Here is a 57671-nt window from a genome sequence, read left to right on the forward strand (position 1 = left end):
TTCACTGCCGTTGTCCGAGCGGATCATCTGAGGGCATCCTCTCTCGCGGCAAACCCGCTCAAGCACCCGTCTCACGCCCCTCGCCGTGATCGATGATGCGACCTCGACCGCAAGGCATTCCCTCGTGTATTCATCAACCAGCGTCAGCATCTTCAGCTTTCGCCCCGAAACTGCCTGATCGAATACAAAATCGTAAGTCCACACCTGGTTCGCCTTCTCGGCCTTTGGAACGATCATCTGCACGTCCTGACGCCGTCTTTTCGGCCTTTTCCTCGCAAGTCGCAGCCTTCAGCTTCTTCCACCAGCGATGCACACGCTTGATGTTCACCACCTCTCCGGCCCGTGCCAAGCATCGCCCATATCCGCCGATACCCGAATCGCGGATAAGCAAGCGCCAACTCCTTTATCCGCTCTGAGATCGGGTCAGGTGCTCGCTCTCGCCGCTCGTACCGATAGCTCTTTCGCTCCAGTTCCAACAAAGCACACGAGAACCGCTCGCTCATACCCGCACCGATCATTATCCTCACTGCCTCTCGCCGGTCCGACACGCCTACCACTTTTTTTAAGCACCTCTTTGATCGCGTCGATCTCAAGATCGCGCTCAGCCAGCAGACGCTTCAACCGTGCGTTCTCCTGCACCAGCGTTCGGTACTCCCGTACCTCCTCGACATCCATCGACCCAAACCGCTTCTTCCACCCGTAGAACGTCGTCTCGTGCACTCCCTTCTCACGGCAATATTCCTTAACGCCTTTCCCGCTCGCCTCCGCCCCTCGCAAGATCCCCACGATCTGCTCTTCCGTATACTTTTTCCTCATTGCAAGAACCTTCCTCCATTCTATTTGATTCTTGCTTTCCACTTGGGGTAATTTTACGGGAGCAGGTCACAACCGAAGAGGAAAGAATGATCTCAATTCAAAAAAATCGCGAATCTAAAAAACTCGATGATTTACGGGTTACGTACCCGCAATCAACTCGGATTTATTCGCAAGGTTCCACTGCCAACTTAAGAGTACCAATGCGAAGAATAGCTTTTGGCACCGGCTATAGCAGTAAAGACAACCGACATAGGGAGCTGGTGGATGGTATTTCACTATACGATACCACTGGTCCCTATGGGGATCCGGCATCGACTATTGACTTAGCATTGGGACTATCTGGCTGTCGCGCAACCTGGATTGAATCAAGAAACGACACGGAGGTTCTTTCGGAGAGAACTTCCGAATATGCGGCTCTTTTGTTAGGCAGTGGAACAGCCTGCCATGGTATGAGTAGACGTGCTGAAGTCCGCAGAGCAATAACTGGAAAGAACGTGTCGCAAATGCACTACGCGAGGCAAGGAATAGTAACCCCTGAAATGGAGTTTATTGCGATACGGGAGAATCAGGGGTTCCTGGAAAACAAAACGATTGGTCACAAGCATGCTGCTCACTCTTTCGGCGCCATTCTCCCATCTGAAGGTTACACACCGGAATTTGTCAGGCAAGAGGTTGCTTTGGGGAGAGCTATCATACCGTCCAATATCAATCATCCTGAGGCCGAGCCGATGATAATAGGCAGAAATTTCCGAGTCAAGGTTAATGCCAATATCGGAAATTCAGCTGTAGCTTCAACTATCGCAACAGAAGTTAAAAAGATGATTTGGGCGTGCAACTGGGGCGCCGATACGGTCACAGATTTGTCAACTGGCCGGGATATTCATCAAACACGAGAGTGGATTCTCCGGAATAGTCCGGTTCCAATCGGGACCTCTCCAATTTATCAGGCGCTTGATAAAGTTCGAGGAAAAGTGAAAGACCTGAGTTGGTCCCTATTTAGGGATACGCTCATTGAGCATGCAGAGCAAGGCGTTGATTTCTTGACAGTAAATGTGGGGGTTTCAATTGTCGACGAAGGAACAACGGACGATCGACTTACAGGTATCGTGTCCAGAGGTGGGTCAATCGTTGCTGAATGGTGCCGGCATCATCAACGTGAGAACTTCCTAATTGAACACTTTGATGAAATCTGCGAGTTAGCTAGTGCCTATGGATTCATAATTTCTTTGGGTAACGGATTACGTTCAGGTTCGATATCCGACGCAAACGACACAGCACAATTTACCGAGCTAGAGCGAATCGGAAAATTCGTGAAACGCGCATGGAGATATGACGCACAAGTTATGGTAGAAGGGCCAGGCCATATTCCAATTCATTTGCTGAAGGAGAACATGGATCAGCAACTTACGCTTTGTCATGAGGCTCCGTTTTATAATTTAGGCCCAATTGTTACTGATATCGCCCCGGGTTATGACCACATGACTTCAATAGCGGGAGCAACGCTGATGGCGTGGTATGGGTGTTCGATGTTGTGTTACCTGACCGCCAAGGAACATCTTGGATTGCCTAACAAAGATGACGTAAAGCAATCCTTAATCGCGTACCGAATCGCCGCTCATTCCGCGGACTTAGCTAAAGGTCATCCTGCGGCCCACTATCGCGACAACGCCCTAAGTTCCGCAAGATTTCAGTTCCGCTGGGAAGATCAATTTGCCTTGGCAATAGACCCTATAACCGCTAGAGACTTTCACGATGAAGGCCTACCTGCCGACGCCGCAAAGAACGCGCACTTTTGCTCCATGTGCGGCCCAAATTTTTGTTCAATGCGCCGCCAAGATAGTCCGACATAGCCTATTTCTTCTTTCGCTTCTGGCGGCTGACGGAGATGGTTTCGGAGAGGTTTAGGAGCATGGTGTGGCCCTTGAGGTCGGGGCGGGGAAATTTTAGGGTCGCGTCGATCTTGATGTTGAAGTTGCGGCAGAACGGGGCGGCATTGATGCGAAAGCTCGCACCTGTCGCAGCGACGGGAAATGCCTGGTTAAAACGCGGGCTTGTCGGTTCTATCGCGATCGTGTCGCGGACGCGGCTGTAATAGAGGTTAACGGCCTCAGGCGTGCCCATGAGCTGGTAGGCCCTGCGGTTGAGCAGGATGAGCTTCGCGGGGCTGATCGTCACGTGAACGCGGTTGGCTATCGGTTCATTCGGTCCGCCGTTAAATCTCTCAAAATCTCGGTCGAGTGCCATGATGTATCATACATAGCACGTCATTGCATTCTATGTCAAGCAGTTTTTGCTTCTTAGGAAAGATGTTGGCAATACAGGGCATGGGCGATCTTGTCGATCGCCGCCTGCTCGTCAAATTTGTCGATCTTGGCCAGTTTGTGATCCGGGACGCAAAAACGGTCCGGAAATCATGCGCGTGGGTCATACAAAACAGCGTTTGGTCATACGAAAACACGTCCCAGGGACGCATGCGCGAGAGTCGGTCAGGAGTTCTCGGTGAGCCACGCGATGTCGCCGCTGTCCTTGTCGCGATCCGCAGCTTTCTTATTTGCTAGCAGATCGCTTTTTGATAAGACGAACACTTCCAGATCACCGATCGCGACAGCGACCTTGTTCTTCCACGCTTCGTCGAACGACACGCCGCTGATCCGGGTCATCAGATCGATGCGACGCGGTTCGAGACCTAATTGGACGACGTTGTCACGCGACGTGAAGTCCTCGACCGATATCTTGTCAAGCGGCGCACCAAAGTCGCGCAGGGCCGCCATTATTCGCTCCGCATTGTCCGGGCTGTTTCGTAAGAAAATGTCGATATCGCCTGTCGCCCTCGGCCGACCGTGAGACGCAAGCGCAAACGCCCCGACGACGATAAAGTCAACCGCGGCGTTTTTTAACGACCACAATATGTCTCTGAAGTCGGGGTTCAGCATCGAGGTTCTCTTTGAAGGCCCAAGCGTCGAGGGTGAGTTGATCTACCATCTCGATCAACTCGCCAGGGGTCTTATCTTTTAGATCGCGCCTTGTGTCAGATCGCGAAAGCGTCGATTTTGTCACCTTGAGGTCTCGCATCTCGCTAAACGTCCAGGTTTTTCACATCCAGCGCGTTGTCCTCGATGAATTTGCGGCGGGGCTCGACCTGGTCGCCCATCAGGACGGTGAAGATGCCGTCGGTCTCGATGGCGTCTTCGATGCGAACCTGGAGCATGGTGCGTTTTTCGGGGTCCATGGTGGTTTCCCAGAGCTGTTCGGGGTTCATCTCGCCGAGGCCCTTGTAACGCTGGATGGTGAGGTCCTTTTTGGCGAGGCCCATTACCTTTTCGAGCAGGTCCTCGCGGGTATCGAGCGATTCGCTCTTGCCGTTCTCGCCGAGCACAAATGGTGCTGCAAAATAGGTCTCGAGGTCGCGTTTTAGCTCGACGGCCTTTTGGAATTCGACATAGCTGGCAAGGTTCCAGTCGATCTTGAGGCGGCCGCCGTTGGGATAGGCAATGTCGATCTCCCACAGGCTGTGCTCCTCGTCTGAGGTGAGTTCGGTGTTGTAGCCGGCGTCGGCGAGACGGCCTTCGACTTCGGCCATCATCTCTTGTTCGCCGAATATCTTTCGCAGGCGGACCGAATGCTTGCTCAGAATGCCGTCACGCCCGCCAAAGGCCTCAAGCAGCACCTGCACGAGATGTGGATCATTGAACAGGCGTCTGGCGAGCCGTTCTTTATAGTTCTTGAGCTCGGTCGTCTGCTCGAGTGCCTTTGAGAGTTCGCGGCCTTCGACGCCACGATCTGCGGACGTAACCTGAACATCGCTGGTCGCCTGACGCATAAGATAGCGGAACATCGCTTTCTCGTCCTTGATGTACTCTTCTTTCTTGCCGCGTTTTACCTTGTAGAGCGGCGGCTGGGCGATGTAAACATAGCCGCCCTCGAGCAGTTCAGGCATCTGCCGATAAAAGAACGTCAGCAGCAGCGTGCGGATGTGCGATCCGTCAACGTCGGCGTCGGTCATCAGGCAGATCTTGTGATAACGAAGTTTGCTGACGTCAAAATCCTCTTTGCCGATGCCGGTGCCGAGTGCGGTGATCAACGCCTTGATCTCGCCGTGGCCGAGCATCTTGTCAAAGCGTGCTTTTTCGACGTTGAGGATCTTGCCCTTGAGCGGCAGCACGGCCTGGTTCTTGCGGTCGCGGCCCTGCTTGGCCGAGCCGCCGGCCGAGTCGCCCTCGACGATGTAGATCTCGCTCAGCGCAGGGTCTTTCTCCTGACAATCGGCGAGCTTGCCGGGCAAACCAGAGCCGCCCATCGCTGATTTTCGCACGATCTCGCGTGCCTTTCGTGCCGCCTCACGGGCGCGGGCGGCCTCGACGGCCTTGCCGACGATCTTTTTGGCGACGGCCGGATGCTGCTCGAAATACTCGCCCAGCTTCTCATTCAGGAACGATTCGACAGGCCCTTTGACGGGCGAGTTGAGCTTGCCCTTTGTCTGCCCCTCGAACTGCGGCTGCGGCAGCTTGACCGAGATCACGGCAACCAGGCCCTCGCGGACGTCGTCGCCGCTGAGCGTGACCTTTGCGTTCTTGGTCATGCCTGATGATTCGGCGTAGTTGTTGATCGTTCGCGTGATCGAACCGCGAAAACCCGACAGGTGCGTGCCGCCGTCAACGGTATTGATGTTGTTGGCAAACGTAAATATCTTCTCGTCGTAGCCGTCGTTGTACTGCATTGACACCTCGATCGAGAGGTCGTCCGAGACGCTCTCGAAATACAACGGTTCGTCGTGCAGGACCTGCTTATTGCGGTTAAGGTGCTTTACAAATTCAGCGATGCCGCCCTTGTAATAGAACTCGTGCGATTTCTCCTCTTCTTCGCGTTCGTCCTTGATGATGATGCGGATGCCTTTGTTGAGAAAGGCCTTTTCGCGAAGCCGCTCTGACAGCTTCTCAAAACTGTAGTTGGTCGTCTCGAATATCTCGGTGTCGGGGCGAAACGTGACCTTTGTGCCGCGCTTCGTCGTGGTGCCGGTCTGCTTGAGCGGTGCGACGGGAATGCCGCGTTCGTATTCCTGCTCGTGCGTCTTGCCGTCACGCCAGATCTCAAGGCGGAGGAATTCGCTTAGGAAGTTTACACAGCTCACGCCGACACCGTGGAGGCCGCCGGAGACCTTGTAGGAATTCGAGTCGAACTTGCCGCCGGCGTGCAGCACGGTCATCACGACCTCGGCAGCCGAGCGGCCTTCCTGCTTGTGTATGTCGGTCGGAATGCCGCGTCCATTGTCGATGACCGTGATCGAATTGTCGATGTGAATGATCACCTCGACCTGATCGCAAAAGCCCGCCAGGGCCTCATCGACCGAGTTATCAACTACCTCGTAAACCAGATGATGCAGCCCGATCTCGCTCGTCGAGCCGATGTACATCGCGGGCCGCTTGCGCACCGCGTCGCGCCCTTCGAGAACGGTTATCGAATCTGCACTGTATTCTTTCTTTGCCTTAGCCAAAACTATAGTAAACCTCTTATCCTTGCCTGTAAGTTACCGCTTGGTAATTGTGATCTTTAGCGAGACCGTTACGGTGCGGGGGACGACGCTTTTGCCTTCATTATCCAAGTTGGATTTTACCACTTTTTGGCCGTTTTCCGTAGTGGCCGAGAGGCATTAAGCAGCTTAATTTTATTGGATTTCGGCACGGCCGCCGGCGACTCGGAATACAGCCGCCGAAGAGCCAAATCGCTCGACAAAGCTCTCTTTCGACGTCGTTACGAAAGTCTGCGTTTTGCCGTCGAGATACGCGAGCAATTTACCGATCCTTTTGTAGTCGAGTTCGGCGTCAATATCGTCAATAAGAAAGAGTGGATATTCGCCTCTGGTGGCGTGAAAGACGGCGATATTCGAGAGCAAAAGCAGGAGAAGTGCGCTTCGCTGCTGGCCGGCTGAGCCGAATTTGCGCAGGTCGCGCCCATCAAAGCGGATCTCGAGGTCATCGCGATGCGGGCCGACGAGCGAATGCCCCGCAGCGAGTTCGGCCTGCACGCGGGCCTGCAGCCGCTCGGTGATCAGGGTCTCGTAATCGCTTAGGGCTCCGTGGCGGGCGAGCGTGGAATGATATTCGACGGCCACCTCTTCGTGACCGAATAGCCTCCGCTCCAGCACTTCATTGATCCGCTCGACAAAGCGCGTGCGTCCGCGATGGATGCGGGCGGCGAGCTGAGTAAGCTGCTCATTCCACGGGGTGAGGCGTTCTATAACGCTGTCCGTCGAAAGCCTCTGTTCTGCCGCGCTGCTCAGCAAAGCGTTCTTTTGCCGGATCACGCGAGTGTAGTCCGCGATGACCTGCACAAAGGGCGGATGAAGCCCGACAATGCCCTCGTCGAGGAACCGGCGGCGCGATTCCGGCGTGCCGCGAACGATCTCAAGCTCGTCGGCCGTAAAAACAACGGCGTGGAGCTGACCGAGATATCGATTTGCCGCCTCTTTTTTGCCGTTGATGGCCAGCGTCTTGGTGTTGCCGGCGATGATGACCTGAAGGTCACGGACTATTTCGGGCGATTCTCGGACGCTGCCGCGGACCGTGGCCTCATCGGCGTCAAATTTAACGGCCTCCGGCAGCCGAGATGTCCTGAATGACCTCGCCGATGCAAGCAGGGCTATCGCTTCGAGCCAATTGGACTTGCCCTCGCCATTCTCGCCTGCAAAGACATTAAGCCCCGACGAGAATTCCAGGCGTCCTGACAGGTTGCGGAAGTTGATGGCCTCGAGCGATTCGAGCAGCATGAACTTGGATTCTAGCACGCGGCCCGTTTCTGAAAATGCCCGGTATTTGTTGATTTGCTTAAAATAGGTGCTATTATCTGTTGGCACGGCCCTCCCACCGATCCCCGACCGCTATGAAAAGAGTTTTACTGGTCACCGCTATGCTTGTGCTCGCCGCCTCGGCCGGGGCCCAGACGAGCCTCAAGGTCGGTGCGTCAGCTCCGGATTTTTCGAGCGTCTCGCTCGATGGCGACCAGTATGAGCTTGCCAAGCTGAGGGGCTCCGTCGTCGTTCTTAGCTTTTGGTCCACGAAATGTGAGATATGCCGTGCCGAGCTGCCAAAGCTAAACAAGCTGGCGGGCCAATTTGACGGCACGGGCAAGGTCATTTTTCTCGCCCCGACAATGGAGAATGACGACATCGTAAATGCCTTTGTCCGGCGCAATCCGATGAGGTTCGAGATACTTGCTGACAACTTCGGGCTGCTGCTTCAATACGCTGACCGGGCCAAGGACGGCAGCCTGGATATGGGCTTTCCTTCTTTCTTTGTCATCGATCAGAACGGCGTCATCCAGTATCGCGGTAGCGGCTACGGCCGCGTCGAACCGCTGGCAAAAGCCATAGACAAGCTGATGGCTGAGAACTAGCCGGATCGCTCACTTTGCAAACACACTTGCCGCTTGGGTCGATGGTTGTTAATCGACTGCCTATCAGTTATATTCTGAGTTCCGCCTTTCACGTGCGGAGAGGTAGCATAATTTGGTAATGCAGCGGTCTTGAAAACCGCCGCGGGTAACCGCTTGCAGGTTCGAGTCCTGTCCTCTCCGCCACCTATCTAACGAGTTCTGCATCTAATATCGTGTTCGGGGCGAAAATATCAGCAAAGGCGACACGCCTTTTAGCTCGATGACCTGAGGCAGCCAGATCAAGGGCCGGGCCGGGCGATCCGGAAGGGGATTCGCCCCCAACACCGGCGGGAAAGTCCTCAGGTCATCGAGTGAACCACGCTTTGCTATGAGATCGCATCACCTATTCTCGTCGTTTGCAGTTCTTGCCTTCGCAGGCTTGCTGCTGTTCCTGAATCAATTTGGCTGCTCGGCCGTGGCATCGGTCAACGATCCGTCGGCAGCACCTGAAGCGACTCCGCGAACTGCCAAGCCAACTCGCGAGATCACGTTCACCGACGGCGAGTTTGACGGAAAAACGATCACGAAAACGGATGCTGAGTGGAAAAAAGAACTGAGCCGGGAGGAGTTTTACGTGCTCCGCGAAGAGGGCACGGAACGGCCGTTCACCGGTGAATACGCGGCGAATCACGAACACGGCATCTACTACTGCGCCGCGTGCGGGCTGGCCCTGTTCAGGTCAGAGACAAAGTTTGATTCAGGCACGGGCTGGCCGAGTTTTTACCAGCCGATATTCAAAAAGAACGTCGCCGAAAGGGCAGATCGCTCGCTCGGCGAGGTCCGCACCGAGGTCGAATGTGCCCGCTGCGGCTCGCACCTCGGACACGTTTTTGACGATGGCCCGGAGCCGACCGGCTTGCGATATTGCATGAATTCTGTGTCGCTCAAATTCAACCCCGCCAAATAGCGAAACAATCGACCTGTGATAGATTTTATCTATGACAGGTGACGAGATCAGGGCTAAATTCCTCGGCTATTTCGAGCGGCACGGGCACAAGATCGTGCATTCATCGCCGCTGCTGCCCGCCAACGACCCGACACTGCTTTTTACAAACGCCGGTATGAACCAGTTCAAGGACGTTTTCCTCGGCCTGGAAAAACGTGATTACACTCGTGCGGCAACATCGCAGAAATGTATTCGCGCGGGCGGCAAGCACAATGACCTCGACGAGGTGGGCAAAACGGCTAGGCATCACACATTCTTTGAGATGCTGGGGAATTTTTCGTTTGGCGATTATTTCAAGGAGGACGCCATTCGCTACGCCTGGGACCTGCTTGTGAATGAGTTTGGTCTTGACGTCGAGCGGCTGTGGTTCTCGGTGTTTGAGGGCGACGACGAGGTCGGGCCTGACGACGAGGCCCGTGATCTGTGGGTCAAGGCCGGTGCACGACCCGAACGCGTGCTCGGTTTCGGCCGCAAGGACAATTTCTGGCAGATGGGCGACACCGGCCCGTGCGGGCCGTGCTCCGAAATTCACTATTACATGGGCGACGACCCGACCGACCCGGAAAAGAATTCGGCTCATTGGGTCAATGGCCCCGGCGACACGACGATGGAGATATGGAACCTCGTCTTTATGCAATACAACCGCACGCAAAACGACGACGGCACATTCACGCTCACGCCGCTGCCCGCACCGTCGGTCGATACAGGCATGGGGCTGGAGCGCATCACGGCCGTGATGCAGAATGTGAGAACGAACTACGACACCGACCTGATAAAACCGGTCGTCGAGTTTGCCGCCGGCCTGGCAAAAGAGTGAGACAACTGACCGAAACCGAACGTGACGTGCTGAGAATGCTTGCGGGCGGAATGAAAACGAGCGAGATCGCATTTGCACTCGACACATCTGAGCCTGCGATCGATAGCCACGTCGCAGCGATAATGTCAAAACTCGGTACGGCCAGCCCCGAAACAGCCGTCACCACTGCCATCGCAGCCGATCTGATATCAACAGAACTATGAATGAGATAAAGAACGCACTTACTGAATACGCCGAACGGTTCACCTCGGGCGAAAGCAAGGTCCTGAGGGAACTTCGCGAGCATTGCTATGAGCATTACGAAGATTCGGCGATGCTCTCGGGCTTTTTTCAGGGCCGTCTGCTCTCAATGTTTTCGCATATGATACGCCCGCGCATTGTGCTCGAGATCGGCACATATTTGGGATATTCGGCACTTTGCCTGGCCGAAGGGCTGGCTGACGGCGGCAAAGTAATTACTTTGGACATACAAGAGGAGACCAACGCGGTCGCACGCTCATTTGTCGAGAAGAGCGATTATCGCGACAAGGTCGAATTTCACCTCGGCGTCGCAGCCGATATCATTCCGACGCTGGACGAGACATTCGACATGGTGTTCATTGATGCCGACAAGCCAAACTATTCACACTATTACGATCTTGTTTTCGAAAGGCTGCGTCCCGGCGGTTTTATCGTAGCTGACAACGTCCTCTGGAGCGGCCGCGTTCTGGACGAAGAAAAGGACGAAGACGCACAAGCGTTACATGATTACAACGTCAAGGTCCTCGCCGACGACAGGGTAGAGAACGTGCTGGTTCCGATCCGCGACGGATTGATGGTGGCTAGAAAGAAAATTTGGAATGTAGCTATTAGCTGATAGCTGTTAGCTATTAGCCAGTTTCAAATTTCTTGCTACTAGCTAATGGCTAATAGCTACTTTTATAGATCATGCAGGATTTTAGGAATCTCAAGGTTTGGCGGAGGGCCCACGAACTGGCTTTATGGACGTACCGAATCACTGCGGAGTTTCCGAATGAGGAGTTGTTCGGCTTGCGGCTATCGATGAGAAAGGCCGCTATCGACATCCCGGCATTGATCGCCGAGGGCTGCGGTAAATCGAATGATCTTGAGTTTTCGCGATCTCTCAGTGCGGCCGTTGCAATGGGTCACCGGCTGGAATATTACGCCTTGATGGCGAGGGACCTGAATTTTTTATCAGCGGAGGTTCAGGGGCCTTATGAGGCGGAGGTGATCGAGATCAAGAAGATATTGAATTCATTCAATTCGCGCTTGCGGCACGAATGATGTCAGCAAACACGCCGGCGGCGGTGACGTCAGCTCCCGCACCGGCGCCTTTGATGACAAGCGGCTGTTCGGGGTAGCGATCCGTATAAAAGAGGACGGCGTTGTCTTTGCCGGCAAGGTTCGCAAAGTTGTGGTCCGGCCCGATGGATTGCAGCCCTACGGAGGCGCGTCCGTTATCAAAGGCAGCGATGTACTTGAGCGTCAGGCCATTTGAGGCCGCTTCGTCCAGCAATCGGCGAAAATTGGCCTCTTCCGCGGCCATCGCCTCGTAAAAATCCTCGACCGAACCCGACAGGCAGGCATCGGGCAGAAAGCCGACGTTCTCTATATCGTCCATCTCTATCCTGTGGCCGGCTTCGCGGGCGAGGATGAGTATCTTGCGGGCGACATCCGTGCCGCTGAGGTCAAGCCGCGGGTCAGGCTCGGTGTAGCCCTCGTCCTGTGCCTGTCGAACGACATCAGCGAATGGCCGCGAGCCGTCATAATTGTTAAAGACAAAGTTGAGCGTGCCAGAGAGCACAGCCTCGATCCGCCGAATGCGATCGCCGCTGCGGAGCAGGTCGCCCAGCGTGTGAATGACCGGCAGGCCGGCGCCGACATTTGTCTCAAAGAAGAAGTTGGCGCCGTATTCGCGCGCGAGGCCCTTGAGATGTTGGTAGCTATCGTAAGCGGACGACGCGGCGACCTTGTTGCAGGCGATCACCGAGACGCTGCGTTCGAGCAGTTTTGGATACATCTCGACCACGTCGCAGCTCGCCGTCACATCAACAAAGACCGAATTTCGCAGGTTGTTGGCGATGATCGCATCGGTGAATGCCTCGACCGAACCGGGCTCCGATGCCTCAAGCACAGTATGATACGCGGCAATATCGAGCCCGTCCTCGTCATACGCAAAGCGTTTGCTGTTGGCAACGCCGACGACGCGAAGATTGAGCCGCATGTCGTCGAGGACGTGGTCGTGCTGGGCGCCGAGTTGGGCGAGGAGGCGGCCGCCGACCGTACCGACACCGGCGATGTAGATATTCACCTGCTTGCTGCCGTCGGAGAAAAATTCCTCGTGCAAAGCGTTTACGGCCTTTCTGACGTCGCGCGACGAGATGATCGCCGAGATATTGCGCTCGCTCGAACCCTGAGCTATTGCGTGGATATTGATGCCATTCTGCCCGAGCGTGGTGAACATCTTGCCCGATACGCCGGTGTGTTCCTTCATCCGCTCGCCGACCAAAGCGAGGATCGAGAAGCCGGTCTCGACCTTGAGCGGTTCGATACGGCCGGCGGCGATCTCGTATTCGAATTCCTGATCGACAACGCGTCTTGCCCGGTCGGACGACGCCTCGTCGACGGCCACGCAGATCGAATGTTCCGATGAGCTTTGTGTGATCAGGATGACGTTGATCCTGGCCTGTGAGAGAGCACCGAACAGCCGTTTTGAAAAGCCGGGAATGCCAACCATGCCGCTGCCTTCCAGATTGAGCACGGCGATCTCGTCGATGCTCGAAATGCCGCGAATAAGGTCTTTTTCGGCCGCAGACTCCGACTCGATCAACGTGCCGAGATCGTCGGGAGCGAAGGTATTCCTGATCGACACGGGAATGTCCTTTGCCATTACGGGCTGGATCGTCGGCGGATAGATGACCTTTGCGCCGAAATGGGAAAGCTCCATTGCCTCTCGATAGGTGATATGCGAGATCTGACGAACATTTCGCACAAGGCCAGGATCGGCACTCATCATACCGCTCACGTCGGTCCAGATCTCAAGGACCTCGGCATCGGCCGCAGCCGCAACTATCGCCGCCGTATAGTCCGAACCGCCGCGGCCGAGCGTGGTGGTGTGTCCTTCTGTGTTAGAGGCGACAAATCCGGGCAGGATGTGAATGGCCGCATCGGAGCTGTTGAAATACTCCACTATTCGCCGGTGCGTCTCTGCGAGATCGACTGACGCCAGGCCGTGGTTCGAGTTTGTCCGGATCAGCTGTCGGCTGTCTGTCCATTCGTTGTTGATACCGGCCTCGGCCATCTTTGCGGAGACGATCTTTGTCGAGACGATCTCGCCAAAGCTGAGAATGCGGTCGAGCGTCTTTGGCGTCAGCTCGCGGACAAGCCTTACGCCGTCGCAGAGGTCGCCGAGTTCTTTGATAGTTGACTCGACAAAGTCGGTAACCGTATTCGTCTCGCCGTTGTCAAAGAGCTCGCCGATCGCCGCGAGATGTCGCTCGCCGATGCGGCCGAGGATCTCAAGGTAGCCGTCATCGCCGGTCTCGGCAGCGCGGCCGGCGGCTATCAGATCATCGGTCGTGCCAAGCATGGCTGACAATACGACGACGCAGCGGCCCTCGCCGCCGGCGCGGCGAATGATCTCGATGACCTGTTGGATAGCTTCGGGGCTGCCTACTGACGAGCCACCAAATTTTAGGACCTTCATACTCTGCTCAGCAGTATATCCTTTACCGCCTGATAGTCATTGGGAAGCTCGACCCTGACCGATCGTTTTGAGAAAAGCTGCTCGACCGTAGGCGGAATGGCGACCGGACGATCAAGTATCTCACTCACGGTATCGAATTTCACCGGATGTGCCGTTTCGAGGAAAAAGCCCCGCTCGTCCAGACCATCTTCCAATACGCCCGCCAGGCATCGGTAGCCTACGGCCCCGTGCGGATCGAGCGTATAACCGTATTTTTCTTCTACATCACGGATCGTCGCAGCCGTGGCTTCGTCTGAGACGCGAACCGCAACGAGCCTGTCGCGAAGCCGTTCTATATCGCCATCGAACAGTTCCAGGATGCGGCTAAAGTTGCTCGGGTCGCCGACGTCCATTGCGTTCGAGAGCGTAGCTACCGAGGGCAGCGGTTCGTAGGTGCCCGTCAGCAGAAATCTCGGCACGACATCATTGGCATTACACGCGGCGACGAATCGCCGGACGGGCAGGCCCGATGCGGCGGCCAGCATTCCTGCGGCCAAATTGCCAAAATTTCCGCTGGGCACACAGACGACCGGCGGCTCGCCCTGCCAATGCTTTAGTGCAAAAAAGTAGTAAAACTGCTGCGGCAGCCAGCGAGCGACATTTATCGAATTTGCGCTGGTCAATCGGGCCCTCGCTCGCAGCTCAGCGTCGGCGAGCGCACGCTTGGCTATCGCCTGGCAATCGTCAAAAACGCCGTCGATCTCAAGCGCCGTGATGTTGCCGCCTAGCGTCGTGAGCTGCAGCTCCTGGACGCGAGAAATGCGTCCTTTAGGATAGAGGATGACGACCTCGACGCCCTCGACATTGTGAAAGCCCGCCGCTACCGCTCCGCCCGTATCGCCCGAGGTGGCAACTATCACGAGCATCTTTTCACCGGCCGAACCCGCGTAATGCCTCAGGCATCGGCTCATGAACCGGGCACCGACATCCTTAAATGCCAGCGTCGGCCCGTGAAAGAGTTCAAGGACCGAGATTCGATCCGAGATGGGAACGAGCGGAAACGCAAAATCGACCGTTTCGCTGCAGATGGTGCTCAGTGACGCATCGTCTATCTCGCCGTCGACAAACGGCTGAATAACATTAAAGGCGATCTCGGCGTTGTCGAGGTCCGCAAACCCGGCCACAAACCGATCATCGAGCCGCGGGACCTCGGCCGGAAAATAGAGTCCGCGGTCATCGGGCTGGCCGAGAAGCACGGCGTCGCTGAAGCTGACATCCGGCGACGAATGGTTTGTGCTAAAGTAGCGCATCGGTGAACGGCGAATGCCGAAAGAAATAGATGATACAACGCCCCAAGGGCATTGGCTAAGGTATGGATGAAGTAAGGGTGCTGGCACCCGCGACGGTCTCTAATGTGGTGTGCGGCTTTGACTGCCTCGGCTTTGCGCTTGACGGCCCTTACGACGATATGACTGTGAGAATGGCTTCGGGCGCAGGCATCCGCATCGTTCATCACGACGGTTTTTGCTTGCCGACGGAAGCAGAACAGAATGTCGCCGGCGTTGCCTTGCAGGCGTTTATCGACGCGTCGGGTATCGATCATGGTTATGAGGTCGAGATCACAAAGCGTATCAAGCCGGGAAGCGGCATCGGTTCGAGCGCAGCCAGCGCGTGCGGAGCTGTTGTTGCTGCAAATCTGCTCGCGGGCGAACCTTTTACAAAGCCCGAACTCATAGAGCTCGCGATGGCCGGTGAGATGCTGGCGGCAGGTTCGCGGCATGCCGACAATCTGGCACCGTGCATCTATGGCGGGTTTACGCTGGTGCGATCATCCGATCCGCTCGATATCGTGCCGCTCGCGTTTCCTGAGCTATATGCGACGGTCATACATCCGCAGATCGAGATAAGAACGGCCGAGGCGCGTGCGATCTTGCCAAGCGAGGTTGCCTTGGCTGACGCGGTTCGGAATTGGAGCAATCTCGGCGGATTTATCGCGGGCCTCGCGTCAGGCGACCGTGATCTGCTCGGACGATCGATGGTCGATACGATCATTGAACCTGCACGCAGCTCGCTGATACCACACTTTGATAAGGTCAAAGCAGCCTGTCTCGACGCCGGTGCTATCGGCGGCGGCATATCAGGTTCGGGCCCGTCTATGTTCATGCTGAGCCGCGACAGGACGGCTGCGGAACGCGTTGCCGCGGCGATGCGCTCCGCATATCTCACGACGGGGATCGACTTCAATACCTATGTGTCACCGGTGAGCAACGGCGGCGTGCGGCTCGCCCCTTGAAAGGCCACGGGCAAAAGCTGTTAGAATAGGAATCAAATGCTGACCCGCGAACTCGAAGAAACGCTGAATTCGGCCGTAAAAGAAGCGGTCCGGCAACAGCATGAGTTCGTCACGCTGGAGCATCTCCTGTTTGCCCTTCTGGAAGACGATGCCGCCCAACAGGTTTTGTTCAGCTGCGGGGCCGACGTGCGAGAGATCGGCCGGGCCCTGAAAGAGTACTTTGACAACGTCCTCGAGAAAATGCCGGCGGACATAAAGACGCTGCCGGAGCTTACCAGTACGTTTCAATCGACGATAAATTATGCCGTGCTCCAGGCTGAGGGCAGCGGCCAACCGGCCGTGGACGGCGGCAACATCCTCGCGGCACTCTATCAGGCTGAACAGTCATACGCCGTTTACCTTCTCCTGCAGCAGGGCATTACGAGGCTCGACATTCTCAATTTCCTGTCGCACGGCATCTCAAAGATCGATCCGTTTCCGGATGACCCATTTTCCGTCCCTGATGATCTTGACGATGATGACGACGAGATCTTTGGGCCGCGTCCGGCAGAGCGGCGAAATCCGCTCGAGAGCTTTACCGTTGAGCTTGTGGCCCGTGCAGCGGCGGGCGAGATCGACCCGATAGTCGGCCGCTCGGCCGAGATCGAACGGACGATACAGGTGCTCTGCCGCCGAAAAAAGAACAATCCGCTCTATGTCGGTGAGGCCGGCGTCGGCAAGACAGCGTTGGCCGAGGGACTCGCCCTAAAGATCAGCGAGGGCAACGTGCCTGAGGTGCTGAAAGACGCAAAGGTCTTTGCTCTCGATATGGGTGCGGTGCTTGCGGGGACGCGGTATCGAGGCGATTTTGAGCAGCGGTTCAAGGCGATCATCACCGAGCTAAAGCAGCAGGAGAACGCCATACTGTTCATCGACGAGATCCACACGATCGTCGGTGCCGGTGCGGTTTCTGGCGGTTCGATGGACGCATCGAACATTCTCAAGCCGGCACTCGCGGCCGGGGAGCTTCGATGTATAGGATCGACGACGCATGCGGAATACAAGGCTGCGTTTGACCGCGACCGGGCGTTGGCCAGGCGGTTTCAGCGGATCGATATCAATGAGCCGACCGTCGAAGAGACGTATCAGATCCTTCGCGGCCTGAAGAGATTCTACGAGCAGCATCACGGCGTCAAGTACGGCAATGACGCCCTCAGGACCGCGTCGGAACTGGCCGGTAAATACATCAACGATCGCTTCCTGCCAGACAAGGCCATCGACATTATCGACGAGGTCGGGGCGTCGGTCAAGCTGCTGCCTGAGAGCCGGCGGCCAAAAAGGGTCTCGGTGCAAATGGTCGAGAACACGATCGCCCGAATGGCAAAGATACCGCCAAAGACGGTCGTCGCAAATGAGAAGGAGCGGTTAAAAACGCTCCGTGAAGACATCAAGAAGGTCATTTTTGGCCAGGATGAGGCGATCGACGCGATCGTAGATGCGATACAGATATCGCGTGCGGGACTTGGGCATGAGACAAAGCCGGTCGGCTCGTTTCTTTTCTCAGGCCCGACCGGCGTGGGTAAGACCGAGGTGTCAAAGCAGCTTGCGCATACGCTCGGCGTCGAGTTCATTCGTTTTGACATGAGCGAATATGCCGAGCCGCACACGGTCTCGCGGCTGATCGGCGCACCGCCGGGCTATGTCGGATTTGACCAGGGCGGCCTGCTGACCGAGGCGATAATGCGAACGCCGCACGCCGTACTCGTGCTCGATGAGATCGAGAAAGCCCACCCGAACTTGTTCAATCTGCTCCTGCAGGTGATGGACTCTGCCACGCTCACCGACAATAATGGCAAAAGGGCCGACTTTCGCAATGTCATTCTGATAATGACCACAAATGCCGGTGCCCGGGAATTGTCTTCCGGCGGCGTCGGATTTCGAAACTCCTCCGACACCAAGGGCAATGCCAAGGGTGTGATCGAACGCACCTTTACGCCGGAATTTCGCAACCGGCTCGACGCGTGGGTCGCGTTCAAACCGCTTGATATCGACGTGATTAAGCTGATCGTCGATAAATTCATCAACGAGCTCAACGGCCAGCTTGCCGAGAAACGCGTCCTCGTCAGCCTCACCGACGATGCCCGCGAATGGCTGGCTGCAAATGGCTTTGACGCCCGATATGGTGCCCGGCCGATGTCACGGCTGATCCACGACAAGATAAAACAGCCGCTGGCGAATGAGATCCTCTTTGGCAAGCTCACCGGTGGCGGCAGCGTTGAAGTGACGGCAAGAGACGGCGAGATCAAACTCGACCTGGGCAAGGCTCGGCAACGCGAAAGCGTGGGCTAGAATATGGCCGGCGTCCAGTTGCCTTCCCAGTCAAAGCATTCCAACGCAGAAAACCGCTTCTTGTAATCGTAAAATGACGGCCCCACGTATGCGTAGCCCGGATAGTAGTACGACATCCCCCGCGAAATACCCCACTCGATTACCTTAAGCATCGTGAAAATGCCTAAGCTTCGCTCACTTTTCTCGGGCTCAAAACACGCATAGATCGCCGAAACGCTCGTAACGCCAGCGTCAAAAAAGCTAACCGCAACAATACGATCTTCGCAACGCGCCGTAAGCTGCAACAGATCCGTGGGAATACCGGCCTTACGCGAAATGAAGGTAAAGAGCGAGTCCGGCCGGTGGTGTTCGAACCTAAGCTTATGCCGCTCAAAGATGTCAAAGACCTCCGGCGACAATGAGGGTGGAGCGACATCCACTTTGATGTCCTGATTCCGCTTTAGTATACGGCGTTGGCTTTTGGACGGTTCGAAATCACTCAGCCGAACACGCAGAGGCAATACCTGTCTGACCTCATCACCGTAAACACCCAAGCTGTATCTGGAGAAATACGTCCCGAAATGCCGCCAGCCATCCGCAAGGAGCATGTCAAATTCCGCCGGCTCGATCGCAGTATCGATCTCGAAGTACTCGTTAATAAAGTTGATGTCAGAATATGCTTGATCCATCTATTTCCTATAGCCCGGCGTACCAGTCATAACCTTGTTCGGCCCAAAAGTCTCGCGGCCTCTCACTCGTGAACTCTATACGGCCTATGCGCTTGATCTGTTTGATGCCGTATTTGGTCGGTGAAGCCAGCCTGAGTGGTGCACCGTGCTCGGGCCTTAGCGGACGGCCGTTCATTTCATAGGCAAGCAGCGTTTGCGGGTGCATTATCGCGGGCGTGTCCCAGCCGACAAAATAGCCGTCGTCCGGCGTCGCAAGCGACACATAAGGCTCTCGATTGTGCGGCGAATAACGGGCCGCAAAGTCAGAGAAACGCACACCGGCAAAATGCGTGATCGTTGACCAGCCCTCGATGCACTTGAACTCGATCACCATATCGGTGCGCGGCAATTGCTTGATCTCTTCGAGCGTCAGGCTGAGGTCATCAGCGCGGCCCGCGATGCCCCCGACGAGGAGCGTCCACGTCGAGGGATCGAACTCGGCCGCGAGGCCAATATCTCCGTTGACTCGGGCGGCAGTTACGTCGTCGCCCGAGAATTCCTTTGCGAGGCGCAATGGGCTGTAAAACGCCTGGCTGACGCGCTCGTTCCACTCAAGCGTCGAACGCAGCAGTTTGTACTTTGTCTCGTCCGACATCCAACGCCAGCCGAGAATGCCAAACGCCGCTGCGGCACCGCCGATCAGGAAGTTTCGCCGCGTAAAGGCCGCCATTCGCTTGCGGGCCTCGTCGGGCGTCAGGGGCTCAGACAGTTGGCGTTGCTCGCGTAGAATCGCAGCGGTATTGTCTCGGTCCGCCTTTGGCAGCTCGCGAACCTCTTCGATCAGAATATCTTCGTTCTCGCTCATTCTGCCTCTGAGTCAACGATCTCGCGGCCGGTGATCATCGACTGAAAGTTTCGCCAGCCCGCAATAACTACTTGGATAACGTGGACCGCAAAAAAGAGCACAAATAATATCGTCAGCCAGAAGTGTATCCACCGTGCCCATTCGTAGCCGCCAAAAAAGGTCGTTAGCCAGGCAAGCTGTGTTGGTTTATAGATCGCGAGGCCAGACAATATCGACAACATTCCCATCACGATGACGCTCGAATACGCGATCCGCTGCGCGTCGTTGTACTTGCCCTGTTTTGGCTTGTCCTTGACGATGTGCGCGTCGTGCAGTGCGACACGGGCCGCTCGTTTGAATGATGACGGCACCGGCAGCAACGCTCGCCATTCGCCCGAAACGATGAGATAAATGACATATGCGATGCCATTCGCGGCAAACAGCCACATAAAAAAGAAATGGAGCTGCAAGCCCTCGGCGAGACGATATGGAATTCCAAGCGAGTCGTTGAACCAAGCCGGAAAGAACCGGAACAACTCGTACTTGCCGACCCAAAGCGAGTAAACCGGATTTGCCCAGTAGATCAGCATCCCACTCCAGATCATCATCGTGAGCAGCGGAAAGTTGACCCAATGCAGCCAGCGGATCGTGAGCGGATGCTTGTATTCGATCTGTTTCGGCATACCACTTCCGGAATAAGTGAAAAGTGATAGGTGAAAAGTGACAAGTTCGGTACTTATCACTTATGACTTATTTCGAAGCGTGTCCGGCGGCGGATTCACCAGTTGATCTTGCCTTCCTGCGAGGTGTCGATCTGTGCGAGCTCGACGCCCTCGTTGAAGAGAAAGATCTTCATATTGTCGAAGAGAAAGGTGTGTGAATCGGGGTTTGATACGTCGAGGCCGTAGTGGTTGATGAGCTGCATCTGCTTGGTCTGCCATTCCTTCCAGCAGCCGGCACAGATCTCATCGAGGACGCGCTGGCCGAGCTCGTTAGGGATAGGGACGAATTGCATCTGCTCGCCCTTGCCGCCGCAGCGTTTGCATTCAAATTTGTCGCCAAATAAAGCCATAAACGGATTTTACCACAGAGGACACAGAGAGCACGGAGTATGAGCGTCGGCTAGCTAATCTTCGATGAAGTCCCGAACGTCTCGAAAGGGCTTCTCGGCGTCTGTGAAATCCGGCCGGTAGTAGTGCGACGCCGATTCGTATTCCTGCATAAAGCCCTCTTCCATGCCGAGTTCGTCGAGCAATGAGACCGCCTCAAACCATTCGCCCTCGGAGATGCGTCGCGAAAGCAAAACATAACGATCATCGGTCGCAGCCTTATTGGTCGCATAGTATTGGGCCATCAGCGAGATGGCGGTTCGTGGGCTTAGCTCGTCGCGGATCCAACGCAGGTTGGCTTCGATATCGGCGATGCCGTTGGGCAGGACAAGCAGTCGGATGAGCAGGCCGCGTTTCAGCAAACCGTCATCGTCGAATACCAGTTCGTCGCCCATCTGCCGGTGCATTTCCTTGATCGCAGCACGGGCGTGTTCCCTGTAATCGCGGACCTTCGAGTACTGAAATCCCGCGTCCGAATCGGCGTATTTCAGGTCAGGCAGATAGACATCGACGATGCCGTCGAGCAATTTTAGGACCTCGACCGAATCATAGGCGTTCGTGTTGTAAACGATCGGCAGCGTCAGGCCTTGTCGGGCAGCGATCAGGATCGCGCGGGCCATCTGCGGAGCAAAATGCGTCGGCGATACAAAGCCGATGTTGTGACAGCCGCGCTCCTGTAGCTCGAGCATCATTTCGGCGAGGCGTTCGTGCGTGACCTCGTTCTTGCGCTGCTCACGCCAGGTTTGCGAGATCTGATAATTCTGGCAATAGACGCAGCGGAGATTGCAGTTGCCGAAAAATATGTTTCCGGCGCCTTTTGTCCCGCTCAAACACGGCTCTTCGCCAAAGTGCGCGGTGTAGCTTGAGACGATCGGGAGCCGGCCGGAATAGCAGGCGGCGATCTCGTCATTGAGGCGGTCGTTGCCGCAATCCTTTGGGCAGACGGTGCAGGACACAAGCAAACTTTCAAGAGCCGCGACGCGCTCTTCGAGTTTATTCTCCGCCAAAAGTGTCAGGTATCTTGCGTTCACTGATCCGTGCGGGCTTCATGCCCTTTGCCTTGCCTTTGCGCGTGTATTTAACGGCCACTTCACGCGGGGCAACCTCGCGGGCAAGTTCCCATGTGAAGTCCATCTCGGCATTAACGGTCGCCGTCGCCATTCGCGTTTCGCGGAGCATATAGATGCTGCCCCAGAACAAGAACATTATCCCGATAATGCCGATCGGTATCGGCACCCAGCGGTAAGTACTGAAGAATGCAGCCACAGCGATCGTCACACTCGTCAGGATAAAGCAGCCGAGGCCGTAGTAGAAGAGTTCCATTGCCCGCTGCAGGATGCGCGAGCGGCTGGTGACCTTGTCGAGCAGATCGACGATCACCTCGACGCGTTTGTCGTAGAGCGGAACGTCTTCTTTGTCTTCGTTATAGATAAGTTCGCTCAAGCGGTCCTCAAGCGCACGCACGCGGTCGATCACACGCCCCAGACGCGTCGATGTCGAAAGCACAAGCGAGCCGGTCGCCGATATCAACAACGCCGGCGTGACCATCGCGGTTAGAAACTCGATGGTCGAATTAAGCGCGTCAGGATTGACTATCTCACTCGCAGGCATACGATAAGTTTTACCACATAGAACACATAGGACACATAGTATGGAAAACTATGTGTCCTATGTACTTATGTGGTTCCTCGAGCGATCGATGCGTTCGACCTCACGGCCCATGCGACCGGTGAGCATGTACCAGATCATTTTGTAATCGGAGATGAAGGACCAAAACGGATATTTGAAGGTCGCGGGCCTATTCTTTTCCACAACGAAATGAGCGAACCACGCAAAAGCGTAACCGACCACAAAACACAGCGGAAAGTAATACCAAGTGCCCCGCCAGATGAACCATGCCAGCAGCACTAGACCGAGCGAGGTGCCGATAAAATGCAGCACGCGCGTCAGCGGTTTGCTGTGTTCCTGCAGGTAAAAATCCCAGAATTCCGCGTAGCTTTTCACGTTAGTAATTGACTCGCACGTAATCCGCGATCCCGATGCCGATAAACGCGCAAACGACCTTGAGCCCGGCGCCGACAACAGAGAAGACCGGCACTGCGATCAACGCCGCAATAGCTCCCTTCAATTCTCTCTTTACAAGGAAGCTGGTCAGCAGAAATGCGAAAGTTCCCATTAGCACCGACACGATAAGCCCAAGCACGATAAAAGCGATCAGTCCCGGCCGTGCGTCGCCCCCACTAAAGCCGTTCATCATGATCAGCATGAAAAAGAAAATAACCACGCCGATCGCGATATTGATCAGCAGGGTCAACGCAAAAGCGGTAATCTTTGCAGCCATTTAATCCTTATGAATGATTCGCAAGTCTCTTCTTTCGTTTCTTAGGGATCGGAACGATCCGTGCTACAGGTCGTCGCTCCCGGCCGTAAACGATGAGAAAGCTCCTGCCGAGCTGCACTTGACTAAGTACCGCCGATAATCGCGTCTTAAACTCCGTGACAGAAAGGCTTTCCATACAGGTCACTGTAAACCGTCATTACTTCCGCTAGGCTAATCCGCAAATGCCACGCTGAGTTCCTTTACCTTCATCGAGGCACTTCGGTCGATGTCAGCGACATCTTCGCGGTCAACGTAATTATAGAGAATATCCCGCTGCTGCGGTCGGTAGCCGGCTTCGCGGATCTGGTAGCGGAGATCGCGTTCGCATGCGGAGGTCGACGCGCCGGCGGCGGAGACTACGTTTTCCTCGATCATGATCGAGCCCATGTCGTCGGCTCCGTAGCGGAGCGCGACCTGGCCGAGCTTTAGGCCCTGTGTAAGCCATGATGCCTGGATGTGCTGGACGTTATTGAGGAACAGCCGCGAGACGGCGAGCATTTGTAGATAGTCGATCCCGGTCGGTTCCTCGGTGATCTTGCGGCCCAAGGCCGTATTCTCGCGCTGGAAGGTCCACGGGATGAACGCCGTGAATCCGCCGGTCTCATCCTGCAGGTCGCGAACTTTTTGCAAATGCGCGACGCGATTCGATATATCATCGCCGATGCCGAACATCATCGTCGCCGTCGTCCGCAGGCCGACCTGATGGGCGGCACGCATGACGTCGAGCCATTCCTGCGAAGTGCATTTTGTCGAGACACGTTTGCGGACCTCGTCGTCGAGTATCTCGGCACCGCCGCCTGGCATCGAGTTGAGTCCCGCGTCCTTTAGCCGCTGCATAATTGTCACGTAATCGAGACCGGAGATGAGGTGAATGTTGTGTATCTCGGGCGGCGAAAAACAGTGGAGCTGGAACTTAGGATATTTCGCATGCAGCGTTGAGAGCAAATCCTCGTACCACTCGATATCAAAATCCGGATGCAGTCCGCCCTGCATCAGAACGCCTGTGCCGCCGAGGGCTATGGTCTCGTCGATCCGCTTGCAGATCTCGTCCATCGAATGAACGTAAGTGTCCGGCTTTCCGGGCCGCCGGTAGAACGCGCAGAATGTGCAGACGACGTTGCAAACGTTGGTATAATTGATGTTACGGTCGATGATGTAGGTCACGACGTCGCCGGGATTCTTCCGTTGCCGAATCTCGTCGGCGGCTACGCCGATACGGGCGATGTCGCGCGATTCAAGCAGGGCGGCACAGTCTTCGGCTGACAGGCGTTGGCCGTCGAGCACTTTGTCTAAAACGGGCTGAATTGACGACGTCATCGGCTTTATCTTAGCAAAACAAGGGCTTAAAATCAGGCGGATGGCAAACCCGACGAAGACGGCGAAATTCAAAACCGAACTCTGCAAGCTCGCGGCCGATTACGGCTGGCATTTCATAGTTGTTAAGAAAAAGATCGCCGAGAGTTTCCCGTCTGACGGTAAATCGCGACGTGTCGTGTGCACGCTGAACGGCAACGTTTCGTTTCAAGCCGGGCTGATGCATTACCACGGTGATTTCTTTATAACGGTCAACAAGCCGACGCGAGTAAAACTCGGACTCGAAGCAGGGGACAAAGTCGATGTTGAACTAAAAGCGGATGAGAGCAAATACGGCATTCCAATGCCTGAGGAGTTTCGCGAGGTACTGGATCAGGATCCGGACGGCGACCGTCTCTTTCACGCCCTAACGGCCGGCAAGCAGCGGAGCCTGCTCTACTACATCGGCAAGGTCAAAGATATCGACAAACGTATCCATTATGCACTTATCGTCGTCGAGCATCTCAAGAACAACGACGGAAAGATCGATGGCGATAAGTTGTATAAGGAACTGAAACGGCCGCTCTCCGATCTTTAGATGAATTGCAGAGGTATGTTCCGCTCTACCAGGCCGTGTTTAGCGGCCAGTTCAAAGTAAAGTTTTAGGCCGCCCATCATCGACTCGTCCGGCGAATATTCGATGTTGTCAGTAAGATAAGCTGCCATATCGGCGGGCGAAAGCCCAAGCTGAGAGGCGTAGTTAGCCGCGATCTGAGAAACATGGGCCAGGCCCTCATCGCGAGCACCGGCGAGATCGATCACGCAAGTTTTACGACGGGTCATCCACATCGCAAAAATAAATCCGAGGCCCGTGTGCCGGTGCCATAGTTCAGCCAGATCAAAGACCGGTCTGTCGCCCGACGCAGAGGCCGTAAGCGCCGGATCGCCGATTATCAAAGCTGCGTCGGCACTCGCGAGCATCGCGGAGAGGTCAGGAGAGGCTTCGCGCCATTCAGGCTCAAAGCCCAGGAACTCGCGAAATACTATCTTTGTCATTACGGCCGATGTCCGTGACGAGTTGTCGAGGGCCACGGATCTCACATCGGCAAGGCCGCATCCATTGGTCACAAGGCACACGCTGCGGACGAACCGCTTTGATCCGACACAAACATCGGGAATTACACGAACGCCTTCTATCGTCTGAGCACAGATGACGGGAACAAGCGCGACATCGACGCGATCCTGATACAGGAGTTCAGCAGAGCGCGACGGGGCATTGTCGAGTATCAGTTCGGCGGTGCCGTGGTTCGATCCATAGAGAAACGACCACACGAGCGGCGCGGTATTGGAATAGGCCGATGCTGATATGCGCGGCGTGATCACCAGAAGTATGAGTTTCACCCAAGCCGGCTGAGAACGCAATTGCCGTTTTGGCGGCATTGCAATGGGTCGATTATCCTATCGACAGTGAAGATCTACGACGTAACCGTAACTATCAGCGGCGAGACGCCCATTTATCAGGGCGATCCCGGCGTTGAGTTTGCTTCAGCGGAGGCGATTGCGAGCGGCGGAACGGCAAATGTCTCAAAGGTCTCATTTGGTGTTCACACCGCGACGCATGTGGATGCGCCGAACCACTTTATCGAAGGCGCACGACGCGTCCATGAGCTTGATCCTGCAAAACTGATCGGCCCCTGCCGTGTCATTGAGATCGCGGACGATATCACTGCGATTGAGCCGAAACATCTGGGCAGCATCACGGGTGTCACACGCTTGCTCCTGAAGACACGCAATTCCGGGTTCTGGGCCTCGCCTGAAGACGGTTTTAGGAAGGATTTTGCATACCTGACGCCCGACACGGCCCGAATGCTGGCCAAGCATGGGATTGTCCTCATCGGCATTGATTACCTGTCGATCGAAAAGAGCGGCTCGCCGGGGCATCCTGTTCATGTAACGCTGCTGAGCGAGGAGATCGTCATTCTCGAGGGCCTCGATCTGCGCGAGGTCGAGCCGAGCGATTACGATCTTGTCTGCGCACCGCTGAAATATGACGGCGCGACCGGCGACGGAGCACCGGCAAGGACGTTCCTGCTAAGGAAATGATCGCCGACCATCCGGCATATCGAGAACGCGTTTACGAGATCGTTCGCACTGTCCCCGCGGGACGGGTGATGACGTATGGCCAACTCGCGCTGATCCTTGGTGAGGGCTACACCGCCCGAACGGTCGGCTATGTTATGCACGGTTCGCCCGACGACGTGCCTTGGCAGCGTGTGATAAATGCGCAAGGGAAATGTTCGACCGGCCGGCTTACGATCCCATTGAATCTGCAGCAGGAACTGCTTGCGGCCGAAGGCGTTGTATTTAACGCCGCCGGAAAATGTGATCTCGGGACCTACCAGTGGTTTCCCGAAGGCCTCATGGAAGATGACGCCCAGCCGAGCTTGTTGGCGTAACTCTCAACGGCCCCACTTGAGCTTGTTCCGCAAAACGTCAAAGTAGTTTCGGTTTGCCGGCTGGACGAGGTCGAATGTAACCTCGCTCTTGCTGACACGGACAGTGTCGCCGGCCTTCATCGCAAAGCCGGTCTGCCCGTCGAGGCCGAGGATGACGTCTTCGGCGTCGCTCCTGAGGCGAAGCTCTATTTCTGACGTATCAGGGACGACGATCGGGCGATTGGTGAGCGTGAAGGGACATATCGGCGTCAGCACGATGGCATTCATTGATGGATAGATGATGGGCCCGCCGGCAGAAAGGTTATAGGCCGTCGAACCCGTCGGCGTGGCCACGATCAGGCCGTCGGCACGGAACGAATTTACGTGGAGGCCGTTGAGCTTGACGTCGATCTCAATAATTCGGGAGAGGGCCGCCTTATTGATGACAACGTCGTTCAGAACACGGCTCGGGGCCGACGGACCGCCGGTGTGTTCGACGTCAAGCATTACACGACGGTCGATCTGATAGTCGCCAGCGAGTACCTTCTCGAGCGCGGGCAGCATCTCCTCGATCCTGAAATCTGTCAGGTAGCCGAGACTGCCGTGATTGATGCCAACCACCGGGATCGACACCTTGCCGATGAATCGAGATGTAGCAAGCATTGTCCCGTCGCCGCCGAGGACGACGATCAGGTCAGACCCTTCTATCATTGCCGCGCCGTTCGCGTCTCCCGCCGCGATGGGGCCGTTCGGGAGGCTGACATCACGGGCCGCAAGCCATTCCGACAGCTTGGCGGCTGTAGAGATGGCCTCAGCGTGTTCGGGCTTTACAACGATAGCGGCCTTTTGGATTGAACCTGCCATATGCGCTGAAACGTGTTAATCATCAACGATGCATCGGCAAACTGCAAGCATTCCGTTAGCGCTTTCGGCGGCGCTTTTGTTAGAATTGCGGTTTGTCCTTTTAGGCAAGTATCCTTCACTTAGGGTTAGGTTTAGTAATGCTTAAGTTTTTTAATCGTCTCGAAAAGACACGCAACTTCGTTCTTCTTATGTTCGCGATCATTATGGTCGTGAGCTTGATCCTCTTTTATCAGCCGACGCAGCAGAGCTCGCTGGCAAACCTCTCGAGGAGCGAGGAGACGGCGGCCTCGGTTGCAGGCGAAAAGATCACGGTCGGTGAGATCGCCCGGCAGCAGGAGAACGAGAGCATGTTCATGCGCGGACAAAAGTCGCCGGCCAAGACCATTGTCGATCGATTGGTCAACAGCCGGATACTTCGTGTCGAGGCCGCCCGTCTCGGCCTGACGGCCAGCGACGCCGAGGTTGCCGCAAAGATCCGTGAGACGAACAAGCCTGAAGAGGGCAAACCTTTTGACGAGGCCGTTTACAGGCAAAACGTGACCGAGCAGTTTGGCAGCATCTCTGACTACGAAGAGAGCGTGCGGGACAACATCAGCATGCAGAAGCTCGAGGCCTTTCTGACGGCCGGCCTGGTCGTGTCGGAGGAGGACCTGCTCGATAATTTTCGCCGTAAGAATACAAAATTCGACCTGAGCTATGTCGCGGTCAACAGTGCGGACCTGGCCAAGAAGATAACGCCGACCGATGCGGAGCTTCGAGATTATTTTGAGAAGAACAAGGCGACCTACTACGTCAATGTGCCGCAAAAGAAGATCAAGTACATCTTTGTGAACACCGCCAAGATCGGCGAGAAGCTGACAATCTCAGATGCTGACATTCGGACCGAATATGACAATCTGCCGGCCGATAAGAAGATCGGCGGCGTTCTCGGCCAAGAGATCGTTCTACGAGTCGCAAAGCCGGAATTCGACTCACAGGTCCAAACAAAGGCCAGCGAGCTTGTGCAGCAGCTCCGCAAGGACGGACAGATCGTCAGCGAAGAGGCCTTTGCAACGCTTGCAAAAGGACATTCGGAAAGCCCTGTTACGGCTTCCGCCGGCGGCAAACTCGCCGGGCCGGTCCGCGAGAATGTGAACAAGCCGGACGATCCGTATCAGCGTCTGCTCAAGATGAAGCCCGGCGAGATCACCGAACCTATCAGCTATCAGGGACGCTACTTCATCCTCCGTCGCGGCGAGGACGTGGAGAAAAGCTACGATGTTGCCAAGAAGGAGATCGAGATCAGCCTGCGAAACCGTCGGGCGTACACCGTTGCTGCGGAATTGGCGCAAAAGATCGTCGATTCGCTAAAGCAGACCAAGGACGTGCAGAAGACGGCTGCCGAATTTGCCTCTCAGGCAAATATGAGCGTTGCGGAAATGATAAAGGAGACCGCCTTTGTCAAACCCGGCGATGACGTGCCGAATATCGGCGTTTCGCCACAGTTTGAGGAAGGGATAGCTCCGCTCAACGCCGTCGGTGACGTCGGTGAAAAAACGCCGATCCAGAACGGTTTTGCGATACCGATGCTTGCGGAGCGCCGTGAGCCGCGCGATGCCGAATTTGACGAGGTAAAGGCCCAGATAACCGACGTCGTCAAGCTGGACAAGGCCCGGGCCCAGGTCGAAGAGATCGCAAAGCAGATCGCCGCATCCGCCTCGAATGCAGCCGGCATCGCCTCGGCCGCGTCAGCGAAAGGATTTGCGGCCAAGGACCAGAAGAGCTTTATACTCGGTTCGCCGCTCGGTGAAGGAGCGACCGCCGCCACAGGCGAGGCGATCGAGGACGCCATCTTCGCTCTCAAGGCGGGTGAGGTCACTAAGACGCCCGTCAAGGTCGGCGAAAATTGGTTCATCGTCGGTGTTACAAAGCGCGAAGATGCGAATGAGGCCGATTTTCCGACCCAGCGGTCCAACCTGCTCGAACAGATGCTTGCCAGCCGACGCTCGGCATTCTTTGGCGACTATCAGGCAGCCGCAAAGAAACGCTATGAGACGGACGGCGCGATCACGATCTACAAAGAGGTCCTTGATCGGATCGACGCTCAATCGGCGGCCACTCAGTGACCAATTAGAAAGGGCAGCAGGTTTGGGACCTGCTGCCCTTCTTCATGACCTACCAAGAGGCTACTTCGTATGGAGTTCTGCGTAGTGGACGAAGAACCAATACGTGATTCCTGCCCAAATCGCAAGATTAACAAGCGACGCAATCAGCCCCAGGTTACGCGTCGATTGATTGCGTCCGCCGGTCCGGTCGCCTTTGCCGTACATCAGCACCGCGATCAGGACGCCGGTGATGGCCCACGCGAATGAGCGAACGGCCACCTCGATCCATGCCGTTCCCCACACCTGCCATATTGTCAGCCCGATCGCGAGAATGATCGCCAGGATAGCTGCGACAGGAGGCCGATAGTCGGCTGGCGTCTGCCGGTTGGCGTCAGCGTCTGACACCTTGCCGAGGTGGCTATTGTTATAGCTGTAGGCAAAGTAAACGACAAGGCCGATCGACATCCAGTCGATGAGGCGGATCCATGTATCCAACGGAAGGCTGTTCATCAGGTACGCAGCCGACAACACCGTAAAGATCGGGATGATCGGTGAGAACGGCACCTTGAACGGGCGATGCAGGGCCGGATTCGATGATCGAAGAATGATGATGCCTGTGGCAACGATGACGAATGCGAACAGCGTCCCGATGCTGACGAGCTCACCAAGCAGACTGATCGGTACGAAACCCGCGAGCACCGCGACGATGACGCCGGTTATGGCCGTGGTGATATGCGGCGTTTGGTAACGCGGATGGACCTTTGCGGCCCATTCGGGCAGCAAGCCGTCCTTAGACATCGAATAAAAGACGCGCGGCTGGCCCATAACCATTACGACCATTGTCGAACTCAGCCCGAGCACAGCACCGACCTTAATGATCGTGGGAAAAACGGCGAAGACCGCACCCATCGTCGTGCCCTTCGATACCTTGGCGGCTTCGTCGATCGCGGTCGCGATCGGGGCTGCGGCGTTGGTCAACAACTTGTAATCGACCAGGCCGACCATGATACCGGAAACTAAAATATAGAGAACGGTACATACCGCAAGCGAACCAAGGATGCCGATAGGCATATCTCTTTTCGGGTTCTTCGCCTCCTGCGCCGCCGTCGAGACCGCGTCAAAGCCGATATAAGCAAAGAAGATCACGGCCGCGCCTGTGACCACACCGCTGAAGCCATAGGGCATAAACTCCGCACAGCCGGGACTTCCCACGGTGCAGCCGATGCCCATATTTGCCGTGTTGACGTAGCCGATGCCGGCAACGATGAAGAGGACGACTACGAGCGTCTTGATTATCACGATAAAGCTGTTAAAGCTCGCAGATTCTTTGATGCCGCGTATCAGCAGCAGCGTAACGGCCACAGCGATCAAAGCGGCGGGAAGGTTGAAAATGCCAGTCCCGATAATATTGCCGGCACTGTCCTTGAGCTGTTGTCCGGGCGGTGCGCTGAGACTCAACGGAAAATTGATGCCAAGCGTGTCACGCAAAAGGCTGACAACGTATCCGGACCAACCCACAGCGACAGTTGCGGCACCGAACGCATATTCCAGGATCAGGTCCCAACCGATGATCCAGGCTATGAACTCGCCCAGCGTGCCGTATCCGTAGGCATAGGCGGAACCCGAGATCGGCACCGAGGCGGCAAATTCCGAATAGCACAGTGCGGCAAAGGCACTGACGACGCCGGCCAGGATCATCGATATGACTACGGCCGGGCCGGCATGTTTACCAGCAGCTTGGCCGGTCAACACAAAGATCCCGGTGCCAATGATCGCACCGATTCCGAGCATCGTAAGGTCAAGTGCCGACAGCGCTTTCTTTAAGGTGTGCTCGCCGGACTCCTCAGCTTCGGCGATAATCTGGTCGATCGGTTTGGTCGCAAATAGTGACATGAAAACCTCCTAGAGGGTTGATTTAGGTTCTTATTGCTCGGTCGAGTCGTGTCTCCCTGAGACGCTTCTCCAAATAAAGTACACCGGCACGCCCGTCAGGACGATCAAGAGTCCCGGCCATGTCGCGGTCGTCTGATAAATGAAGAGGATCGCGAGAATTACGGTTGCGCCGATAACGTAAAGCGCCGGCACGACCGGATAGCCGTAGGCCTTATACGGGCGTTCGGCGTCGGGTTGTTTCACGCGGAGGACAAAAACCGCGGCGATAGCGAGAATGTAAAAAATCAATGCCGACGAGATAACGTAGGTCAGCAGGTCATTGTAGAGGCTGCCATAGGAACCGTCAGCCTTGACGGTCCTCGGCAGAACATAGAATACCGCCAGGACGCACTGAACAATGATGCCCCATGCCGGGACGTGAAACTTATTCAGCCGGCCGACAGCCTGGAAAAAAAGCCCGTCCTTGGCCATGGCATAATACGCACGCGGCCCCGCAAGTATCAGACCATTATTGCAGCCAAACGTCGATATCATGATGGCAACGGCCATCAATGTCGCCCCAACGCCGGGAAAGATCACCTCGGCTGATGCTGACCCGACACGATCGCTTGCAACCTTTTGAATGTCCTCAAAGCGAAGCGTGACTAGATAGGCAATATTCGCCAACAGGTACAAGACGATCACGCCGCCGGTGCCAAAAAGCAGCGACAACGGCAGATTGCGCTGCGGATCTCTCACCTCACCGGCCGTAAAGGTCACGTTATGCCACGCATCGGCGGAAAAGAGCGAGTTCGTCTGGGCCACGCAGATACCGACAAAGAGACCGAAAGCGACGACCGCCGTGAGGCCGTCACCGACGTCTTGCAGATTGCCCCGGACTGTCCAGAAATCGCTGAAATTAGCCGCCGCGATGTCGCCATGAGATATCAGCCCGACGGCAATGCCCAGCACGATCAGCGCGATGAGCGAGCCGGTCTTGGCAAAAGTAAATGTGTTCTGCACGAGCTTGCCGAGCTTAAGCCCGCGCGTATTCAGCCAGGTCAGGAACACGATCATGACGATCCCGAGGAGCTGGGCCGTCGAGAGCGAAAAGGCGTAACTCGACGAACCGATCCTGACCGGCTCTATCAGGTAGCTAGTCTCAGATATCTGTGGAATAAGGATCCCTGTGAAACGTGCGAATGCGACCGAAACCGCAGCGATCGTGGCTGTGCCGATCACGAGAAAGTGTGTCCAGCCGTAGAGAAAGCCCCAAAACGGGGCATACGCCTCCTTTAGATAGACATACATTCCGCCGGCCTTTGGCATCATCGCCGCCAATTCGCCGTATGAGAGGGCCGCGCCGACCGTCAGCAGTCCCGTGATGAACCAAACGAACAGCAGCCATGCGGGCGAGCCGACCTGACGAGCGATGTCGGCTGAGACAATAAAAATGCCCGACCCGATCATCGATCCGGCGACGATCATCGTCGCATCGAGCAGCCCGAGGCCGCGCACAAATCCTTCGCGTGTGGTTACTTCCGTTTCCGCAGGCTCAGTTGCCATAGGTTCTACATTTCGGCCGGCCTAAACGGCCCTTTAACGGCCGTCGTCCTGAGTTGTTAGCGTTGGCGAGATATTCGTAGGTGATATTATACGTTTATTACGCGATCTGTCGAGTGTGCAAAACGGTTTCGGGTCGGACATCGCGGCCGCCGCCGCCCGTTCAGCGCTTTTGGCGCGCCGGGCAAACGATTCTTCGGCGCAAATCATCATAGAATGGCATTAATAGAAGCATTGGTATCAGGTCAAGAATCATGATCAACCTTATTAGAAAGGGCTTATTTGTTGGCGGCTTCCTCGCCGTGCTCGCCGGCGGTGCGAGCGGCCAGGTCAAGCGGACGTCGTACGATGTCACAAACTATGTGATGGATGTATCGCTCAACCCGGCCGAACGAAAACTCTCGGCAACAGTAGATGTGGCGTTCACGCCACTGGAGGAAGCGCGCGCTGTCGCGTTTGAACTCAACGGTTCGCTCAAGGTCGAATCCGTCACGCGGCAGGACAGAACGATACCATTGATACCGACTGCGACACCGACCGCGAAAAAGACACCTAAACCCGCTCCGACACCGGAGGCAGTAGTAACTTTTGTCCAGGACCAGTCCAACAGTTCGGAACTTGGCCCGCATGTGAGGGTAGACCTCGGCACAGAGGTCGCGGCGGGAACGCCTGTAGTGCTGCGTTTCAAATACAGCGGTATCCTCGACACGCCGCAGGGCGGGCCGTTGCTCAGCAAGAGGCTTGCATGGATCGGCGATAGTCTTGGGTATTTGATGTATGCGGCACGCTGGTTCCCATTTCACGCGTATGCGTCGGATACGGCAACGTCTGACATTACGATCTCGTTGCCCGCGGGCTATCAGGTCGCCGGCAATGGCGAACGGCTGCAGTCCGCCGGCGATGGAAAGGCCCGTTTTGCCCAAGCCGCTCCGGCCCTGACCGGTAATATCTTCTATAGCCGCAACGCGCCCAAAACGCTCAGGTATGGCGATCAGGAACTCCAATTCTACGCTAAGCCCGGAAATGACGAACGTATCGGGGCCTACGGGGAGACGCTGGGCAAAGCCCTGGCGAATTACGCTGGCCGCTTTGGCCAGCCCGCAAGCGGGAAACGTCTCGTCATCGCTCAGATCGACGACGAAAGCCTGGAGTACTATTCGGCACCGGGAATGATCTTTGTCGGTAACCGGCAGTTTGAGGAAGGCCGCGAGGCAACGCTCGACCGGCTGCAGCGAGAGGCGGCATATCAGTGGTGGGGACTGACCGTCGGGCTCAAGACGTTTGACGACGCCTGGCTCTCGCAGGGGCTGGCCGAATATTCGGCGTATTCGCTTCGCGAGGGAGAGACTGACCCGGCCAAGCTCGATGCTCTTCGCCGCGACCTGCTCGAAAGGGCCCTTACCTTCGAGCAGACGGTATCGATCCTGCGTGCGCCGGCCACTCTTGACGACCAGAGCACCGGTTATCAATACATTATGTTTGCGAAGGGAGCATTTGTCTTTAAGCTGCTTCGCGACACGTTGGGCCGGCAGAAATTCGATCAGCTGCTGCGCACATTTTTGCAGGAGTTTCGCGGCAAGAATGCGTCGATCGACGATTTTGAGAAACTAGCGTCGCGCATCGCCGGCCAGCCTATGAGGTACTTCTTTGCCCGCTGGGTCGAATCGACGGGCGTGCCGGAATTTTCGAGCGATTATCAGATCCTGCGAACGCGCGGCGGCAAATTCATTGCCCGCGGCACCGTAAAGCAGAACTACGACAATCTGCACTTGCCGGTCGATGTCGAACTCAGATCGGAGGGCGGCCTCGGCTCAAAGATCGAGACGCTGCAGATGGATGAGGCAAGCGCGGATTTCAGTATCGAGGCGACCGGCAAGCCGCTTGCCGTGATCATCGATCCGGGATACAAGCTGCTCAGGATCTCACCCGACCTGCGTATCTCATCGATCGCCCGCCGCGGGATCGAGCAATTCAAGGAAGGCAATTACCCTGAGGCACAGCAGCAGTTTGAAGAGGCTCTAAAACTCGACCGGTCAAATTCGTGGATCTACTATCACCTCGGCCTGCTATTCCTCGATCAGAGGAATTATGACCTGGCTATCGACAATTTCAAGGCCGCCCAGGGCGGCGACCTTGATCCGGCATGGCTCGCCGTCTGGTCGAACATCAAGATGGGCAACGCCTACGACGCAAAAGGCGACCGCACACGCGCCGTCGCCGCCTACAAACGCGCCGAGGCGACGGCCGATAACTACGACAACGCCCAGGACGCCGCAAAACGCTACATGGCAACGCCGTACGACCCGAAGGAAAAACAGAACCAAGCCGTCAGGTAAAAAAGAGAGGCTTGCCGGTCGCAAGCCCCTCTTATTCGTCCTCTCGTTATTCCGATCAGAACTTGAGCCGTGCCCTGAACTGGCCGACCCTCGGGCCGCCAACCGTGTTTGTCACGACGCCAAAATCAACGGCATCCTGTAGGTCGCTGTTCGGATTCGCAAAGTTGACCGTGTTTAGAATGTTGAACAGATCAAAGCCGAGTTCAAGGCTCATTCGCTCGGTGAGCTTGGTATTCTTCGCCAGGCTGACGTCAAATCGCCGCTGTGAGGGACCGCGGAAGGTGTTGCGCCCGAGGTCGCCAAATCTGCCCATCGGCGATGAAAAACACTGACGATCGATTACGTTGAGGTTGCTGCTGCTCACGCTTCCAACCGCTTGGGATAACGGACAGATCACGTTCGGCCGACCAAACCCGGGCCGATACATTCCACCCGAGCCGCGTGCCAGCCATTGCAGATACTGCAGATCGGTGGCGTTGACGGGCAGCGTCATCTGGCTGACATTTCCGAGCTCGGGCTCGGAAGCGAAGACGGTGAAAGGTGTTCCCGACTGTGCCTGAAAGAAGCCCGACAGACTCCAGCCCTTCACGAACCGGTTGCTTAACCTTCCGGCGGGAATCTCCCATACAAAGTTTGCTGAAAGACGATGCGTCCGGTCAAAATCCGAAAGAGCTCGGTTAGCCTCGAGGTTTCGCGAGTCGCCTTGAGCGATGAAGCCGCTATTTGGCACATCGGGCTTACCACTGCCGGCCGTGCTTCCGGGATCGGTCGACATCACGTCGTGCGATCTTGAGAGCGTGTACGCGACATTGAACTGCAGCCCCCGCGACATACGCTTTGTGAGGCTGAACTGACCACCATGATAGTCTGAATACCCTTTTGACTGGAGCAGCAGAGCCTCAGGCACGTTAAAGCCGAGGATAGGCACACGGGCCTCAAAGTTGATGAACGTGCCGTTCGCGGCCGATAGGTTAAGGTCTGGTCGTCCGGTGGCTGTATTGAGGAAGCCAAATGCGACACCTGTGCCGCGTGCTCTGGCGGTGGAACCAGCATTCAACGGTCCGTTCGGCGCACCGGCGGCGACGTATGCTTGATTGAATCGCTCATAGATATGATCCGGCGTATTCGGATCATTCAGGTCAAACCCCTGATTCAGAGCAGTGGCGATCAAGAGATTCCTGCCCTTTGTTCCGACATAGCGAGCCTCGAACATCAGGTTGTTGGCAAGTTCGTACTGTACACCGACATTCCACTGATGGATCAGCGGTGTCTTAAGGTTACGGTCGACGGCCCGAAACTCAAACGTCTCGGCAATGTTTCCGCGGGTACACCCAACGCCGGTTGCCGGGACGCAACTTGCACCATTCGGTGTTCCGCGCGAATCGACGAATACCGGCGTGTTGTCACGGATCGAATATGTACCGGTGGCGCCCGAACCGCGAACGATGCGGAACGGAAGCCACTGATTCAGCGGGATATTAGTCGGTACGCCCGAGAACGCAGACGGAATCGATACGTTGCCGCTCGGCACGGTGATCTCGACCTCGCGAAGGAATGGATAGTTTGAGAATACTGTGTTGATGAAAGCCGCCGACGGCCTATCGTAAAACATGCCGTATCCGCCTCGGAAGACGAGCTTGTTGGTCGCGGCAAACGCTAATCCAATGCGTGGGGCCAAGTTGTTAGTATCCTGTCCCTTCAGCGTGTGTTTGTTGTTGGTTCGGGCCGTAACGGAGATCGCGCTGTCAACGATCGCGACGTTAGTGCTGGCAACATTGCTGGGTACGATGAAGCCTGGCGACGGATCGTCGCAAAGCGTGTTCGAACCGCCCGTGGCCGTGAAGCAAGGTAGGAACGGTTCAAGGTCAAAGTTTCCGATGCGCCCATTTTTCTCGGTCGGCCACATGAACAGTTCATATCTCAGCCCGACATTCACCGTCAGCTTGCGGCCGATCTTCCAGTCGTCGGTGATATAGAAACCGTAGTCACGGAAGCGAAAGTCCTTGTCCGTAATGCCGTACTGCGTATCGGCCTCGGTCGCGTTTCCGGTCAGGAGCTGGGTGAACGAGTCGAATTTCTCAAACTCGGTCGCCTGTTCCTCTGGCAGATTGGTCTGGAACCTGTGGCTCTTGAATTCGGCCCCAAACTTTAGGTTGTGGTTGCCAAACATCCAATTGGCGTTATTGCCGAAACTGTAGGTTGTTTGCTTCCGCTGGTTGAATGAATCATTCGGGCCGCCGAATGAGAAGTTGGCCAGGTTGTTTCGGCCGGTGTAGTGCCCTAGTCGCGTCGTAGCGACACTGCTGTCGAAGGTAGATGCGGGATTATTGACGCCAATCGATCCGTTGGTGAAATCGCCTGTTGAAAAGTCATCGGTAAGCGAGCGAGTGTTATTCAGCGAGAAGAAGCCAAAACGAACCTCATTAATGAACCTTGGCGAGAAGATGTGCGTGTCGCCAATCGAAAGCGTACGGTTGCGGTCGTTACGCTGAAGTGTGGTTGGTGACGCCAGGCTGTTTGGGTCCGGGAACGAATCGAGGCCCGGGAAGTTTGCGTAAAAGAGTGTTCCGCTAAGCGTGTTATTGCTGGTCAAGTGTGCATCAATACGACCCGTGAACTGATGCTGCGTAAAGAGCGACGGCTGCACACTGACGACCTCGACAAGCGGATTATTGCGTTGCAGCGTTCGCGACGTAATGTTCGGGAACATCCCGTATTGATAGGTGCCGGTTCCAGTCTGATCGACGATATTAAGGTTTCGGAAATTTGAAATACTCGGGATATAGAATCCACCTGTAACGGGGTTCCTGAGGTTTAGGATGCGAAAGGCGACGTCGCTAATGTCGGAAGGTGTTAGGCAATCGGAACCGTTGCATCCGTTGAACTGATTAAAGGCTGCCGCGATTGCGGCCTTGGAACGATCTCTTCCGAGCGCGCTCATCGCGAGCGGCAACACCGTACGTGTCCTTGCGGTCGGCACCAAGCCGGTATGGGCATCGGTATACTGGTAACCGCCAAAGAAGAATACCTTGTCATGTTTGATCGGGCCGCCTACTGTGAAGCCCATCTCAGTCCGATCGGCACGTGGCTTTTCGTTGCCGCTCTGCTTCAGAAAGAACTCATTGGAGTTAAAGGCTTTGTTCTGCAGATAATAGTAGGCCGATCCCGAGAATTCGTTTCCGCCCTGTTTGGTGACAAGCTGGAAGTTTCCGCCGCCGCTGCGTCCCGTGGACGCGTCGTAGAGCGAAGTCTGGAGCTTGACTTCCTGCAGCGTCTCAGGGGCCGGCGAGATATTATCTGTCAGGCTGCCCTCATTGCTTGTGATATTGGTAGCGTCGACGCCATTGAAGAAAAGGCTAGTCGACGTCGTCCGGGCACCGTTGACCGACGGCGAGATATTGCCGTTACCGTTGACACCGACCGGCGAAAGCTCAGACGATACGCCCGACTCGGAACCGAGCAGCCCGGTAAAGCTACGTGTCGAGGTTGGCGTCTTTACAAGCTGTTCGCCCGTGATCTGCCGCGAGATGGCCGCCGATTCTGTCTGAACGAGTGGCTGTTCGGCAAGAACGTTGACAAAGGCGTCTGAGACGCCCACTTCAAGCGTGACATCGATCGAGCGCGTTACCGATGCCTCGACCTCGATATTTGCGTTGGATGCTTTCTTGAAGCCATCCTTCGAGTAGGTCACCGAATATGTGCCAACGGGCAGTACGGTCACCGACCAGCGGCCGTCCTCATCGGTAACGACAGTTCGCGATAAGTTTGTAGCGGTATAGTGGACCATTACCGTCGCCCCTTGGATGACGTCGCCGTTCGGATCTTTGACAGTCCCGGTCAGGCCACCAGCCACTTGTCCGGACGCGATGATGGCCAAACACAACAACATTAGTTTTCCCGTGAATAGTTTGCTTATGATCATAAAATTATTCCTGGACGAAAATCGTCTGAAGGAAGAGACTATCCGAGCATGGTTAATTCCAAGTGACAGGCACATTAACAAATTGTTAAATATGAAATTCAGACTGGGTTGTTTGGTCGCGCAGTATGATCAAATTGTCGTCTTACAGGGCCTAATATGAACCAACGAATACTGATCGTTGAGGACGATCCCGATATCGCGGAGAGTATCGTTTACAACCTCGAGCGTTTCGGGCTACGGACGGCAGTCGCAGAAAGTGGCGAAAAGGGGTTGCGGCTCGCCCTGGACGGCGGATCTCCGCCGGCGCTCATCGTACTCGACCTAATGCTGCCGGGCATGAGCGGCATGGACGTTTGCAAACGCCTGCGCCGCGAGACGCTGACTGAAAAGACACCGATCATCATCCTCACGGCCAAGGCCGCCGAAGCGGACAAGGTACAGGGGCTAGAGTTGGGGGCCGATGATTACATGACCAAGCCGTTCTCGGTGAAAGAACTCGTCGCACGAATTCGGGCGGTAATGCGTCGCTCCGCCGAGCCGGGCGAACCGCAATACGAGGACGAAGGCTTGTCGATCGATTTTGTCGAGATGCGGGTGAATTGCCAGGGGCGCGACATTAAGCTGACACGCAAAGAGTTTGCACTGCTCGAGGCCCTCGCTAAGAATCCCAACGGCCTCGCCCCCAGGCAAAAGCTGCTCGACGACGTTTGGGGTTACAGTTATTACGGTGACACGCGAACGCTCGACGTGCACATTCGCCGGCTGCGTCAAAAGCTCGGTGAGTGCGCCTCGCGGATCGAGACGGTCGTCGGCGTTGGGTATCGGTTTGTCGGAAAGAAATGAGTCCTCGTCCGAAAAGCAATGGAGAAGTTCTCTCTTCGCGCGAGCTGCTACAGCAGATGATCAGCAGCATGCGCGAGGGAATTGTCGTCGTCGGGACGGGCGGCAAGATCTTTGCATCGAACCCCGCCGCGAGACGCCTGCTCGCCGAGGGTGCGGACATTGATTCGCGTAAGATCGACGAGCTCATTGCGGACGAGACGGTCCATTCGGCATTCGCACGTGCCAAATCGCACGGCGAGAGCACCGAGGTAAAGATCGAGATAGAGCGGCGGGGCGACACGCGCATGTACGACCTGCGAACGGCTCCGCTGAGCTTTGCCGAGACGCGCGAGCAGCGATACGCGATCGGCTTCTTTTACGACATCACGCGGCTCGAACGCCTCGAAAAGGTCCGGCAGGAATTCCTATCGAACGTTTCGCACGAGCTCCGAACGCCGCTGACCTCGATCCTCGCCTTTGTCGAGACGCTAAACGACGGCGCACTTGAGGACAAGGAGAATAGCCGCCGATTTCTCGACGTCATCCGCCGCAACGCCGAACGGATGCACCACCTGATCGACGACGTGCTAGAACTTTCGCTGATCGAGGCAGGAAAGGTGACGGTAAATCCAAAGATGACGCAGCTTGCACCGCTGGTCGATGAAGTGTGGTCTTCGCTCGCGGGCCGAGCGCAAAAGCGTGGCGTCACGTTCGAGAACACCGTTCCCGCTACGGCCGCCGTTCACGCGGATTCGCGGCGTATCGAGCAAATACTTATCAATCTCCTGAGCAACGCGATCAAGTTCAATCGCGAGGGCGGCACGATCACGGTTTCGTTCGAAACATCGGGCGACCGAGCCCGCATCCACGTCGCCGACACCGGGGACGGCATCGCCCGCGAACATCTGCCGCGCATTTTCGAACGCTTTTACCGCACAGACACCGCACGCTCGCGCGAGCTCGGCGGTACAGGGCTCGGCCTCGCCATTGTCAAACACCTTGCTCGCCTGCACAACGGCGAGGTTACGGTCACGTCCACCGTCGGCAAAGGCTCGACATTCACGCTCACATTGCCCGCCGCGGCGACTGAGCATCACGCAGCTCCAGCCTAAGCTGCATCCAGATCTCGTAGTATCTCCACTCCGGCGGCGGATTCTCCTCGCCGTGATGATCGGGCTTTAGAATAAGGTCGCCCGTCGCCAGCAGGATGCGTTTGACCTCGGGGTTTTGTTCGAGCTTTGCACGCATCGCGGCGACAATCAGACGGTAATGCTCGCCGGGCGTCTGCGAACGATACGGAAAACGCTTACCGTTGTAGCTCACCCAATCGATGCCGAGCGTTTTCATGTTCTCCTCGGCAAGCGTCCCCGCCTGCTTCGCCTCGAACGCCGTCATCTGTGCGACTTGGTCACGCGTATACTTCCAAATAACTCTCTTGTCCCTCGCTCTCTCGTCCCTCGTCCCTTCCGGATAAAGCATCATCTGCCAAAACCCCTCGACGCTCGCGTATTTTTTGCCGTCCATCTCAAACGGCGTCGCCGCAAAGTTCGACAAGATACCAAGCTCATTGCGCTTCGACAAAATAACCTCGCCCGGCTTCGCTTCATGCGGCAGAATTTCCCACGCTGGTCTGTTGCGATCGTTAACCGAAGCGAACCAGTTCGCAGGATAGTTCTGCGAATCACGTTTCATCCAGGAGATCGAAGGCAACAGCCCATAGCTATATTTCTCTTCATTCGCCTTTCTGTATACGAAGACAAACTTGTCTTGAAAGTCTTGTAGGTCACGCGCTGCCTGTCTATCGTTTTCCATGGACGTACGCATCACGTGCTTTAACTGGTAAAGCCGCTTGTTCACTAGGTACATGTCCACAAAGACAAATAGATCCTTTGTGCGACCTCCGGCATGCTTTCCAACCTCGCCGAACAATTCCTTGCCGTAGTAGTTGTCACACCTCGCTCCATACTGGCTTGCAAAATCACTACAAACCGAATCATAAAACGCGTTTAATGCCTTGTGGTTCCTCTCGACTGTCAGGTCTTGAAAGTCATCGACCGAAAGTTCGTAGAACACGCCTGTTAGTTGTAATGTCCAACGTCTGGAATATGCTTTGCCGAACCGCGTCTCTATTGGGCCCTCGGATTTGATCGGTGGCTCGGGAAAAACCGCGATGAAGTTGAACTCATCTGATACGACAGTCTTATCTGTTAGGCGCTGGCCTTGAATAGCGCCCGCAGCCAGAGCAAACATTAACAGCGTGATTATTCTAGTCACAAAAGTTTGATGCGGACTTAACGAAAATTGATCGTACCTAAGCAAAAAATCGACACGTCCAAACCCCAGCCGAGTAGAGCTAAATAATCGTCGTCACGATCTCGCGGATGCTGCGTTGTAGTTCGCGGTCGTCGGTGATGGGCGAGCAGATGGCGACCTCGGCGGCGGCGATAGGCGAGATACCTTTGGCGATGAGTTGGGCGGCGTAGATGAGGAGGCGTGTCGAGACGCCTTCCTCGAGGCCGTGGCCGCGAAGATTGCGCACCTTTTGACCGATCTTTACGAGGTCTGCGGCGGTTGATTCGTCGATGCCGCCTTCTTTCGCAACTATCTCGGTTTCCGCTTCGGCGTTGGGGTAATCGAATTCAAGTGCGACAAAGCGTTGCCGCGTCGATTGCTTTAGATCTTTGAGGATCGACTGATAGCCGGGATTATAGCTGACGACGAGCATGAATTCGTCGGGCGCGTCGAGCACGGTGCCGCGCTTTTCGATCGGCAGGCGGCGGCGGTCGTCGGTGAGCGGGTGAATGATGACGACGGTGTCTTTGCGCGCCTCGACGACCTCGTCGAGGTACAGAATCGCACCGGCGCGAACGGCCGCTGTCATCGGGCCGTCGTGCCATACGGTCTCTTCGCCCTCGAGCAGAAAGCGGCCGACAAGATCCGTCGAGGAAAGGTCTTCGTGACACGCGACGGTGATGAGCGGGCGGTTCAGGCGATGCGCCATGTATTCGACAAAGCGCGTCTTGCCGCAGCCCGTCGGGCCTTTTAACAATGCCGGTAATTTCGCAGCATACGCCGCCTCGAACAGCTCGACCTCGTCCTTGATCGGCAGGTAAAAGGGCTCAGCTTTGACCTTGTATTTCTCGACCGCAAGTTCCATATCTATTTAGGTATAGTAAAGTGATGCCAGCAATCGTCCAAGCTGAGACTGCGGACCAGATCGCTAGCGCGAGGGGTTTGTTTCGCGAATACGAATCATGGCTCGGCCTCGACCTTTGTTTTCAAGGCTTTGAGGCTGAGTTGGCTGGTTTGCCGGGAAAGTATGCGATGCCTGACGGACGATTGCTTCTCGCGTACTCGGACGGTGAGATTGCCGGCTGTATAGCGATGCGAAATCTCGATGACGGTATTTGCGAGATGAAGCGATTGTTCGTTCGCGAGGGGTTTCGCGGAAAACAGATCGGCGTACAGCTTATCGAACGCCTTATTGCTGACGCCCGAAATATCGGCTATTCAAAGATGCGTCTCGACACTTTCCCGCCCAAGATGGGCAAAGCCGTGAGCCTGTATGAGTCTCACGGCTTTGTGCCGATAGCGCCGTATTACGACAATCCTAACGACGGCGTGCTGTTCATGGAACTCACGCTCTAGGCATACTGTCCGCCGCCAAAGCCGTATTCCGTCGGCGGAGGCGGCGCCATGTTGAGCGGCGTGCCTGCATACGGAAAGACCATCCTGTAAACGAACACCTGACCGATATACATTACAGGTATCGAGATCAGGAACATGCCTATGCAAAGCATGAGCATACCGACAAGCATGATCGGGATCAGAAGAATGAAGTAGAGGATCAGTCCGCCAATGTTGCTCATGGCGGCCCTTGCGCTCAGCTTGATCGCCTCGCCTGCGCCAAGGTCGTGCTCGATGATCAGGGGAACTGCAAATAGAAAGATCGCCCACCATGCGAATGAGAACAGCATGAAGACGACCAGCACCACCACGAAGAGCACTATCATCCCGCTCGATATGGCAAGGTCGCTCCCCGATATCTGGAAGAAGTTTCGGCCGCCACCGTCAATTCCCTTGAGGCCGATCTCCGCAAACTGGGCCGCGTACTGCAAGACCTGCGCGATGATGCCTGGGATCGACTGGATCAGCCCGATGATCATAAGCGGCAGGAACTTCTCAAAGCCCTTGAACATCATGCCAAACTCGACCGGTTCGCCCCGCATGTCGCGCAGGACGACGTAGTAAACGCCGCCCATGATCGGACCCAGAAGGAAGATGTTCAGGCACGGGACGCAGCCCGTCAGCAGCATGGCGATCAGCGAAATGCCAATGTACATGCCGTATTTGGCCTTTAGCGTCTCCCATGCGTTGCTGACGCATTCTCCGGCGCTTATCGCGCCGGAGAGGTATTGAATATGGGTCATAGTATTAACGAACCGCCTTTCGCGGCATCTTCTCGTCCATCATCGCTGTTTGATAGACGAATGAAGCAAGGATGACGGCCATCTGCTTCATATCATCGGCCTGGATCCGATCGAAGACGTCCATATTCGAATGGTGCGTTCGCGTATCATATTCGATCTCATCTTGAATAAACTGAAATCCCGGCAACCCTATCGCGTCAAACGCAAGGTGGTCGGTCCCGCCCGTATTTGACAGCGTCAGCGTGTCGGCGCCCATGTCCTTGAATGGAGCCAGCCATGAGCGGAAGATAGGCCTGACATTCTCATTGCCCTGCATATAAACGCCGCGAACCTTGCCCGTGCCATTATCGATATTGAAGTAGGCCGAGAATTTCTCATAGTCCGGCAGCTTGGTCAACGGAAGCGGGGCCTGGCCCTGCCTGCCGCCGCCAAACATCGGCGTCGTGCCGTCGCCACGGTAGCCAAAGTGCTGTTTGACATACGCCCGTGACCCGAGCAGGCCTTGTTCCTCGCCGGTCCACAGCGCGATGCGGATCGTGCGGCGCGGTTTAAGGCCGAGCGTTTGCAGGATCCGGACCGCTTCCATCATTACAGCGCAGCCTGCGCCGTTGTCAGTCGCGCCGGTGCCGCCGTGCCATGAATCGAGATGCCCGCCCAGCATCACGATCTCGTCCGCCTTGTCCGAGCCCGGGATCTCGGCAATTGTGTTGTAGGCGTTGGGGTCCTCATCCTGATACGCCACGGCGAGGTCGATCGTCATCGTCACCTTTTCGCCGGCATCTATCATTCTGGCAACGCGATTAAAGTGCTCCACGGCCGCGCTGATCTGGATCGGCACTTTGGCGTCCTTGGTACGGACGTTAGGGAACGGCTGGCCCGTTGTCGGCGGGGCATCAGGCGGAACGGCTGCGGCGCCTTGAACAAAGACCGTGCCGCCGTCACCGCGGGCAGAGTCGATAAGGATCGCCGCACCCTCATCCGCCAGGAAACGCATCCGCTTATTATTGAACTGCATCATCTGTGCAAAATTCCCCGGGAAACCGCCGCTCTGCGTGATCGTCGCCGGATCCGGAGCGTCGGCCATGCTGAGCAGTTCCTTATCGCTCGCACGTTCTGCCTGAGGTTCGAAATGCGCTTTCGGCTCGCGGATGTTGCCGAGCATCACGATCTTGCCCTTGAGCTTGCCCTTGTATTGCTCCAACTCGGCTTCGTTTGCCGCCGACATTCTTACCACCTCGCCGGTGAAAGCCGTGCTCGCGGGAGCAGGGGCCGCCGCAGTCTTCTTTTTTGCTTTCTGGTCGACGGCGGGAGCAGGGATCAGCGTATCTGTTCCCGGCGACCACGCCTTAGGATATGAGATCAAGGGAAATGCTGTCGGCCCATCCACCTGGGCCGAATATCGCTTTAGCGTCCAACCACGTCCGAACGGCCCCCACGATTCGAGGTGTGCATTTTGCAGGCCCCATTTAGCAAGCGTATCGCGCGTCCATTCATTAGCGCGTTTTAGGCCGGGGCTGCCGGTCAGTCTCGGGCCGATAACATCGGTCATATAACTCAAGGTCTGCATAACCTGCGAGCGGTTCATGCCTTCGTCCTTGATGCGGTCGATCACGTCCTTTGGTGCGGCGTAGGGCCTGCTCTGCGCCAGAGATACGCTCGGCAGCAGGACCGAAGTCATCAAAAATAGGCCCAAAATACGGCGTTTCAACATAGTATTCTCCTGAATATATTGGAAAGAGATATGACTTACCCTTTGGCAAATGAAAAAGGCTGTCTGAGACTATTATCTCAGACAGCCGCAAAATCTCTAAGCAAAGCGGGCCGTGCCCGCATATTTGCCAATCCTAGTGGATAACGATACCCGCCGAGATACGGAAGTTCTTCTGGGTATGGCTACCAATATCGAAATCGGAATCCGCCTTCATAAAGATCGGATTAAAATCGAACTGGAAGATGCGGATATCGACACGCTTGCCGACATGAACATCAACACCGCCGCCAAAGACCATCGCAAAGCTGTTCTTCGAGAGGCTGTCACTGAACGTGCTGCCGCCCGGGCTGATGCTGCCGCCGCCGCCGGTATATGTTTCCGTGTATTCGACCTTCTGATTAGCTACACCGGCGAGGACGTGGGCAAAGGGACGAACCCTGCCGCCTTCCTTCTTATTGTCCTTGAACTGAAGCCCGCCCAGAAATTGATTCGTCCTGACCTTTAGCCTGAGATCATAGGAACCGCCCTCTGGAATAAAATCACTGAATGAACGCGTCTTGCTGTGCGAAGAAAAATCGAATTTTGCCCCGGCATAGCGATGGAAGTTGCCGGTTAGCGCGGCCTCAAATCCATGCGAGCCAAAACGGTCATCAAAATCCGACTCGAAGCCCTCTACTTTGACCTCCTCGTCCCATCCAATATCCGTATTCAGGTACGAATAGCCGCCAAAAAACTCAACCTTATTTCGCTCATCCTGTCCCATGGCGGACATCGTAAAGAGCGAAAACACCATTGCCGCTAGGGCAATAAAGAAAATCCTTTTCATAATCTTATTCTCCTTCTGATCCAAACGTGTGGGACCATTCGAGGCCTACTCGAATGATCCCAAGAAATTGAAATTGAAACACCCTGCCCCTCAAAAAGCTGACACAGTAACCAAAAAAATACGCCTTCTACGGCGGCGTGTCAAGTTATTTTTCGTCAAAAATCTGACTATACGGTAGACCAGGTCAGCGTGTATGCAGGCGGGACATTTTTTAGTACAAGCGGGCTGCGGCGGGACTTTCCATACCGTGTTTTGAGATATTCGCGTAGCTTGATCGCCGGCGGCAAAAAATAGCCGTGAGCGTACTGAAACAGGCGAAGCTCGCATCCCTCGTCCATGAACCGCGAGATCTCGGTCAGGACGGCCTCGCTTACTTCCTTTGGCAAAGAAACAAAAGGCAAACAGCACACAAGATAACGGACCTTCCCAAGGCCGGAATCCTTATGGATCGTGTAGGCCTCGGCCGCGTTGCCCTGAATGATATTGACGTCAGGGAAGTTTCGGTTCAGTGTCTTTACAAGGTCCGCGTCCAGCTCTATGCCGAGGTATGACTCACGACTAGGTATCACGCCTCGAAGAAACCTCGTTATCGCTCCTGTCCCAACGCCCAACTCGAGAACGATATTATGATCGTCGGGCTCAATGCCATGAAGCATCTCCGCCGCGAGTTCGGGTGAACTGGGCGCAATGGCGCCGACCTTGAGCGGATTCTTGAGAAAAGCCTGTAGGAACTGAAGGTTCTCGTTCATGCAAACTCGTGGCAACGGACCTTTGCAAAGCCCGCCAGCAAATCACACGGCCGGAATGTCGTCTGTCATATTATAATCACAAACCTCGTTTTGGCAATACCGCTCAGCCCAACGTCGGCCTTGCCCGGCAGGTCGCATTATCTAGGCTTTCTTCTTCGCCGGTTTCCGGGTCTGCGTTTTTTTAGCCGAAGGTCTCGCCTTTTTTGAGAACGCTCCCGGCACCTCGGCCTCGATCCGCTTCTTTACCTCTTCCAATGTCAGTGCCGCAGCATCCTCAGCCGTCGCGCGCGTTCCGTCACCTCGCTTGGGAATATTTATTACCTTTTTGCCAAATTTGATTACAGGGCCCCAACGGGCATTCTCGACTGATATCTTTTCGTCTTCCCAGCGGTGTATGTAACGATTTGCTTCCTTTTCGCGCTTTGCATCGATAAGTTCGTTCATCTCGGCCTGCGTCAGGTGATCAAGATCGTAACGCCGCGGCACATTGATGAACATGCCGTCCCACTTAATGAATGGCCCGAAGCGTCCGGAACCCTTTGTGATCGGTTTGCCGTCATACTCGCCAACCGGTGTTTCGGCTTCTTGTTTGGCCTTGATATAGCCGATTGCCATTTCAGTATCGACGACCGCAAGGTCAGTGCCGCGGGGTACGGAGACAAATTCGTCGCCCCATTTTATATAAGGCCCGTATCGGCCCACGCCGGCTGACAATTCTTTGCCCTCGTACGTGCCCATTGTGCTTTGCAGCTTGAACAAGGCTAACGCTTCCTCAAACGTAATGGTCTCAATGCTTTGGCCGGTTGGGACCTTTGCAAATCTCGGTTTCTCTTCCTGATCGACGGTGCCGATCTGGATGATCGGGCCATAGCGGGCCATGCGGGCGATGACCGGTTTGCCGGATTCGGGATCGATGCCCAGTTGCCGCTCCGCTTTTACGCGTTCCGCCCTCTCGATGGTATTGTCGACGTCTCGTTTGAATGGCCCATAAAATTCATCGAGCATCGTGTGCCATTCGAGCTTCCCTTCAGCCACCTCGTCGAATTCTTCTTCGATCCTCGCGGTGAAGCCGTAGTCCATGATGGCGTCAAAATGCTCTTTAAGAAAATCGGTCACCACCAGCCCGAGGTCGGTCGGGAACAGCTTTGCCTTTTCTGCACCCGTGTTCTCGGAATCTTGCGTCTTGCTGATCGATCCGTCTTTCAATATCAGGATCCTGAAAGCCCTCGGAGTGCCTTCCTTATCCCGTTTCTCAACATAGCCGCGTTTTAGGATGGTTGAGATCGTCGGAGCGTATGTGGACGGGCGGCCGATACCTAGCTCCTCGAGTTTCTTGACGAGTGATGCTTCGGTGTATCGCGGCTGAGAGCGGCTGAACCGCTCGGTTGCCCGTAGTTCCACGAGCGGCAGCAACTGGCCTACGGTCATCGGCGGCAACAGGCCTTGTGATGCTTCTTCCTGGTCGTCCTCATCTTTATCCTCTCGATAGACCTTCAGAAACCCGTCAAACTTCAATACCTCGCCCGCGGCCGTAAGCTCTTCTTTATTTGTCGAGATCTCGATCTTGACGGTCGTTTTCTCCAGCTCGGCCTCAGCCATTTGCGATGCGATCGTTCGCTTCCAGATCAGTTCATACAGCCGTCGCCATTCCTCGTCGTTAATGGTGGTCGCCAGGGCATTGGTCGGGCGAATGGCCTCGTGTGCTTCCTGGGCAGCTTCGTTCTTATTCTTGAATTTCCGGGACTGGTGATACCTTTCGCCAAACATATTGTTCACGGCGTGCTTGATGTCGTCCATCGCCGTATCGCTCAGGTTCACGCTGTCGGTGCGCATATAGGTAATATGGCCGTTCTCATACAGCCTCTGGGCTATCTGCATGGTTCGTGCCACGCCGTAGCCCAGTTTTCTCGAAGCTTCCTGCTGCAGCGTAGATGTCGTGAACGGCGGGGCCGGCGAGCGTTTGCCAGGCTTGACACGAATATCGGTCACCGTGTATTCCGCCCCGACACACCCCTGCAAGAACCTTTCCGCATCGTCAGCGCTTTCCTGCTTTCGCCCTTCGGCCTTGAAAGTTACCTTTTTTCCGGTTATGTCATCGGCAGCAAAAAGCCCCTCGATCTTGAAGTGGATTACCTGTTGAAAAGCATTGATCTCGCGTTCGCGATCGGCGATCAGACGGACCGCGACGCTCTGCACGCGGCCAGCGCTGAGGCTATTGTTGCTCGTGCTGATCTTTCGCCACAGCACGGGGCTCAACTCAAATCCGACAATGCGATCCAGCACGCGGCGGGCCTGCTGGGCCATGACGAGGTCCATGTTCACCGTGCGGGGGCTGCGGACAGCCGCTTCAATCGCAGGCTTTGTGATCTCGTGAAACACGATGCGTTTTGTCGATGCCGGATCGAGACCCAACACCTCGCACAGGTGCCAGCTAATGGCCTCGCCCTCACGGTCCTCGTCAGTTGCGAGCCATACTTCGGCGGATCTTTTTGCCAGAGACCTCAGTTCGCTGACGACCTTTTTCTTTTCATCGGGGACAATATAGCGAGGTTCGAAATCGTTTGCGATATCGATACCCATTCCCGCCTTTTCGAGATCGCGGATGTGTCCAAAGCAGCTATTTACCTGAAAATCAGCGCCGAGGATCTTTTCGATGGTTTTGGCTTTTGCGGGGCTCTCAACTATTAAGAGGTTCTTTGACATTCTGAAAAAAATACGCCGGCACAAGTTTCGTACCGACGGTTAAGACTACTAACACCTCGTTTGCGATCTTGTCAATTCTGATTCGAAAAGAGAGTTACATTCTCCGGGCGTAGTGTTTGCCCGGAAGGACACGGATCAGGTCGCGGATATCGAGGCTCACTAGGGCGGCGTTCAGGTCGCCAAATGACAGAGCACTTGTCTCAAGAAGTATGTCGATGTGCGTCGGTTCGTCCGGGTTCAAAATGTCCCAGACTGTGCGTTCATGCGGGCTGAGATCGGCCGGGATGAGAGGTTGCTGGCGACCTTCGGATACCTCCGTTTCCTTGTCGACCGGCGGCGGCAGGATCGTTGCAGCGATCTCAGCCGGCAGTTCGGCAACCACGTCCTGCCATTGCTGAACGAGCTTTGCACCACTCTTAATAAGGTAATTCGTCCCGAATGAGTTGCCCGAAGTGATATTGCCCGGAACGGCCATCACATCGCGGCCCTGCTCGGCCGCCAGCCGCGCGGTGATGAGCGAGCCGCTGCGTTCCGATGCCTCAACGATCAGCACGCCGTAGCTAAGGCCGCTAATGATGCGATTGCGAAAAGGGAAATGCTCGGCCAGCGGCGGCGTACCCAGAGGAAACTGCGTAACGATACATCCGCCCGACCCGATTATCTCGTGCACCAGCTTGGTATTCTCTCGCGGATAATAGCGATCGAGTCCCGTACCCATCACGCCGATCGTTCGGCCTTGTCCGCGTATCGCTCCGCGATGGGCCGCGGCATCGATACCGCGGGCGAGGCCGGAAACGATCGTAATTCCACGCGATGCGAGGTCACGGCCAAGCATCTCAGCGGCATTCTCGCCATACGTTGAACAGGTACGCGAACCGATGACACCGATACACGGCTGATCGGCGCAAGCCTGCCAGTCGCCCTTTGCATACAACACCGGCGGCGGGTCGGCGATCTCACGCAGCATCGACGGATAGCTGCCGTCGTCGAGTATCAGAATGTCGCCGCCGAGCTTTTTGACACGTTCCAGTTCGTCGGCAGCACGTTCGTGAAACTCACGCTTAATGATGCTGTCCGTTGTTTCCGGCTTGAGCCGCAGCGATTCGAGCTCGGTCCGCCGCGCATGAAAAACACTTGACGCAGAGCCAAATCGTTCTAATAACCGTGTCGCCGCTCGCGGACCCACGCCCGGGGTCATGTTCAGGGCTATCCAATCGATCATCCTTTGCTGCTAACTGCTTACCGTCTACTGATCTTGGCGGAGGCGTGTGGGAGTCGAACCCACCTGACGACGCTCTCGCGCCGTCACAACGGTTTTGAAGACCGCGCCCATCACCGGACAAGCCGCGCCTCCGCATCTAAGATAAAGCCATTCCTCTAATTAGTAATTGCTGATTTGATAATTACTAATCAGTTTTGTCCGATCAGCAGCGTCACCAGCGTCGCTCGCTTTGCAATATCGCTGACCAGAACATGCTCATCCAGCCTGTGCGCACCGTCGCCGGCCAAGCCGAGTCCGTCGAGGACGGGAACGCCAAGCGCAGCGACAAAATTGCCGTCCGACGCGCCGCCGACCTGTGTCTCACCAAGCTCGTAATCGAAACTTGCGGCTATGCCTCTGGCCTTCTGATAGAGTTCAATAACTGCCTTATTTCGTTCGAGCGGCGGCCGGTTTACGGAACCCAACAGCTCAAGAGTGACGCGATCGTCGACCGGCGAAAGCAACCTGAGCGCGGCCTCGACACGCGCCGCTTCGCTCGAATCTGAAAACCTCACATCGATATCGCACTCGGCCCGGTCCGGTATAACGTTTGTCGTCGTCCCGCCGCGAAAGGTCGTTACGTTTGCGGTGGTGCCGATAGACGGATCGGCAATGGCGTGAACCCTGTCCACCTGACGAGCCAATTCAGCAATCGCATTCGCACCCTTTTCAGGATCAAGGCCTGCGTGGGCTGGAACACCGTGGGCAACGAGCCTGAACATTCCAGTGCCCTTTCGGGCGGTCTTCACCCGACCGCCGGCCGACGGTTCGGGGATGAGACAGCACGCCGCCGCCGCGGCCTCGCGTTCGACGAGCGCTTGGCCCGTGCGGCTGCCGACCTCCTCGTCGCATGAGAGGACGATATTTACTGGCCGAGGCGGCCGTGTGCCCGTCCCGGCGAGATATCGCAAGGCCTCGATCATCAGGATGATGTTCGCCTTCATGTCAAAGGTCCCGCATCCGTATAACCTATCGCCATCGATCCGTGTCGGGTTCTTCTCTTTCGTGCCGACCGCGTGCACTGTGTCGGTGTGGCCAAGCAGCATCGTGCACGGCCCCTCACCGGGGAACGCTCTGATGATCAGATGCGTGCCGACGCCATCGGCCTCGATGCGCTCAAAATCCAGATCGATCGGCAATTCGCGAAAGAGCGCTTCGATCCGGTCGACGACCACAGCGCTTCGCACAGCGTCGTAAGACGGCGATTCTATCTCGACGATCTCACAGATCGCTTCACAAATGGCCGCCTCTCGGGCGTTGAAATGTGCGAGAACTTCGTGAGGCGTCATTTTGCGGCAAAAGCGGCATTGAACAGCTCGGCCATGCGATATCCGGCCAGCGCGAGACGTTCCTCACTGATCTTTAATGCCTTCTTCCGGTATTTGTCTGAAGGCTCCCGAAAACGGACGAGGTCAGCGGAAAAGACCTCTGTCTGCGATATCTTAAGGCTCTCGGCGGTCCAATCCGCAAACTTTCCCGCAGCCAGCCGCGCTTGCAGCTTCTCATACGGATACTTCTTCAATATCTTCCGCGCTATCGGCTCGACATACGTTGAGTCACACAGATCATCACTGTTCGGTATGCTGTGAACGACTATCGAGTCCCAAAAGCTGTGAAGGTTTTTTTGAGCATTTCGCGGCGTGCCTTGCGGCGTCAATAGAAAGAGGTTCCCGCCCTGATCGCCCTTTGATTCCGTTTCCGTCACTCGGGCCGATGTATGAAGCGGCTGGTGCAGGTCACCTATGATGTGTTCGATCCAGGCTATCGCAACAGCTTTTTGCGAAGCCGTTGCGCTGCTCGTTAGCAGATCAGAATACTCGGAGAGTTTCTCAAGAGCTTTGCCGCCATCGCCCGGGGGCGGTAATGACTCGATCTTGCCGTCCTTGATCGTCCAGAATGAATCGGAATAATGCCAGTTTGACTTATGGTATTTGCGATACCGGACCTCAAACGTCCGGTCACGAACGACGTCGGCCCACGTCGCTATCATCATAAAATACTGACGTTTTCGGGCCTCCTCGCTTTGCGAACCGTAGCTGACGTAGAAGGTCGGTATGTCCGAATCCTCCGCCGCATCGAGGAGTATCTTCACGACACGTTCGCGAACCTCGGGGGCCATCCGTTGCCACGCTATGTAAGCGCTGATCTCATGCCCTACGTTATCCCACGAAAAGGATGACACTGTTAGCACCAGCAGCACGACGACCGCTGCCGCCGAACTCCACACTCGTCTCATACATTTCTCCTGATCGAATCCGTTTCCAAGAGTTTATCGAATAACCGCCGTGAGAGAAAGATGCATTCCTAACGAAGGTTCAGACAAACCTTGACTTGCTTTTGATCATCATAGACGTGCAAGTGTTTTTTATTTCATCGTTCATCAGTTGGGAAGCAGGAAACGATGATGCGAAATATTTTGGAACAAAGTTTGACATTCGGACGTTTAATTGATAGAAATGACGATTCGCTCGCGAAACCGATAGGCATTTTTGCCGCGTTATTCGGTTGCTGGCACAAGGATATGAGCCGGCCGTTCACGACGAAACATGGTTCTTATCGCGTGTGTACGGATTGCGGAGCACGCAGGAGGTTTGACACAACGAGTTTTAGGACATTGGGGCGCTTCTACTATGCCCCATTCGGCGACGCCCGGCCGTAACGTTCACAGGGCGATTCATAATAACCCTCAATAATACCTACCTAAAATTGACCTACCGGGTGCGGCAACTTTCAAAAGAGGCCGCACCCTTTCTCTTTTCTAGTAGTTGAGATACTTATCAAACACCCAGCCCGAATAGCCGTTATAGCTGGCCCGGCACCAGCGGCCGCCGCCCGACGGGGCAAGGCATCCGCCGACCGTTACCGAGGCACCGTGTGGGATCTGGAGTATTCGTCCGCCTACCGAACTGCTCGGATATGTGCGCAGGGCGAGAAACCCATCGCCGGGCGAATTCACACGGGCCGACCGAGTCGAGGTCTGATTCGGCAGCGTTAGCGGTATATCGACCGGACGATTTGTATTCTTCTGCTCATTCAGCTTCTTTTCGAGATCAGCGATCTGCTTGCGCAGTTCATCAGTTTCGCTGACCGATGGCAGCGGGCTTGGTGGTAGTGCCGGCTTGTTCATATTGACATTGTTAACGGCAACATCATCGCCGCGGCCCGCGCTGTAATACAGGACGCCCGCCAAGCCGAGCCCGACGATTGCGAGGATCACCAGCACGAGCAATCCGATGACCACCTTGAGGACAGTGCCCGATGAGCCGCCCGGCGGTTGGGTCACAGTTGTCGGTGTGATGATCGGCTGCGTCTGCGGAATATTGACCCGCACTGGGTCGCTCCCTGAGCGGACCACGGTCGCCTCCTCCGCCGGCGAGAGATCGCTAAGGGCCGCTCCATCTGCGAGGCAGTAGCTGAGCGAGGCGTCGGTATAGGTCGTTCCGCACGACGGGCACTGTTTCATACGGGCTAGTTATAATTCACTTTACCGCCGTTGGCAAACCAGTCCATTGCTTCGGTATCATTTAGAATCACCGACAGCCTCGCAAAGAATGCCTGACAAGCAAGAGAACGGATCCGAGCCGGCCGACGAAACACCGCCGCAGAAAGCCCCCTTCGACAGATCGATCGTTGAGGGGCCATTAGGCCGCGCTGTCTGGAAGATCGCATGGCCGACTATGCTCACTAATGTAGTGGCCGGCATTCAGGGGATGATCGACCATATACTCGTCGGCAACCTTGTCGGTTACAAGGCTAATGCCGCGATGGGCATCAGCTTTCAGATATTCCTCACGGTCGTCGTTTTTATCTCATCGATCTTTATCGGCATGGCGGTCCACGTTGCTCGCTATGCCGGAGCGGGCAATAAAGAGAAGGTTGACCGGACCGTGTATCAGGCCTTTCTGACGGCAGTTTTTATCGGTGTATTTATTATGGCACCGGTAGGCTATTTTGCCTCGCCATACCTGCTTGACCTGGTCAGTTCTGACTCTGACGTCAAGGCGGAGGCCCTTCCGTTTCTTCGGGTCACTTTTGTATTCAGCATTGGGTTGATGATCTATTTCATGACGAGCGGGTCGCTACGCTCGGCGGGCGATTCACGAACGCCTATGGCTCTCGGCATCGTAATGACGATCCTGAACCTGGTGCTTAACGTCATTCTCATACGCGGCCTCGGGCCGATACCTGAATTTGGGACGGTCGGTTCGGCCATGGGCTCCAGCATCGCGGCTGGTTCAGTCGGCATTTACGCGATCTACAAACTCTCGACGGGCGGATGGGTCGTCCATTTTCCGAGGGGCTCCGGCTGGGGGCCGGATTGGTCGATCATTCGATCGCTCTTTGCTTTCGGGTTGCCGGCCGGCTTTCAGGGGATCGCGATGAACGTCGGCGGCCTTTTGATGTTCTACTTTATCGGCACGCTCGCCAACAGTGCCGCTGCCCAGGCGGCCTATGCTCTTTCTTACGGCCAGCTTTTCCTGCTCGTCACATGGTCGGCTAACGGACTGATGGGAGCTTCGGCGGCCGTCGCCGGACAGAATCTTGGAGCTAAGCAGCCTGACCGTGCGTATGCCGCCGTAAATGCGGCCGCTCGATTTGGGCTCGCCGGCGCAGCCTTTTTTGGTCTGTTCTACTTCTTCTTCCCGCAGCAATTGCTGGCAATATTCGGCATGACCGACACCGCCGCCGTTGCGATCGGTATAGAACTATTGCATATTTTGGCTTTCTCGGGGCTGTTCATCTCCGCCGCCCTGGCCTTTACGGGCGGGCTGCAGGGAACCGGTGATACCAAGGGCCCACTCTATATCTCGATCATCTCGCAGGTTGCAGTACCGATAGGGATTTGTCTTGTTATCAGGAGTATCAGCACCCTCGAACCTATCCACATCTGGCTGGCTATCCTCGTCGGACATATGACACGTTGCTCACTCAGCATCTTTCGGTTTCGCCAAGGCAAATGGCGCTCGATCTCAGTGGACATTCACGCTACTACGTGAGTTTTCGCCAGACAAGAACGGCCCAGCTCTAGGAGTCGGGCCGTTGTTCACTACTAGATTCCACTTCGATCAGATCCTTAGCGGCATCACGATATACTTATAGTCGTATCCAGTCTCTCCCGCGATCGACATCTGGGTCTGGGCATTCGGGTCCTTGAACTCAAATGCTATCTTGACCGGCGGTGCCGACTCTCTGACACGAACCTTATCACCATCAGTTTCCTTGATGGCCTCACCCTCGTCGGCGGCTTCGTGGGCGATCATCTCGGTAGAACTGACATTTGCCAGGAAATCCATCAGATATTTCCAATTAAAGCCGAGCTGCATCTCATCGCCCGAATACTCCGCCTGAACGACCTCATTGCCCTCGCCCTGCTCGGCGGCTTTCGCAGTAATCTCTATCTCGCCTTCTCGAATATTCAGCCTTATAGATCCGTTTCGATCGTCGGCGATCAGCGACATGCGGTTAACGGCCCGCCGCATCTCGGACAGATCAAAGATCGCCGTATG

General features: G+C 55.8%; 49 protein-coding genes, 2 tRNA genes and 2 pseudogenes (2 of these 53 cut by a window edge). 19 read left to right on the forward strand and 34 right to left on the reverse strand.

Features of this window, described 5'->3' with window-relative positions; all coding sequences use genetic code 11:
- Positions 1-816, reverse strand: a pseudogene (locus IPM59_02600) (IS3 family transposase) (it extends 339 nt beyond the left edge of the window).
- Positions 817-902: 86 nt separating this feature from the next.
- Between IPM59_02600 and thiC the strand changes: the two are divergent.
- The gene (thiC, locus tag IPM59_02605; GenBank protein MBK9214480.1) at positions 903-2666 is read left to right on the forward strand and encodes a phosphomethylpyrimidine synthase ThiC; all 1764 of its coding nucleotides are present in this window, start codon (positions 903-905) and stop codon (positions 2664-2666) included.
- Between the two features lies 1 nt (position 2667).
- Here thiC and IPM59_02610 read toward each other — a convergent pair whose 3' ends face one another.
- The 4 genes from IPM59_02610 to recF form a co-directional block, all read right to left on the reverse strand.
- Complete coding sequence (locus tag IPM59_02610; protein ID MBK9214481.1) at positions 2668-3060, reverse strand: hypothetical protein; 393 nt, start codon at positions 3058-3060, stop codon at positions 2668-2670.
- Between the two features lie 242 nt (positions 3061-3302).
- A complete protein-coding gene (locus IPM59_02615; protein ID MBK9214482.1) occupies positions 3303-3749 on the reverse strand; it encodes a nucleotidyltransferase in 447 nt (148 codons plus the stop codon).
- Between the two features lie 143 nt (positions 3750-3892).
- Positions 3893-6313 (reverse strand): DNA topoisomerase (ATP-hydrolyzing) subunit B, encoded by a 2421-nt coding sequence (gene gyrB, locus IPM59_02620; protein ID MBK9214483.1) that lies wholly within the window; start codon positions 6311-6313, stop codon positions 3893-3895.
- A gap of 165 nt (positions 6314-6478) precedes the next feature.
- Positions 6479-7597 (reverse strand): DNA replication and repair protein RecF, encoded by a 1119-nt coding sequence (gene recF, locus IPM59_02625; protein MBK9214484.1) that lies wholly within the window; start codon positions 7595-7597, stop codon positions 6479-6481.
- A 95-nt stretch (positions 7598-7692) separates the two neighbouring features.
- On the opposite strand from recF, the gene IPM59_02630 reads away from it, so the two are divergent.
- From IPM59_02630 to IPM59_02660, 7 genes are all read left to right on the forward strand, one after another.
- Positions 7693-8205: a TlpA family protein disulfide reductase gene (locus IPM59_02630; GenBank protein ID MBK9214485.1), complete on the forward strand. Its 513-nt coding sequence runs from the start codon at positions 7693-7695 to the stop codon at positions 8203-8205.
- Between the two features lie 96 nt (positions 8206-8301).
- Positions 8302-8388: transfer RNA gene (locus tag IPM59_02635), tRNA-Ser, on the forward strand.
- A gap of 184 nt (positions 8389-8572) precedes the next feature.
- Positions 8573-9151: a peptide-methionine (R)-S-oxide reductase MsrB gene (gene msrB, locus IPM59_02640; protein MBK9214486.1), complete on the forward strand. Its 579-nt coding sequence runs from the start codon at positions 8573-8575 to the stop codon at positions 9149-9151.
- Positions 9152-9182: 31 nt separating this feature from the next.
- The gene (locus IPM59_02645) at positions 9183-10007 is read left to right on the forward strand and encodes a hypothetical protein (protein MBK9214487.1); all 825 of its coding nucleotides are present in this window, start codon (positions 9183-9185) and stop codon (positions 10005-10007) included.
- A complete protein-coding gene (locus IPM59_02650; GenBank protein ID MBK9214488.1) occupies positions 10004-10210 on the forward strand; it encodes a helix-turn-helix transcriptional regulator in 207 nt (68 codons plus the stop codon). The genes IPM59_02645 and IPM59_02650 overlap by 4 nt, the downstream gene beginning before the upstream one ends.
- Positions 10207-10863 (forward strand): O-methyltransferase, encoded by a 657-nt coding sequence (locus tag IPM59_02655; GenBank protein ID MBK9214489.1) that lies wholly within the window; start codon positions 10207-10209, stop codon positions 10861-10863. Before IPM59_02650 ends, IPM59_02655 begins: the two co-directional genes overlap by 4 nt.
- 71 nt (positions 10864-10934) lie before the next feature.
- Entirely contained in the window at positions 10935-11291 is a 357-nt protein-coding gene (locus IPM59_02660) for a four helix bundle protein (protein MBK9214490.1), read from the forward strand.
- Here IPM59_02660 and thrA read toward each other — a convergent pair.
- Positions 11266-13713 carry a bifunctional aspartate kinase/homoserine dehydrogenase I gene (gene thrA, locus IPM59_02665; GenBank protein MBK9214491.1) on the reverse strand — a complete coding sequence of 816 codons (2448 nt, stop codon included), beginning with the start codon at positions 13711-13713 and terminating at the stop codon, positions 11266-11268. The genes IPM59_02660 and thrA overlap by 26 nt on opposite strands.
- Complete coding sequence (gene thrC / locus IPM59_02670) at positions 13710-15002, reverse strand: threonine synthase (protein ID MBK9214492.1); 1293 nt, start codon at positions 15000-15002, stop codon at positions 13710-13712. Before thrC ends, thrA begins: the two co-directional genes overlap by 4 nt.
- A gap of 62 nt (positions 15003-15064) precedes the next feature.
- On the opposite strand from thrC, the gene IPM59_02675 reads away from it, so the two are divergent.
- Positions 15065-15985, forward strand: a complete 921-nt coding sequence (locus IPM59_02675; protein ID MBK9214493.1) for a homoserine kinase — start codon at positions 15065-15067, stop codon at positions 15983-15985.
- A 36-nt stretch (positions 15986-16021) separates the two neighbouring features.
- A complete protein-coding gene (gene clpA / locus IPM59_02680) occupies positions 16022-18313 on the forward strand; it encodes an ATP-dependent Clp protease ATP-binding subunit ClpA (protein MBK9214494.1) in 2292 nt (763 codons plus the stop codon).
- Here the strand turns inward: clpA and IPM59_02685 are convergent.
- The 9 genes from IPM59_02685 to mqnC form a co-directional block, all read right to left on the reverse strand.
- Positions 18310-18981: an arginine-tRNA-protein transferase gene (locus tag IPM59_02685; protein ID MBK9214495.1), complete on the reverse strand. Its 672-nt coding sequence runs from the start codon at positions 18979-18981 to the stop codon at positions 18310-18312. The genes clpA and IPM59_02685 overlap by 4 nt on opposite strands.
- A 7-nt stretch (positions 18982-18988) precedes the next feature.
- On the reverse strand, positions 18989-19825 hold the full coding sequence (locus tag IPM59_02690) for a molybdopterin-dependent oxidoreductase (GenBank protein MBK9214496.1): 837 nt from the start codon (positions 19823-19825) through the stop codon (positions 18989-18991).
- Positions 19822-20487, reverse strand: coding sequence for a cytochrome b/b6 domain-containing protein (locus tag IPM59_02695; GenBank protein MBK9214497.1), 666 nt, complete (start codon positions 20485-20487; stop codon positions 19822-19824). The genes IPM59_02690 and IPM59_02695 overlap by 4 nt, the downstream gene beginning before the upstream one ends.
- 95 nt (positions 20488-20582) lie before the next feature.
- Positions 20583-20876 carry a Fe(2+)-trafficking protein gene (locus IPM59_02700; GenBank protein ID MBK9214498.1) on the reverse strand — a complete coding sequence of 98 codons (294 nt, stop codon included), beginning with the start codon at positions 20874-20876 and terminating at the stop codon, positions 20583-20585.
- A gap of 54 nt (positions 20877-20930) precedes the next feature.
- A complete protein-coding gene (locus tag IPM59_02705) occupies positions 20931-21944 on the reverse strand; it encodes a radical SAM protein (GenBank protein MBK9214499.1) in 1014 nt (337 codons plus the stop codon).
- On the reverse strand, positions 21907-22524 hold the full coding sequence (locus IPM59_02710; GenBank protein ID MBK9214500.1) for a DUF2721 domain-containing protein: 618 nt from the start codon (positions 22522-22524) through the stop codon (positions 21907-21909). Before IPM59_02710 ends, IPM59_02705 begins: the two co-directional genes overlap by 38 nt.
- 57 nt (positions 22525-22581) lie before the next feature.
- Positions 22582-22926: a DUF962 domain-containing protein gene (locus IPM59_02715; protein MBK9214501.1), complete on the reverse strand. Its 345-nt coding sequence runs from the start codon at positions 22924-22926 to the stop codon at positions 22582-22584.
- Positions 22919-23254 carry a hypothetical protein gene (locus tag IPM59_02720; protein ID MBK9214502.1) on the reverse strand — a complete coding sequence of 112 codons (336 nt, stop codon included), beginning with the start codon at positions 23252-23254 and terminating at the stop codon, positions 22919-22921. Before IPM59_02720 ends, IPM59_02715 begins: the two co-directional genes overlap by 8 nt.
- A 210-nt stretch (positions 23255-23464) precedes the next feature.
- Positions 23465-24610: a dehypoxanthine futalosine cyclase gene (mqnC, locus tag IPM59_02725; protein ID MBK9214503.1), complete on the reverse strand. Its 1146-nt coding sequence runs from the start codon at positions 24608-24610 to the stop codon at positions 23465-23467.
- 40 nt (positions 24611-24650) lie between these two features.
- On the opposite strand from mqnC, the gene IPM59_02730 reads away from it, so the two are divergent.
- Entirely contained in the window at positions 24651-25184 is a 534-nt protein-coding gene (locus IPM59_02730) for a DUF1905 domain-containing protein (protein MBK9214504.1), read from the forward strand.
- Here IPM59_02730 and IPM59_02735 read toward each other — a convergent pair.
- Positions 25181-25987, reverse strand: a complete 807-nt coding sequence (locus IPM59_02735; protein ID MBK9214505.1) for a menaquinone biosynthesis protein — start codon at positions 25985-25987, stop codon at positions 25181-25183. The genes IPM59_02730 and IPM59_02735 overlap by 4 nt on opposite strands.
- A gap of 66 nt (positions 25988-26053) precedes the next feature.
- Between IPM59_02735 and IPM59_02740 the strand changes: the two genes are divergently transcribed.
- On the forward strand, positions 26054-26689 hold the full coding sequence (locus IPM59_02740) for a cyclase family protein (protein ID MBK9214506.1): 636 nt from the start codon (positions 26054-26056) through the stop codon (positions 26687-26689).
- Complete coding sequence (locus IPM59_02745) at positions 26686-27042, forward strand: MGMT family protein (GenBank protein ID MBK9214507.1); 357 nt, start codon at positions 26686-26688, stop codon at positions 27040-27042. Before IPM59_02740 ends, IPM59_02745 begins: the two co-directional genes overlap by 4 nt.
- 3 nt (positions 27043-27045) lie before the next feature.
- Here the strand turns inward: IPM59_02745 and IPM59_02750 are convergent, their stop codons facing one another.
- Positions 27046-27885 (reverse strand): NAD(+)/NADH kinase, encoded by an 840-nt coding sequence (locus tag IPM59_02750; GenBank protein ID MBK9214508.1) that lies wholly within the window; start codon positions 27883-27885, stop codon positions 27046-27048.
- A 137-nt stretch (positions 27886-28022) separates the two neighbouring features.
- Here IPM59_02750 and IPM59_02755 point away from each other — a divergent pair, with 137 nt between their 5' ends.
- On the forward strand, positions 28023-29990 hold the full coding sequence (locus IPM59_02755) for a peptidyl-prolyl cis-trans isomerase (GenBank protein ID MBK9214509.1): 1968 nt from the start codon (positions 28023-28025) through the stop codon (positions 29988-29990).
- Positions 29991-30050: 60 nt separating this feature from the next.
- Here the strand turns inward: IPM59_02755 and IPM59_02760 are convergent, their stop codons facing one another.
- Both IPM59_02760 and IPM59_02765 read right to left on the reverse strand, forming a co-directional pair.
- A complete protein-coding gene (locus IPM59_02760) occupies positions 30051-31862 on the reverse strand; it encodes an amino acid permease (protein MBK9214510.1) in 1812 nt (603 codons plus the stop codon).
- 30 nt (positions 31863-31892) lie between these two features.
- Entirely contained in the window at positions 31893-33407 is a 1515-nt protein-coding gene (locus tag IPM59_02765) for an amino acid permease (GenBank protein ID MBK9214511.1), read from the reverse strand.
- A gap of 251 nt (positions 33408-33658) precedes the next feature.
- On the opposite strand from IPM59_02765, the gene IPM59_02770 reads away from it, so the two are divergent.
- Positions 33659-35740 (forward strand): tetratricopeptide repeat protein, encoded by a 2082-nt coding sequence (locus tag IPM59_02770; protein ID MBK9214512.1) that lies wholly within the window; start codon positions 33659-33661, stop codon positions 35738-35740.
- A gap of 55 nt (positions 35741-35795) precedes the next feature.
- On the opposite strand, the gene IPM59_02775 is transcribed toward IPM59_02770, so the two are convergent.
- Positions 35796-39662 (reverse strand): TonB-dependent receptor, encoded by a 3867-nt coding sequence (locus IPM59_02775; protein MBK9214513.1) that lies wholly within the window; start codon positions 39660-39662, stop codon positions 35796-35798.
- Between the two features lie 156 nt (positions 39663-39818).
- Here IPM59_02775 and IPM59_02780 point away from each other — a divergent pair, with 156 nt between their 5' ends.
- Together IPM59_02780 and IPM59_02785 are read left to right on the forward strand one after the other, a co-directional pair.
- Positions 39819-40505: a response regulator transcription factor gene (locus IPM59_02780; protein MBK9214514.1), complete on the forward strand. Its 687-nt coding sequence runs from the start codon at positions 39819-39821 to the stop codon at positions 40503-40505.
- A gap of 56 nt (positions 40506-40561) precedes the next feature.
- On the forward strand, positions 40562-41596 hold the full coding sequence (locus IPM59_02785; protein ID MBK9214515.1) for an ATP-binding protein: 1035 nt from the start codon (positions 40562-40564) through the stop codon (positions 41594-41596).
- Here IPM59_02785 and IPM59_02790 read toward each other — a convergent pair.
- The gene (locus IPM59_02790; GenBank protein MBK9214516.1) at positions 41550-42758 is read right to left on the reverse strand and encodes an NADAR family protein; all 1209 of its coding nucleotides are present in this window, start codon (positions 42756-42758) and stop codon (positions 41550-41552) included. The two genes, IPM59_02785 and IPM59_02790, sit on opposite strands and share 47 nt — an antisense overlap.
- 79 nt (positions 42759-42837) lie before the next feature.
- On the reverse strand, positions 42838-43641 hold the full coding sequence (locus IPM59_02795; protein ID MBK9214517.1) for a CbbQ/NirQ/NorQ/GpvN family protein: 804 nt from the start codon (positions 43639-43641) through the stop codon (positions 42838-42840).
- 23 nt (positions 43642-43664) lie between these two features.
- Here IPM59_02795 and IPM59_02800 point away from each other — a divergent pair, with 23 nt between their 5' ends.
- On the forward strand, positions 43665-44132 hold the full coding sequence (locus tag IPM59_02800) for a GNAT family N-acetyltransferase (protein ID MBK9214518.1): 468 nt from the start codon (positions 43665-43667) through the stop codon (positions 44130-44132).
- Here IPM59_02800 and IPM59_02805 read toward each other — a convergent pair.
- The 10 genes and pseudogenes from IPM59_02805 to IPM59_02850 all read right to left on the reverse strand — a co-directional run bounded on the left by IPM59_02805 (position 44129) and on the right by IPM59_02850 (position 55627).
- Entirely contained in the window at positions 44129-44827 is a 699-nt protein-coding gene (locus IPM59_02805) for a hypothetical protein (protein ID MBK9214519.1), read from the reverse strand. The genes IPM59_02800 and IPM59_02805 overlap by 4 nt on opposite strands.
- Before the next feature lie 53 nt (positions 44828-44880).
- Positions 44881-46625: pseudogene (locus IPM59_02810) on the reverse strand (M20/M25/M40 family metallo-hydrolase).
- Positions 46626-46758: 133 nt separating this feature from the next.
- Positions 46759-47451, reverse strand: a complete 693-nt coding sequence (locus IPM59_02815; GenBank protein ID MBK9214520.1) for an outer membrane beta-barrel protein — start codon at positions 47449-47451, stop codon at positions 46759-46761.
- Between the two features lie 167 nt (positions 47452-47618).
- Positions 47619-48200, reverse strand: a complete 582-nt coding sequence (locus tag IPM59_02820) for a methyltransferase domain-containing protein (protein MBK9214521.1) — start codon at positions 48198-48200, stop codon at positions 47619-47621.
- Between the two features lie 141 nt (positions 48201-48341).
- Positions 48342-50903, reverse strand: a complete 2562-nt coding sequence (gene topA / locus IPM59_02825; protein ID MBK9214522.1) for a type I DNA topoisomerase — start codon at positions 50901-50903, stop codon at positions 48342-48344.
- 94 nt (positions 50904-50997) lie between these two features.
- A complete protein-coding gene (dprA, locus tag IPM59_02830) occupies positions 50998-52125 on the reverse strand; it encodes a DNA-protecting protein DprA (protein ID MBK9214523.1) in 1128 nt (375 codons plus the stop codon).
- Between the two features lie 34 nt (positions 52126-52159).
- Positions 52160-52257 (reverse strand) — tRNA-Sec (locus tag IPM59_02835).
- Between the two features lie 56 nt (positions 52258-52313).
- Positions 52314-53453, reverse strand: coding sequence for a M20 family metallopeptidase (locus IPM59_02840; GenBank protein ID MBK9214524.1), 1140 nt, complete (start codon positions 53451-53453; stop codon positions 52314-52316).
- Entirely contained in the window at positions 53450-54400 is a 951-nt protein-coding gene (locus tag IPM59_02845) for a S1/P1 nuclease (GenBank protein ID MBK9214525.1), read from the reverse strand. The genes IPM59_02840 and IPM59_02845 overlap by 4 nt, the downstream gene beginning before the upstream one ends.
- 522 nt (positions 54401-54922) lie before the next feature.
- Positions 54923-55627, reverse strand: a complete 705-nt coding sequence (locus IPM59_02850) for an SH3 domain-containing protein (protein MBK9214526.1) — start codon at positions 55625-55627, stop codon at positions 54923-54925.
- 88 nt (positions 55628-55715) lie between these two features.
- Here IPM59_02850 and IPM59_02855 point away from each other — a divergent pair, with 88 nt between their 5' ends.
- Entirely contained in the window at positions 55716-57161 is a 1446-nt protein-coding gene (locus tag IPM59_02855; GenBank protein MBK9214527.1) for an MATE family efflux transporter, read from the forward strand.
- Between the two features lie 69 nt (positions 57162-57230).
- Here the strand turns inward: IPM59_02855 and dnaN are convergent, their stop codons facing one another.
- Positions 57231-57671: the end of a DNA polymerase III subunit beta gene (gene dnaN, locus IPM59_02860; protein MBK9214528.1), read on the reverse strand. The gene runs 753 nt beyond the window's last position; only the last 441 of its 1194 coding nucleotides appear in the window; its start codon lies beyond the right edge, outside the window; the stop codon is at positions 57231-57233.

It is taken from the genome of Chloracidobacterium sp. (assembly GCA_016715795.1).
GTDB lineage: Bacteria > Acidobacteriota > Blastocatellia > Pyrinomonadales > Pyrinomonadaceae > OLB17.

Excerpts from the sequence above, each read along its gene's own strand:
- thiC (MBK9214480.1), top strand. The coding sequence starts at position 903 with ATGATCTCAATTCAAAAAAATCGCGAATCTAAAAAACTCGATGATTTA.
- IPM59_02610 (MBK9214481.1), bottom strand. The coding sequence starts at position 3,060 with ATGGCACTCGACCGAGATTTTGAGAGATTTAACGGCGGACCGAATGAA.
- IPM59_02615 (MBK9214482.1), bottom strand. The coding sequence starts at position 3,749 with ATGCTGAACCCCGACTTCAGAGACATATTGTGGTCGTTAAAAAACGCC.
- IPM59_02630 (MBK9214485.1), top strand. The coding sequence starts at position 7,693 with ATGAAAAGAGTTTTACTGGTCACCGCTATGCTTGTGCTCGCCGCCTCG.
- msrB (MBK9214486.1), top strand. The coding sequence starts at position 8,573 with ATGAGATCGCATCACCTATTCTCGTCGTTTGCAGTTCTTGCCTTCGCA.
- IPM59_02645 (MBK9214487.1), top strand. The coding sequence starts at position 9,183 with ATGACAGGTGACGAGATCAGGGCTAAATTCCTCGGCTATTTCGAGCGG.
- IPM59_02655 (MBK9214489.1), top strand. The coding sequence starts at position 10,207 with ATGAATGAGATAAAGAACGCACTTACTGAATACGCCGAACGGTTCACC.
- IPM59_02660 (MBK9214490.1), top strand. The coding sequence starts at position 10,935 with ATGCAGGATTTTAGGAATCTCAAGGTTTGGCGGAGGGCCCACGAACTG.
- thrA (MBK9214491.1), bottom strand. The coding sequence starts at position 13,713 with ATGAAGGTCCTAAAATTTGGTGGCTCGTCAGTAGGCAGCCCCGAAGCT.
- thrC (MBK9214492.1), bottom strand. The coding sequence starts at position 15,002 with ATGCGCTACTTTAGCACAAACCATTCGTCGCCGGATGTCAGCTTCAGC.
- IPM59_02675 (MBK9214493.1), top strand. The coding sequence starts at position 15,065 with ATGGATGAAGTAAGGGTGCTGGCACCCGCGACGGTCTCTAATGTGGTG.
- clpA (MBK9214494.1), top strand. The coding sequence starts at position 16,022 with ATGCTGACCCGCGAACTCGAAGAAACGCTGAATTCGGCCGTAAAAGAA.
- IPM59_02685 (MBK9214495.1), bottom strand. The coding sequence starts at position 18,981 with ATGGATCAAGCATATTCTGACATCAACTTTATTAACGAGTACTTCGAG.
- IPM59_02690 (MBK9214496.1), bottom strand. The coding sequence starts at position 19,825 with ATGAGCGAGAACGAAGATATTCTGATCGAAGAGGTTCGCGAGCTGCCA.
- IPM59_02695 (MBK9214497.1), bottom strand. The coding sequence starts at position 20,487 with ATGCCGAAACAGATCGAATACAAGCATCCGCTCACGATCCGCTGGCTG.
- IPM59_02700 (MBK9214498.1), bottom strand. The coding sequence starts at position 20,876 with ATGGCTTTATTTGGCGACAAATTTGAATGCAAACGCTGCGGCGGCAAG.
- IPM59_02710 (MBK9214500.1), bottom strand. The coding sequence starts at position 22,524 with ATGCCTGCGAGTGAGATAGTCAATCCTGACGCGCTTAATTCGACCATC.
- IPM59_02720 (MBK9214502.1), bottom strand. The coding sequence starts at position 23,254 with ATGGCTGCAAAGATTACCGCTTTTGCGTTGACCCTGCTGATCAATATC.
- mqnC (MBK9214503.1), bottom strand. The coding sequence starts at position 24,610 with ATGACGTCGTCAATTCAGCCCGTTTTAGACAAAGTGCTCGACGGCCAA.
- IPM59_02730 (MBK9214504.1), top strand. The coding sequence starts at position 24,651 with ATGGCAAACCCGACGAAGACGGCGAAATTCAAAACCGAACTCTGCAAG.
- IPM59_02745 (MBK9214507.1), top strand. The coding sequence starts at position 26,686 with ATGATCGCCGACCATCCGGCATATCGAGAACGCGTTTACGAGATCGTT.
- IPM59_02750 (MBK9214508.1), bottom strand. The coding sequence starts at position 27,885 with ATGGCAGGTTCAATCCAAAAGGCCGCTATCGTTGTAAAGCCCGAACAC.
- IPM59_02755 (MBK9214509.1), top strand. The coding sequence starts at position 28,023 with ATGCTTAAGTTTTTTAATCGTCTCGAAAAGACACGCAACTTCGTTCTT.
- IPM59_02760 (MBK9214510.1), bottom strand. The coding sequence starts at position 31,862 with ATGTCACTATTTGCGACCAAACCGATCGACCAGATTATCGCCGAAGCT.
- IPM59_02765 (MBK9214511.1), bottom strand. The coding sequence starts at position 33,407 with ATGGCAACTGAGCCTGCGGAAACGGAAGTAACCACACGCGAAGGATTT.
- IPM59_02770 (MBK9214512.1), top strand. The coding sequence starts at position 33,659 with ATGATCAACCTTATTAGAAAGGGCTTATTTGTTGGCGGCTTCCTCGCC.
- IPM59_02775 (MBK9214513.1), bottom strand. The coding sequence starts at position 39,662 with ATGATCATAAGCAAACTATTCACGGGAAAACTAATGTTGTTGTGTTTG.
- IPM59_02780 (MBK9214514.1), top strand. The coding sequence starts at position 39,819 with ATGAACCAACGAATACTGATCGTTGAGGACGATCCCGATATCGCGGAG.
- IPM59_02785 (MBK9214515.1), top strand. The coding sequence starts at position 40,562 with ATGATCAGCAGCATGCGCGAGGGAATTGTCGTCGTCGGGACGGGCGGC.
- IPM59_02795 (MBK9214517.1), bottom strand. The coding sequence starts at position 43,641 with ATGGAACTTGCGGTCGAGAAATACAAGGTCAAAGCTGAGCCCTTTTAC.
- IPM59_02800 (MBK9214518.1), top strand. The coding sequence starts at position 43,665 with ATGCCAGCAATCGTCCAAGCTGAGACTGCGGACCAGATCGCTAGCGCG.
- IPM59_02805 (MBK9214519.1), bottom strand. The coding sequence starts at position 44,827 with ATGTACATTGGCATTTCGCTGATCGCCATGCTGCTGACGGGCTGCGTC.
- IPM59_02815 (MBK9214520.1), bottom strand. The coding sequence starts at position 47,451 with ATGAAAAGGATTTTCTTTATTGCCCTAGCGGCAATGGTGTTTTCGCTC.
- IPM59_02820 (MBK9214521.1), bottom strand. The coding sequence starts at position 48,200 with ATGAACGAGAACCTTCAGTTCCTACAGGCTTTTCTCAAGAATCCGCTC.
- topA (MBK9214522.1), bottom strand. The coding sequence starts at position 50,903 with ATGTCAAAGAACCTCTTAATAGTTGAGAGCCCCGCAAAAGCCAAAACC.
- dprA (MBK9214523.1), bottom strand. The coding sequence starts at position 52,125 with ATGATCGATTGGATAGCCCTGAACATGACCCCGGGCGTGGGTCCGCGA.
- IPM59_02840 (MBK9214524.1), bottom strand. The coding sequence starts at position 53,453 with ATGACGCCTCACGAAGTTCTCGCACATTTCAACGCCCGAGAGGCGGCC.
- IPM59_02845 (MBK9214525.1), bottom strand. The coding sequence starts at position 54,400 with ATGAGACGAGTGTGGAGTTCGGCGGCAGCGGTCGTCGTGCTGCTGGTG.
- IPM59_02850 (MBK9214526.1), bottom strand. The coding sequence starts at position 55,627 with ATGAAACAGTGCCCGTCGTGCGGAACGACCTATACCGACGCCTCGCTC.
- IPM59_02855 (MBK9214527.1), top strand. The coding sequence starts at position 55,716 with ATGCCTGACAAGCAAGAGAACGGATCCGAGCCGGCCGACGAAACACCG.